The organism is Acinetobacter pecorum (assembly GCF_014837015.1).
In the GTDB taxonomy this organism is placed as follows: domain Bacteria; phylum Pseudomonadota; class Gammaproteobacteria; order Pseudomonadales; family Moraxellaceae; genus Acinetobacter; species Acinetobacter pecorum.
In genome coordinates, this window is record NZ_JACSPT010000002.1 from 115,343 (window position 1) to 173,013 (window position 57,671).

Here is a 57,671-nt window from a genome sequence, read left to right on the forward strand (position 1 = left end):
ATACTTATTGCTTTATAGCTTAGGTGGGGCATATTTTGATTTAAAAAGTTTTACCACCTGTAGTTTAAGTGACATTCTTTTAGAAGATGATGAACTGCTGGTCTTTGAATGGCAAGGAGGAGCAGCTGAATATGAAGAGTTCGGAAAGCATACACAGATTAAAAGAGGTAAAGAATACCAACAATGGAATATTATATCTTCGCCGGGAAATAAATATTTGGCCAATGTGGTTGAAAAAATAACAGAAAATTTAGAAAACTATACTTATATTAAATTTGGATATGGCTGGAGTGGTGTACTGAAAACCACGGGACCTATTCCCTATACCAATGCCATAGATGAAGTTACTGATAAGCATGGACTGCGTTGTCTGGGAAGCAGTTGTCAAAATGGAATTATTTATAGAGATAACACTTTACCTAGAAGATTGGACCGTAGTCACTATTCAAGACAAACTAAACCAATTATTAGCTCAGAGAGCTTGTTGGAAAAAATAGAAGCTGAAATTTTATTAATACTTTTTAAAATCTTCAATTTTATAAAAAGATATCTTAGAAAAATGATCTATTAAAAATATAAAATTATTTTGGGTGAATTTTTATTCACTTTAATTTTTTCTACAGTTTTGAAAATAGATTCTAATTTTTTCTTTTAAATAAGAGCTAAGCTGATTGACCGGGTATTTTTAGTAGTAATGCATTTCAGCCTTTGTCTGGTCTGCCAGACAGCAGAACATTGAGGTCAAAACAAGCTACAACAACAGCATGTATCACAATGTCAAAATCTCGAGTCATGATGTAATATAAAATCCATCATGATTATAAGTATCTATCTGCATAGATACGACATTGAAAGGATTACAGCATGCAACAAGAAGTCATCATTGTCGGTGGTGGGATGGTGGGCTTAAGCCTCGCATTAATGTTGGCGAAAACCAATATTGCAGTCAAACTTTTGGAAGCCATCAAATACCCAAATTATGATGATGAAAATCTTGCGCCGTATCATTCCAGTTTTGATGCACGTAATAGCGCCTTGTCACGTCGTAGCGTACAAATCTATCAGGAGCTTGGACTTTGGAATGCCTTGCAAGAACATGCCACCCCAATTCTGGAAGTGAATATTACCGAACAGGGCAGTTTTGGTAAGGCCCGACTGAAAGCCGAGCAGGAAAAAGTCGAAAGCTTTGGTCAGGTCATTGAAAATGCCTGGCTTGGTCGGGTGCTTCTCACTCAAGTCAAAAAAGAGCCATTGATTGAACTGATTGATGGGGTGCAGGTGACCTCACTGACTCAAGATACAGACTTTGCTTATATCGAAGCGCATCGGGGCGAATCTGAACTGAAATTACAGTCCAAACTGGTTATTGCTGCCGATGGACGGGATTCTTTCTGTCGTAAGGCTTTGGGTATTGGTGCGTCAGAACATGATTATGATCAGGTCGCGATTGTGACCACAGTGCAAACGTCGAAGCCACATGGTCATGTGGGGTTTGAGCGTTTCAGTCATTTAGGCCCTTTGGCACTGTTGCCCTTACCGGGTGAATATCGCCGTTCAGTGGTCTGGCCTGTGAAAAAAGGTACTGAAGGAGAATGGTTGGGAGAAGAAAATGACCAGCATTTTCTGGATGCCTTGCAGGAAACGTATGGCGATCGTGCCGGAAAATTCCAGAAAACCGGAAAACGGTTCAGTTTTTCCTTATCTCAAGTGTTAGCTGAAAAGCAGGCTGTTGGTCGTGTAGTGCTCATGGGTAATGCAGCACATACGATTCATCCGGTCGCTGGACAGGGCTTTAACCTGTGTATGCGTGATGCGCATGTATTGGTGCGTTACCTGAAAGAGCAGCAGGCACAAGGCTCAGACTTGGGCGATGCTGCAATATTGCTAGACTATGAGAAATCCCGTCTCAGTGACCAGCAGCGTGTGATCAAGTTCTGTGATTCAGTGGTACGCGGTTTCAGTAACCAGAATCCGTTTTTAAAATTGATGCGTAATACAGGTTTAGTCGCATTTGATACGATTCCAGGCATCAAGCCACTCGTTGCAAATTATGCCATGGGGTTAAAAGCATGAGCTTAAATCAAACTAACGAAATATTAGACGTTGTCATTATTGGTGGTGGGTTGGTAGGCGGGCTCACTGCGCTATTGCTGGCCCAAGGTGGCGTGCAGCCTACAGTTCTGGATGCAGCGCCAATTCTGGATGCAGATAAAACCTTAAAGGTGGCTAATCCGCGTGTCCTGGCTCTAAGTCAGGCAACCATTCACCTATTAAAAACGGTGGGTGTCTGGGAAAATTTAGCACGTCAGCAGCCTTATACCGGTATGCAGGTGTGGAATAAAAATGGCTATGGCGAAATTAATTTTGGCCAGCCTTCAGAAAAAACACCCTCGGTAGAGCAGGCTTTAGGTTCGATGGTGGAACCAAGCATTCTGAATCTGGCCATTCAGCAAAAGATGCTGGAAGATGTTCAAGATTATAGAACACAGGTCAAAGTCAGTCGTATCGAACGCGGTGTGGGTGTATGGATCATTCAACTGGCCGATGGTACTCAGCTTAAAACCAAGCTGGTGATCGGTGCCGATGGTGCCAATTCCTTTGTCCGTGAGCAAGCGTTCATAGATATTGAGGTACTGGACTATAAACAGGCGGGGATCAGTTGTGCCATTAAAACTGCACAGCCTCATCAACATATGGCACGTCAGATTTTTCTTGAAACTGGTCCTCTGGCTTTTTTACCTATGGCCAGCCTTAATCCGGAAGAGCAGGGACACTGGCAATCAATTGTCTGGACCTTGCCAGAGGATTATGCAGAGGAATATGCAGCGCTCCCAGATGCTGAATTTACCCAGCTATTAACCCGTGAAAGCCAGCATATGCTGGGTGAAGTATTGCAGGCAACACCATGTGCCACTTTCCCTTTAAAAGCCCGTGCCGCCCAACAATATGTTCAAGATGGTTTGGCCCTGATTGGAGATGCCGCACATGTGATTCATCCACTGGCAGGTCAAGGGGTGAATATTGGCTGTCTGGATGCTGCAGTGCTCTGTGATGTTTTACTGCATGATCAGGCGCGTGGCGTATGGGCACATGAGCAGACCCTCAAACGCTATGAACATCGCCGTAAAGGTCAGAACGATGCCATGATGCATAGCATGTCTGCGATTGGCTGGATGGAAACCACTTCATTCTTCCCAATGGTTTGGGTACGTAATTTTGGTTTAAAACAGGTAGAAAATCAGCCAATATTAAAAGATGCATTTATGTCACAGGCCAACGGCCTGAGTTTACTCAAAGACACACGCTACGCAGCTTAAGGGAGAAATGTAAATTTTTTAAACAAATGCCAATAAAGAGTAACGTTTTTGTTTAAAAAAGATACGATTTTTTGAGTTTTGGTACTAGGCGAAGGTCAAAGAGATTGCTAAATTTCACTTAATTCGATACCTGACTTGGAATACCAAGCGAGGGCCATTTTTGGGGAGATGCAAATGACAGACATGAATGATTATGATGATGACGTTGAAGATTCAATTGTTGACGATGATGAAGCAAAAGCCGCTGAAAAAGGCGCGGTCGATAGCACAGAGGTCGTCAGTGATACCGATCTTGTAGAAGCTGAAACTTTGACCGTCACTGCAAAGCTGAAAAAGCGTCAAGCACTTGAAGACGAGATTGCGGCTTTCCTTGCTAGTGGTGGTCGTATTGTTGAAGTGCCGGCAGATGAATCAGTAGCCAAAGAATAAGTTATTGATTAACTTGTTTCTTATAAAAAACACCACATTAAATGTGGTGTTTTTTTGCAAACCAAAATGAGATAGAAATATCTAAAGCAATTAGTCGTTTGCCGAAGTCAGTTCTAAAGCACGTTGATAAGCGACTTTCTTTTTGATTCCGGTTAAATCTGCCGCCAGTTGTGAAGCAGCTTTGACCGAAAGGTCCTGTAATAGGCGATTCAATAATTTATCCAGCTTTTCCTGATCCAGATCTTTTTCTTCGGTGGCGCCGCCAATCACCAGAACAATTTCGCCTTTTTGCTGATTGTGATCATTGCTAATGAATTCGACTAGTTCACCCAAGGTCATTTTCTTGATAGTTTCAAAGGTCTTGGTAATCTCACGCGCAAAACCGACCGGGCGATCTGCTCCGAAAACGCTGGCCATATCTTTAACGGACTCCAGAATTCGATGCGGTGCTTCATAGAAAATCAGGGTTTGGGTTTCATCTTTCAGTTTTTCCAGATTCAGCAGGCGCTGACTTTGTCTGGATGGCAGAAAACCTTCAAAACTGAAACGGTCACTCGGCAAGCCAACAGCACTTAAGGCAGCAATAGCCGCACAAGCACCAGGAACGGGAATCACGCGGATATTATGCGCTTGAGCAGCCCGGACAAATTTAAAGCCAGGGTCGCTGATCAGGGGAGTGCCAGCATCACTGATCAGGGCCATATCTTCGCCATTGAGCAGGCGCTGGATCAGCTGATCAATCTTGTTGCTTTCATTATGCTCATGACAGGCAGTCAGAGGTGTTTGAATATTAAAGTGTTTAAGCAATTGTGCTGAAGTTCGTGTATCCTCAGCAGCAATAAGACTCACCGACTTTAACACCTGAATTGCACGATAACTAATATCATCTAAGTGCCCGATTGGAGTCGCAACAACAAATAACTGAGCACTCATAGGTTTCTCCATGTGGAATAAATTGAATAATAAAAAATGGAAGATTAAAAATAAAATATTGGGCTTGTGTTTAGTCAGCTACATCAGCAGCGTACAAGCAGAAGTGTTGATCATTCTACCCGAATCCGGACCTTTGACGCGAGCTGCATCGAGTATCAAACAGGGTTTTCTCAGTGCTTATGCTACTTCCGGGCAGAAAGTTCCATTAAAATGGGTCAATTCCAATCAGAAAAATATCTCCCAGCTACTGAAACAGCATGTCAATAAAAAGACCAAAATGGTGGTGGGTCCATTGGCACGTAGCGATGTAGAACAACTACTCAAGAGCAAACCTAAAGTACGTACCCTCAGCCTGAATGATGTAGCAGGGTCATCACCCCAAGTCTGGCAATTCAGCCTGTCCAAAAAAGAAGATGCCGCTGCCCTAAAAACCTTATTGCACAAAGATGGAATTCAACAGCTGCTGATTTTACGCCAGCCGGGCAGTGAAGCCGAGCATGAACTGTTGCTGATGTCATTGTTCAGTCAAAGTGATCTGAAATTCAAGATCGTGAACAAGGCACCCATTTTTTTAATGCCAAAACAAGGGCTGTTATACCTCGGCAATGCAGAAGGGCTGGCTGCCATACCTGAATTAAGCCATAAACGGATGTATACCGTGGCCAATGCGATCAGCGAGCAGCATAGACCCCCGAAAGGGATCAAGTTCTGTGATGTTCCGGTACTTTATCTGGCTGACTGGCCAGATGTTGTACAAGCCTATGCCAAAGAAGCGGTGGATATGTCCTATCAGCGGCTGATTGCCTTCGGGGGAGATGCCTGGCAGATTACCCAGCAGTACCTGTCACAACCGCATTTGCAGCATATTGAATTTCAGGGTAGAACTGGCCGGATTGAAATCACGGACCACAGTATTCAGCGTAGTCCACAATGTTTTCAGTATAGTGGCACAGGCGTCAAGCTACTATGAGCGAAAGAGGAATGCTACGACAGCAACTAGGTGCATGGGCGGAGCAGCAAGCGGCCCAATTGATGCAAAACCATGGATTTCAGTTCCTGGCAGCCAATTATCACAGTCGCTATGGCGAGCTGGATCTGATTCTAGTATGTGATCAGGAGCTGGTCTTTGTGGAAGTCAAAGCACGTGCACAAACCCGATATGCACAAGCGATCGAGTCGGTGTCCAGGGCGAAACAGGGCAAGATGCTCAAGACAGCCATGTGCTTTATTCAAAAAAATCCACAATTTGCACACTATTACTATCGTTTTGACGTGATTTGTTTTGATTTTAAACAGCAATTTGCAAAAACCCTACAGCATGACTTTTCGCAATACCCTTATGATCTGGCATGGATTGAAAATGCTTTTACTTTTGATCAAGAGTTTATTAACCTTTAAACAAAATAAGATCTAAAGATGCATATATTTGCTTCAAGATCATTGTAAAGTTCAAGCAGAATTGCCATGATCTGAGCTTGGAAAAGATGATTAGATTGAAAAGACGTAATAAAATGAAGGAGTCTTGCTGAGTGGTTAAGCGTATTGCAATAACAATGCTGTGTGTCGCAAGTTTATCAGGTTGTGCCAGTTTTATTTCTAGCGGCACAGGTACGGCTCCTGTCGGAACTGAAAGTGGGGCGCGTACCTTGGGGCAGGTATTTATTGATTCCTCGATTGTCCGTACTGCAAAAATTAACCTTTATAAACTGGACTCGCGTTTTAAGCAGGCCCGGGTCAATATTGAAAGTTTTCATGGCAATGTCCTGCTGACCGGTCAGGTGCCAGATGCCCATCTGAAACAATTGGCCGAAGACAATGTCAAATCCATGAGTGATGTGAAGGCAGTTCATAATTTTATTACTGTCGGCAATCAGATCAGCTATAGCACTATCATGCAGGATACGGCGGTGACTGCAAATACCCGCGGTTTAATTATGAAGGCGCCTGTAGTTGCAGATAGTAAGGTGCATGTTCATACTGAAGATGGCATATTGTATGTGATGGGACGTTTAAACAGTGCCGAGATTACTGACCTGAATCAGGTGTTACAGCAGGTAGGCAATGTTACTAAAATCGTGACCCTGATCGATAATGTTGAGCAATCCTCAAGTCTGGCCAGTCAGAATTTTGCTGCACCGGCATATGCGCAGCCGGGTATTGAACAGACACCGGTTGCCATTGATCCTGATACGGTTGAACCGACCTATGAACCATAAGGTCGGTCAGTTTAAAACCCAACTTTCACAGCGTATTCTTCAGCTTCAGCAACAGTATAAAGATTTCAGGTTATACGATTTTGGCAGCTATGCCCTAAATCGTTTAACTCCGAAACAGGGTTATATGGTCGAAACCCAATTGGCCTATGGTCTGAAATCCCGACAACGCTTTGACCTGTTTCGAAGTCAGCAGCCTTTGCCCCACCGTCCCCTGATTGTGTTTGTACATGGTGGTGCATGGTTGCATGGTGATAAAAGGGATTACCAGTTTATTGGCGAGTCCTTTGCCAAAGAAGGTTATGATGTAGTGGTGATGAATTATCATCTGGCACCACAGCATATTTTCCCTACCTATATTCATGATCTGCATTTGTTGCTAAATCATTTGCAGCAGTCGGCTGCGCAGTTGCAGATCTGTGCTGAAAATCTGGTCCTGATGGGACACTCTGCCGGCGCATTCAATGTCATGTCTGCCTTGTATCATCCGCAATCTGCCACTATCGATCATAGTCAAATCCGGGCGATTATTGGTCTGGCAGGGCCTTATCATTTTGATTATAAAAATGATCCGATCTGTGCAGGTGCATTTGATCAGGCGGTACCTTATCAGCAGGTCATGCCTTACTATTTTGTTAAAAATAGCTCAACCCGGCATTATCTGTTTATTGCCGAAAAAGACAAGATTGTCGGGCATTTCAATAGCCATGATTTGGATCGTGTACTGAAAGAGAAGGGCAATCATAGCCATTTGATTCATATTCCGAAACTTGGCCATATTACGATCGTGGGTTCGCTCTCCAGTTTGTTTAGCCGCTTTTTCCAGACCAAGTCTCAGGTGCTTTGGGCGCTCGAAGATGCATTTAAATCCTGAGCTGATAGCTGGATAACCCTGTAGCAACACATAAAAAAAGAACCCAAGGCGATTATCCACTGGGTTATTTTTTTGAGCCTTGAAAAATTTACTTTTAAGTACAGGCTTATAGCCAGGTTTTGGTGTCGTCTGCGACAGGCGTGCCTTGAGTCACATGCATGATCATGGCATGGGCAATACTACCTTTGAATGGAATTTCCGGCAGCTGATCGAATTTGAAGAATTGCGCATCACTAATTTCCTCTTCCTGCAGCTGTAGCTCACCGCCAGCATATTCTGCCTTGAAGGCAATCATCAGGTTACTTGGGAATGGCCAGGGCTGGCTGGCCAGATACTGAATATTCTTGAGCTTCAAACCGACTTCTTCCAGCGTTTCACGACGTACTGCATCTTCCAGGGTTTCACCCACTTCAACGAAACCGGCAATCAGTCCATACATTTGACTTTTAGTATTGCGCGCGTTTTTGGCCAGTAAAATCTCGTCTTTGCCTTTGGTAATGACGGTAATAACGCAAGGCTGTACCCGTGGATACTGGCGATAATTGCATGATGGACAGACCATGGCATATTCAACAGCATGTGCTTCAGTGGCTGTGCCGCAATGACTGCAAAATTTATGGTTACGACGCCATTCTAAAAGCTGTACCGCACGACTAGCCTGTTCAAATTGCTGGGTATTCCAGAACTGTAACAGCTGACGGATGGGAACCAGTTGCAAACCTGGAGGAATTGGCTCATCGGGAAGGAGGTCACGGGCAATCACCTGATCACCCGTGTGGAGTAGCAAATCACTTGCTAAGGCTTCAACCCGTGGAAGTTGAAAGTGTTGATCGACCAGCAGTTGCTGTTGTTGAAAAATATAAGCAAGTGATAATTTGGACATTAGGCAACTATTTTGAGTTTCTCACTACTGTCCAATGCTACCTGAAACATGGTCTGTAATACAGGCTGTTTGTTCTTTAAGTTATCAATCATCATGTCGGCACTGGCCAGGGTATCTAGAGCACGATGAATTTCTTCTGGACTTAATGCCATCGACAGATCAATACGGTTCTTGATAAATTCCGCAGTAGTGACGAAAGCAGTACGAACATGTTCTGCATTCAGGAATAGCATGGCGCCGCCAATCTCGTAAAACTGTACAGGTACAGCTTCAAGGGCAGCCAAGTCCTGGTCTTGCAAGTAATTGCTGAGAATCTGGCTGGAAAGTTCAATCAGTGCCTTGGTTTCACTGAGCAAAGCAGCATGTGCTTCATCCAGACGGTCCAGGGAAATATTCATGTTGTTGACGCGCAGCTGCAAACGGCTCGAAGTGTGATGACGCTCCAGTACGCCAATCGAGTTCATGGCAGACAGAATGACATTCATCAACTGCTGGGCAAAACTGGTATCCTGCATCATCTCCGGCTGACTCAGTGTAGCAGCCTGGTGGGTCAGGTCATGATAGGCTTCATTCAGGTTCAACACCTTGAAGATATTGGCCAGATTATTCAGTTGAGCCTGTAATTCCTGGGTCTTTTCAGGTGTCATGCTCTGATAGTTGAACTCGATGTCATTACGAATTTGTGCCATTTCTGTGGTCACCAATTCGCTGATGGTATGCATGGTTTCAAAGTCTGGACCATATAGATGGCGACTGAAAACCTGTAGTTGCATATCGGTCAGCAGGTCATCGCTCACATTCAGCTGGCTGCGGATAGACTGTGCAGTTTCATCTTCCTGACTGATACACAGGCTGAGCACATTGGCCAGATCAGCCAATGAAGCCTTGAAACTGTCTGCCGAGCTAAAATACTGTGCCATGTTACGTTCAATGCTCACCAGGGTGCGTAGACGTGGCTCATTAATGAACAGATGCTCGATATTGTTGAAGGCAACATAGACCAGATTCCAGTACTGTTTGCTGCCATCATGCTGTTCGGAAAGTCCAGCCAGATAGGCTCCTACCAGTTTGATGGCTTGCAGATCCAGTTCACTTTCTTCCTGAGTAATCAGCTTGTTCAGTGACAGCTTATACAGGCGGTGTACATATTCGGATTTTTCCAGACCTGGCGCTTGTGGCAATGCAAAGTCAGGAGTAATACAATCCAGTAAGGATTCTACATGCTGGCCTTCAGTTGTCAGCGGTTTACCCAAAGCCAGTTCCAGGCGGTTCAGGGTATCTAGCAAAAATTGTGGAATTTTCACTTCACGCAGGCAGATGAATTCGATATAGCGTTTCAGCATGGTGGTGCCTTCACTCAAGGCAATAACATCCTGAGTATTGACCTGCGCTGGATTCCCCATGATCTTGCGCATCAGTTCTGCTGAATATTGAGCGATTTTTGCCAGACTGGACATGTCGATCAGAGCCAGAACCTGGGCGCATTGTTCAAACTGATTTAATGCATCATCAATGCCAAAAGGTAAAGTCTGGTCTTCTACCAAGGTGCTTACTGCTGATTCGACTAACTTGATCGAGTTATCAACCTCATTTTTTATTATCAGTAAGGCTGTTGGATCAAAATGTATAGAGGTTTGGTAAGACATGATCTGCACCTTTCCTGAAGTATTATCTATATATGAGCCCCGCTTCAAACTGCAGGACCTCTTTGTATTTACTATAACTGAAGAACGATAGTTTTAAACCTAAAGTATCCCCGGAAATGTAGATTTTATTTCGCGAAAAGGCAAGCAGTTCCATGTTTTTCTTCGAAATGTTTGACCCATTTCTCATGTTCCTGCAATTCCTGTTCTGATGGAAGAATCAGGGGTAAATCAATTTCAACCCTAGCCATCCCGGAACGACTGTTCTGCTCTTCCGACTGAGACAGGGCATCAATATCAAAAGAGACCTGTCCACCGGTCATGGCCAGATAAACATCGGACAGGATTTCCGCATCGAGCAAGGCACCGTGGAAGGTACGGTCGCGTTGTGGAATCTCGTAACGGCGCACGAGTGCATCCAGTGAATTTTTCTGTCCAGGATGCTTGGACTTGGCCAGTGCCAGAGTGTCGGTGACTTCACAGACCTCGGAGAGTGCTTTAAAACCTGCGCGTTTGAATTCCATATCCAGGAAGTTCATATCGAAGGCCGCGTTATGCGCAATGATTTCCGCACCGTGCAAATAGTCAAACAGCACCTGGGAAATTTCTTCAAACAGCGGTTTGTCTTGCAGGAATTCGTCGGTAATACCGTGGACATTGACGGAATCACCGACCGGTTTTTTCGGATTGATATAAATATGAATCGAGCTGCCGGTAAGCTTCCGGTTAATCATCTCAAGGGCACCCACTTCAATAATCCGGTCACCATCCTGATAATAAAAACCGGTGGTTTCAGTATCCAGAATCAATTGACGTGGGCCATACAGCTGTAACTTGGCTGGTGTAATGACAATTTGCGGGTGTAATTGAGCCGCGGCAGATGCGTCTGAAGATGAAGTATCTTCATGGATGTCCGCTGCTAAAACTTCAGTCTGTACAATTTCTTCAACAGTCACTTCGATGATGTCTTCGGACAGCTCTTCCAGTTCTTCTTCACTCTCGGCCAGATCCAGACCAAAAGGATCATCTAGCAGCCAGTCTGGTTCAGATTTTTTTTTATCTTCAGAAATTGAAGGGCTTTGCTTGGATTTTTTCAGGGTTTCATCGGCACCCAGATTGGCTAACTGATCGGCCATTTCATTACCTGGATGGCCAGCATGGCCTTTAACCCAGTGCCATTCAATTTCTCGTCCCTGACAGACTGCATCCAGTTTTTGCCACAGGTCAGGATTTTTGACGTCTTTCCAGTTTTTCCTCTTCCAGCCATGAATCCATTCGGTAATACCTTGTTTGACATAGTTGGAGTCGGTATAGATCACCAGTTTGTCTTGCTTGTCACAAAACAGAATGCCCTCAATGGCAGCCGTCAGTTCCATGCGGTTGTTGGTGGTATGGTCTTCACCACCATATATTTTGTATTCTTGCTGTTCATTCACAATATATGCCCCCCAACCACCTAAACCCGGGTTGCCGCGGCAGGCGCCATCGACATAAAGTGTGATAGTGTGTGACATAAATTAAATCCGATCAAAATGGAACAAACTGGAAGGGTTATTGTATAGCGCAAATGCAGTCGATCAATCTATATGTTCCGGATTTTTTAATTTCTTGTAACATTTAACGTGAAATCGCGGTAAATTATTGCCTTGTGTCTTCGACATGCTTCACTACAATGGCATATCTAAAAAATAAATTTATATACGAGTTGTTTGGATTTCTTTATGTATAAACCAACCACAAACTTGTGGCAGCCGACATTACCGACTTTCTTGAAATTTTCTGTACTGGGAGCTGCACTTGCGTCTCTGGGACTGACGGGCTGTTCGTCTACACATAATGCGAACCAAACAGCAAAAAGCAAGCAGGTTGGATCTCAATATCTGGATGGCAGCAGTCTGGATGGACTGGAAGATTTACTTTCCGCAACAGATATGCGTGCAGTTGAGGGTGACCGTTTACAGATTTTGAAACATGGTGATGTCTGGAAGCGCATGACTGTAGGTTTCAAGATGAATTTAAGTGTCTGGAATCCACGGATTGATGCACAGCGCGGCTGGTTTATTTCGCGTCAGCCTTATCTGGACCGCTTAAGTGCCCGTGCATCACGCTATTTGTATTATACGGTAAAAGAAGCAGAACGCCGTGGCATGCCGACCGAGTTGGCGCTGTTACCGATTATTGAAAGTTCCTATGACCCGGCAGCGACCAGTAGTGCGGCAGCGGCAGGTTTATGGCAGTTTATTCCAAGTACCGGCCGTATTTATGGTTTAAAGCAGACCCCTTTATACGATGGTCGTCGTGATGTCGTGGAATCGACCCGTGCAGCCTATGAGTTTTTAGGCAGTCTGTATAACCAGTTTGGTTCTTGGGAATTGGCACTTGCTTCTTATAATGCCGGCCCAGGCCGTATCCAGCAGGCGATTAACCGCAACAAAGCTGCAGGTCTGCCTACCGATTATTGGTCATTGAAATTGCCACAAGAAACCATGAGCTATGTGCCACGGTTCCTGGCAGTTGCACAGATTATTAAAAATCCAGGCAGCTATGGGGTGAGCTTGCCACCGATTGCCAACCGTCCACATTTCCGTGAAGTACCGGTCGGTGTTGCCAGTTTAAATGAAATTGCAGCCATCACTGGTCTAAGCCGTGCAGAACTGTATCAATTAAACCCGGGTCATCGTGGGGATCATATTGATCCTTCCAGTCCGCGCCGTATTTTGATTCCTGCTGACCTAAGTCCTTCAGTGGATGAGAAGCTGAAAAAACTATCCGGCTCAGGCGGTTTATGGGCGAGTAACACGAGCAGCCTGCCGAGAAATACGACTACAGTGGTGTCCAGCAGAGCTGCACCGCCAGAATTAAATACGAAAACGATTACGCCTTCTAAACAGACTCCGCCAGCAGTTGTTAGTAATCAGCCAGCAACGACCGTTACCAAAACGACGACTCCGGCAAGAACTGTCACGACTGCACCTGTGGTAACAGCTGCTGTAAGTACGTCGACCACAGCAAATACTGTGACCCAGACCACGAAAAAGGTTTCGACACCTCAAGGCCCATCTGCCTTGGCGAGTTTTGCGGCACAAAGTGATTTGCCTATTCCAAGTGCACCACGTATTCCGGTGGCAGTGACACCTGCAGCACCAGTGAAACAGATTCAGGTTGAACCACCGATTTCAGCAGCTGAACGTCAGCAAATTCAACAGGTCGTGGCCGCACAGGATATGAACAAGACTGTGGATGAAATTCTGCAGCCTGTCGCAACACCGGCAGAACAGGCTCAGGTGGTTGAGGAGCTAAAAGCATTGGCACCGGCAGGTACAGAAATTGTTGATCCTTATGACGGCAAAATCAAGCTGACTGCCATTCAAACCAGCCTGTCTGTGGCCGAGCAGCAAGGCAAGGAACTGACCAAAGGCTTCTCTTATCCAAAAGAGGTTGCTGAAAATACCACCGCAAACTCAGTTGAAGCCAAGCTAAATCAGGGCAAAAATTTCGTCAAGACGGATTCTGAAGTGGTAGTGGTCGCTCCAAAAGGCAAACGCAGTACCTATAAGGTTGTAGCAGGCGATAATCTGGCTCTGATTGCAGCTAAAAATGGGGTGAACTGGCGTGATGTGGCGAAATGGAACCAGATTGATCCAAATTCTCCGCTATATGTGGGCACCACCATTTATCTGTATGATGCCAAACCTGTACAGGAAGCAACTACAACCAAAGAAAAACCGGAAACCTATGTGGTTCAGGCCAATGATTCCCTGACCAGTGTAGCGAATCAGTTTGGTTTTAGTGTGAAACAACTGGCTGATTTTAATGGACTGAGTACCAATAGCGGTCTGTTTGTTGGGCAAAAGCTGTTATTGAAAGATACAGGGCAATCCAAAGCCAAAGCTGAAGTGATTAAAAAAGCTGAAACTGCCAAGGTTCAGACTAAATCCTATACAGTGAAACGCGGTGAGTATCTGAAACTGATTGCCGATCGTTACGGGCTTTCAAATGCTGAACTGGCATCTTTGACTTCCGGTCTGACTGCCGGTAGCAGTCTGATGGTGGGACAGAAAATCAATGTACCACTTCAGGAAGTTGAAGAGCTAACGGCATCTAGCCAGAAAACTGAGCAGAAGTTTGAAAATGTCAAAGTCGATCAGACTGCAACTGAAAACTATCAGGTCAAACGCGGTGAAACCCTGTATAGCATTGCTAATCAAAGCAAGCTGAGTGTCTCTGAACTGGCTGCACTGAATGGATTGTCTGCCAATAGTGGTTTACGTATAGGTCAGACCATCAAGATTCCAGCCGGCAGTCAGATTCCTGAAACCTATACGGTTCAATCGGGTGATACGTTGACCGGCATTGCCGCAAGATACAATCTGTCGATGGACCAGGTGGCGAGCCTGAATGGCATGTCACGTAATGCAGGTTTGCGAGTGGGGCAGCGTCTGAAACTGAGTGGTGAAGTCGCAGAACCGGTACGTGAAGTGGTCGCGGAAACTGTGGCCAAGAATACAAAATCGGATTCGCATGTGGTGAAATCAGGTGAAACCTTAAGCTCTATTGCGCGTCAGTATCATTTACAACTGCAATATCTGGCAGATTTAAATGGCCTGAATACCAATAGCACAGTGCGTATTGGTCAGCGTTTAAAAATTGAGGGTGACTTTCCGGCAGATAAAAAAGTTGAAGACGTGAAAGTGGCAGCTAAGCCTGTAGCTTCTAAAGCAACTGAATCCTATACGGTAAAATCAGGTGAATCCCTGAATGCAATTGCCAGCCGTTTAGGCATAAGCGTGACCGACCTGGCTCAGTTAAATAATCTGAGTCCACGCGCAGGATTGCGTGTCAGTCAAACCATTCAGATTCCAAAACTGGTGACGGATTATAAAGTCAAACGCGGTGATACCTTAATCGGTCTGGCTTCACGTTATGGTCTGAACAGCAATGAACTGGCGGAAATGAATGATCTCAAACCGAATACACAATTGCGTATTGGTGATGTGATTAAAGTGCCGAATTAATGAATGGATCATGAGATTCGCGCATTTATTTAAAACTTTCAGGTTGATCTGGCTAGCCCCGCTGCTCGTGAGTAGCAGTTGGGCAGCCCTTATTACCACCCCATATATCGCGCTATATAACCAGCCGAAATATGCCCAAGCCAAATCCCTGCCTTATGCCAATCCGCAAGCGCCGAAAGGCGGTACGCTGATTCTGGCAGCTGATGGCAGTTTCGATAATTTGAACAGCATGAATGGCAAAGGTAATGTCACTGAAGGGGGCAACTATATTTTTGACAGTTTGCTGTCCAAGTCACTGGATGAGCCCGGTGTGTACTATCCCTTGCTGGCAGAAAAAGTCAGTTTTGACCCCAAGAAAACCGCCTTTATTATTTTTCATTTAAATCCGAAAGCACGGTTTAGCAATGGCCAGCCGGTAACTGCACAAGATGTCAAATACAGTTTTGAGTTGTTTCAGACCCAGTCCAATTTTGGACTGCAGATGTATCTGGCTGATTTAAACCGGCTGGAAGTCCTGTCACCTTTACAGGTCAAAATGCATTTTAAATCCGAACATAATCCGGAAATGGCGATGATTGTCGCGCAGATGCCCATTTATTCTAAACAGGAATGGCAAAAGCGTAATTTTAAAGAATTGACGCTGAAACCGATGCTGGGTTCAGGACCTTATGTCATTGAACACATAGATGCTGGACGTAGTATTAGCTACAAACGCAATCCCCGATACTGGGGTAAAGACTTGATGGTCAACCGCGGACGTTATAATTTTGACCGGATCAAGTATCGTTATTATCGTAGTCCTGAAATCAAGTTCGAAGCTTTCAAGTCGGGCCAATTTACCTTGCATGAGGAAAAACAGGTCAACCGCTGGGTGAAAGACTACCAGTTTCCTGCCGTTCGGCAAGGACAGGTGCAGCGTTACCGCTTTCAGCATCACAACCCGATTCCGACCCAGAGTCTGATATTCAATACCCGCCGCCAGCCTTTTGCCGATATCCATTTCCGGCAAGCCTTGAGTTTTGCCTATGATTTTGAATGGTTGAATAAAGCCATGTTCTATGGTGAATATCAGCGCCTGAACAGCTTTTTTTCCAATAGCGAGCTTGCATCTCATGGACGGCCAAGTGTCCAAGAACTGCACATTTTAAAACCCCATTTAAAACAGCTTGATCCGGTTCAACGTCAGGCTGTACTGCAGGATTGGAAATATCCTCAGTCAGATGCCTCCGGTTTTAACCGGAACAATCTGTTAAAAGCCCGTCAATTGCTATTAAAGGCAGGCTATCGTTATCAACAGGGGAAGCTGATCAATGCTGCGGGTCAACCGGTACAGATTGAATTCCTGTTGCATCAGGCGGAACAGCAGCGTGATCTGATGCCATATCTACGTCATTTAAAACGCTTGGGCATTCAGGCCAGTATTCGTATGGTAGAAACCGCGCAATATTATGAACGGCTGCGGAATTATCAGTTTGATATGATTGTCGATACCATGCCGCAATCCCTGACACCGGGGCAGGAGCAGAAACAGTTCTGGGGCAGTCAGGCCGCCACGCAGCCAGGTAATTATAATTATGCCGGCATTCGAAATCCGGGCATTGATGGAGTCATTCAGCAGGTGAGCCAGGCTCAAAACCGTGAACAGCTGGTGAATAGTACCCGAGCATTAGACCGTTTACTGCGTGCAGGCTATTATCATATTCTGACTTATGGTACGGGCGAATACTGGTATGCTTACTGGAATATGTATCAGCAGCCGCAACGAAAACCTAAACTCTCCGCCGGGATTGATTACTGGTGGGTCAATGCGGCAAAGGCCAGACATGTGGCTGACTATTTCAAACAGCATTAAGCTCCAAGCCTATCAGGGAGTGCCATGAGCACTTATATTCTCAAACGTCTGTTGCTGATGATTCCAACCTTGCTGATTATTTTGCTGATCAATTTCATGGTGATCCAGCTGGCCCCCGGTGGTCCGGTGGAGCAGGCGATTTATCAGGCGCAACAGGTTAATGGTTTGGCGCATACCGGATTGCAGTATCAGGGAAAGCAAGGCCTCACACCGGAGATGCTTGAGCAGATCAATATCCAGTACGGCTTTGACCAACCGCTGCATATCCGCTTTTGGGAAATGGTAACGCGTTATGCGCAGTTTGATCTGGGGCAGAGTTTTTTCAAAGACAAACCTGTGACTGAACTCATCTGGGAAAAATTGCCAGTATCGCTTTCTTTAGGCTTGTGGAGTACCTTGTTGATCTATCTGGTCTCCATTCCTTTAGGGATCAGGAAAGCCCGAAAACATGGCAGTCTGTTTGATCAGACCACCTCTCTAGTGTTGGCCGTAGGCTATGCCATTCCAGCCTTTACTTTTGCCATTTTACTCATCGTCTTTTTTGCTGGCGGGTCTTATCTGCACTGGTTTCCCTTGCAGGGCATTTGCTCTGAAAATTTTGCAGACCTCTCATTCTTTGCGAAAATTCAGGATTATTTCTGGCATATGGCCTTGCCGCTGTTGGCCATGGTGCTTGGCGGATTTGCCAGTTTGACCTATCTGGTGAAATTTTCTTTTGTGGAAGAGCTGAGCAAACAATATGTCCTGGCTGCGCGGGCCAAAGGTTTAACTGAACATGCGGTACTGTATCGGCATGTATTCCGGAATGCTATTTTAGTACTTATCGCAGGTTTGCCCGAAGTCCTGATCGGGGTGTTTTTCGTGGGGAACCTGTTCATCGAGATTATCTTTAATCTGGATGGGTTAGGCGTTTTAGGTTTTGAGGCGATTATCCAGCGTGACTATCCGGTGATTTTTGGTACTTTGTTTATTTTTACCTTGCTCGGTCTGATACTGCGTTTACTCAGCGATTTGCTGTATCAACTGATTGATCCAAGAATTCATTTCAGTTCACGTCGAGGATCACAATAATGTCTTCCTTGATGCAAGCACGCTGGCAACGTTTTAAGCAGCATAAGCTGGGCTTTAGCTGCTTTATTATTTTCAGTGCTATTTTCATCATTTCCTTGGGTGCAGAACTGATTGCTAACGATAAGCCCTTGCTGGTGAAATATAATCATGCTTTTTATTTGCCCATCCTGAAATCCTATCCGGAAACCACGTTTGGCGGAGTATTTGAGACAGAAGCAGAATATAAAGATCCCACTGTACAGCAACTGATTGCAGAAAAAGGCTGGGCGATCTGGCCCATCATTCCGTTTTCCTATCAAACGCCAAATTTTGAACTGGCTGTACCGGTGCCTTCGCCCCCGAGTGCGCAAAACTGGCTAGGAACAGATGACCAGGGCCGTGACGTTCTGGCACGGATTCTATATGGTTTAAGAATTTCATTACTGTTTGGTTTTGCACTGACTCTATTGTCTGCGGCGTTGGGAATTTTAGCAGGGGCAATTCAGGGTTATTATGGTGGATGGATTGACCTGATCGGGCAACGCATACTCGAAGTCTGGAGCGGTTTGCCGATGCTGTTTATGGTGATGGTACTGGTCAGTCTGTTTACCCCGAGTATTTACTGGCTGTTTCTGATTATGCTGTTATTTGGCTGGACCACACTGGTGAGTATGGTGCGCGCTGAGTTTTTGCGCGCCAGAAATCTGGAATATGTCTGGGCAGCAAGAAGTATTGGGGCCGGGGATGGACGGATCATGTTCAAACATATTCTCCCCAATGTGATAGGTTCTAGCCTGTCACAGTTACCTTTTATGCTAACCGCCAATATTACTGCACTGACAGCGCTGGATTTTTTAGGATATGGTTTGCCACCCGATTCGGCATCCCTAGGGGAACTCTTGCTTCAGGCCAAAAACAACTTAAATGCGCCGTGGCTGGCATTGTCGGGATTCTTTAGTTTGGCGATTGTACTGAGTTTGCTGATCTATATGGGAGAAGCAGTACGGGATGCTTTTGATCCAAGAAACTAAATCACAAAAATCTTTAACCATGAAAAAATAAGCAGATAAAAGTTGTGTAAATTTGACAAGACTGATTGTCAATTGTTCTGGCTTACGTTATAAACGAGTACAAAATAAAAGTAACGTATCAGGACAGATCATGACTCAATTGGCCGATTCCATTCAAATTCGCAATACCACTTTTAAAAACCGCATCATTAAAGGTGCCATGAGTGAAGCACTGGCCAATGATGCCGGCCAGCCCAATCAGGCGCATTTCAAGTTGTATGAAGCATGGGCCGAAGGTGGCTTGGGTTGTGCTATTACGGGTAATGTCATGGTGGATTATCGTGCCAAGAATGAACCGGGCGTCGTAGTGGTAGAAACAGAACGTGATCTGGCACAGCTCAAAGTCTGGGCTGACGTAGGCAAACAGCATGGCATGGTACAATTGGTCCAGTTGTCACATCCGGGCCGCCAGTGTCCTAAAGGTCTGAATAAAGAAACAGTTGCACCGTCCGCAGTACCCTTTAGTCCGGCATTGGCAATGAGCTTTGGAACCCCACGGGAACTGCGTGAAGATGAAATCCTGGATATTATCCAGCGCTTTGCCACTTCGGCTGCCATCTGTGAAAAAGCAGGATTTGAGGGGGTGCAGTTGCATGGGGCACATGGTTATCTGATTAGCCAGTTTCTGTCACCGCTGACCAATAAGCGTCAGGATCAATGGGGTGGTAGTATTGAGAATCGTACCCGTTTCTTGCTGCAAACCTATCAGGCTGTTCGTACTGCGACTTCGGAAAATTTTATTATTTCAGTCAAGCTGAATTCAGCTGATTTCCAGCGCGGTGGTATTAGCGAAGAAGATGTCATTTATGTCTTTAAGGCGATGGACGCTGCAGGCATCGACATCATTGAAGTGTCAGGTGGTAGCTATGAAGCACCTGCGATGGCCGGCGTGAAAGCAGACAAGCGCAAGGCCTCGACCATTGCCCGTGAAGCCTATTTCCTCGATTTTGCCGAAAAAATTCGTCAGGAAGTAAAGTGCCATATCATGGTCACTGGTGGATTCCGAACAGTTGAAGGCATGAATGCCGCGCTCGACAGTGGTGCTTGTGATTTTGTCGGGATTGCACGTCCCTTTGCGGTAGAACCTGACTTGGGCAATCGTCTGGTTGCAGGGCAGGATGTACGTTATGCAGTTGAGAAAATTAAAACCGGTATTCCAATGGTCGACAAGATGGCGATTATGGAAATCATCTGGTATGCCGCGCAGTTTAAGGAAATTGCCAAAGGCAAGCAGCCTAATCCGAAACTCTCACCACTAAAAGTCTTTTTGCAGTATCTGAAAGGCAATGTCAAAGCGGTGATCAAGGGACAATTAAACTCGCGAAAATCGGCTTAATCTTTATTAAAAAACCGGACACTGCAAATGTCCGGTTTTTTTAATTTCTGGCACTTAGGGGGGCTTTAGGAGTAATGCATCGCCTGGGTCTGAAAAGGAAATAATAACTGACTTAACTGACGAGTCGCCCATAAGCCTATTTCGGTATGATGCATATGCGGTGCAGTATAAGGAATCAGTAAATCAATTTTCTGTTCAGCACCCTCACAGCGCATGAAGCGGCTTTTTAACTGATTTAAGCGCTGCTGGTCCATACGGCTCATTGCAGGTTCAATTTTTGCTTGTGATGGGGCTGCACTACGTGAGGACAGGCGAGTTGCCAAGCCTGCACCCTGAATCCAGTCTTTAATAATCTGTTTTTCGGTCGCATTAAAGACCCCAAACATTTTACCTTCCGGATGATCGATCATTTTCCAGAAGCGACTTTGTTCTACTGGCGCATCTTTCACGATCCAGCCTTTTTCAATCATCACCTGCAAAAACTCGGCAATCTGGGCAGGATCGGATAACCAGTCATTGATGGTCTTGCCACTAAACTGGCATTTCTGATTATGAATATATTGACCAATCAGCGCTTTATTCTGAAAAATTTTTAAAGCCATCTGCTCAATGTCCAGTTCCCGGATGATTTGGGAAGAACTTTTACCAAGGTCATTTAGAACATAGCCTTTTTTAATCAGATCCAGATAAGCGTGTGGATCTTCAGCATGATTAAAATGCTGGATAAATGCTTGCAGGGATTTCTGCGCATGACCATTGTGAGCATTATCAATAGTAATGTGCACATTGAAATAATGCGGATCAATACCCAGTTCAGCCAGTTCATAATTGGTGATTAACAGATGCAGCGGTAACTGTTCATAACCGAGATTAAAGCCAATGACCAGAGGTAAATATTTGGCCGGGGCATAAGCCAGTGCCAACTGTACGGCAGCCTGTTCATAGTAACTGTCATTCAGATGCTCGGCATAACTGTTCAGCTCATAATGACTTAACACGTCCTGATACATGGTGACATGATTGGCACGCGGATGCCCTAAGCCAAGCTCTTCGAGATAGATGTAAATCAAATCTTTCAGCTCGGGCTGATTGCAATTCGGTACGGTCGAATATAACCAAGCACCATCGACCAGCTTGACTGGTGCAACTTTTGCCAGGAATTCGAAAGCATGGGAAACCGTAGGAAAATATTCCCGGGCTTGGTGCTGTTTCCGGCGATTGACATAGGCCTGGAAAGTCGTACAAACCTGATGATGTTGTTCTAGAAGATGCTGTTCAACCTGTGCAGGCTGATCTAACCATCCGAGAGTATTAATCTTTAAATTTTTAATCAGATCACTCAAATAAGATTCGGCTTGTTCGGTTTTGGCATACATCGAAATTTCAGTATCTTGAAAAAAGTCGACCCACTCCTTAAAGCTTTTAAATTGAAAATTATGATTTTTATTCGGCGATAAAGGTAAACTTAACTCTGTGCTGAAGAACATAATCTGATCCTTGCAGATTTCTTTTATTTACCTTAACGTGAGCTCTAAACTCAGGGTGTTGAATTTTTGTTCTAATTTATTGATGTATTGCTTTAAATGAAAATGAACGGATATTTCTGTGCATAGAAATGTAAAAAAATACAAATTATAAAATTAAGAATAGGTTGGCATTCAGGAAAGTAACCGCAGAATTTGAACGAGCGGTAAAAATAGAATTGAGGTTTCTAAGTGGGTAAAAAAAAGCTCAGGTCGCAATGCCTGAGCTTTTTTGTGAGAAGATCATTTATAAGATAATCATCTCGAATATGGCGTCCCTACGGGGATTCGAACCCCGGTTACCGCCGTGAAAGGGCGATGTCCTAGGCCTCTAGACGATAGGGACAGTACAGAAGATAAATTTTAAAACCCTTACTTTTAGCTGGAAGTAATGGCGTCCCTACGGGGATTCGAACCCCGGTTACCGCCGTGAAAGGGCGATGTCCTAGGCCTCTAGACGATAGGGACTTAATAAAATGTACTTCTGAAAATTGGCGTCCCTACGGGGATTCGAACCCCGGTTACCGCCGTGAAAGGGCGATGTCCTAGGCCTCTAGACGATAGGGACGTTTCAGAGGTGGGCGTATAATAGGGTGAAAACAGGGGGGTGTCAAACGCATTTCCATAAAAAAAATGATTTTACGGGTTGAGTGCGTAAATTTAAAACAATCTTGTTGAAATAGAGGAAAATTACCTGAATTAAGCTGGATTTTTAAGCAATTCCAGCATGGCAGTTAATACTTTTGGATGCTGTAAATAACCTTCAACGTCATGTGGGCGTTCCACAAAAGTACGAATTTCCTGATTGATAATGTTAGGTTGAAAGTTAAAAGGGCTTTTTGAGAGTGGAAATGCAGTGAGAAAATCATCAGGTGAATAAAAATTTATCCAATCGCCTGAAATGGCAGCAGGTCGTGTGATCGGTTGCTGGAGATGGGCTTGGATGACCCGAAATGCCAGCGGTGATCCGAGGGTAATAAAACGTTTAATATTCAGTTCCGGGTGCTCAATCAAATAATTATAGGCAATCACGGTGCCAAGCGAATGTGCCACTACAATCTGTGGTTTGCTGCTATATAGTTGATGATGAATGCGAAGGTGAACTTCCTGCATAAACTCTGGATTGGCCAAGTAAAGATAAGTTTCCTGTAAAAATTTTTGCAACAAACTGGCATGCAAGCGGGGAAAATAATTAAGGAGTATCACAAAATCGCGTAAAGCAATATCCTTGCTTAACGCTGTGATGAACCTCAGTTTCTGGTTGAACTTGAGTGCGTCATCAAGGTTCAATTGTGGGACGTCACAAATTTGATTGATACGCTGATCTACAGGTGGCGTGGGTTGCCGCTGAACTGGATGCAGGAAGGGAAAATGCGGCCACTGCTGTGGCATTAAAATATTTCCACTAAGCAGATTACGCAAATGATGCTGAGAGAGTAAATCTCCATAAAAAGGGATGCGGATATGCCGTTTTAAATAAGTGAAACGAGCTTGCTGGTGCGAATTTTTGCGCAGGCCTTTTTTGAGAAGATGCAGCCAGTGTTGCCGTAATGAAGTAGCTGTATAATCTTGCTTGTTCATGCCATGAATAAAAACAATTTTCATCGATGCCTCACTGAGACCGACAGTTTTATACCCATAGTATAAAAATCTTGCCTCAGCTGAACCGGCGCTTCTTGTAGTATTAATGTTTTAAATTTTTTTGATAAAACAAGGATTAACAGACATATGTATATTTATGGGAACAGATAAAAGCAAAGCAGGAAATGTATAGATTTGAATTAAAGATATATTGACAAAAAGAGCAGCCGGAGCTGCTCTTTTATGTGCTTTAAGATTTAAGCTTTATTGTGATAGAACTTGTAGTAACTTGCATAACATAACGCGATAAATATCAGACAGCCTATGAAGCTGATCCGCATTGATGGATCAAAGACCATACTGATACAGGTAATAAAACAGAACACAAAGCCCAGGATTGGCACAATCGGGAACAATGGTGCAGCGAAGCCCAGTTCTTTGGCAGTATGACCTTGTTTATACCACTGACGACGGAAGTTGAACTGGCTTAAGCAGATACTCATCCAGACCACCACCATGGTAAACGCCGCGACGCCCAGCAAGTTGGTAAAGATAGTCTCTGGCGCAAACTGTTCAGACAATAAACCTGGCAATGCACCCAGCATAGTTACCATGACTGCAATATACGGTACACCGCGAGCATTGAGTCTTGAGAATATTGCAGGCAACTGTTTGCTATATGACAATGACCACATCATACGTGAAGCAGCAAACAGGCCCGAGTTGGCAGCAGACAGCAATGCAGTGATAATCACAAAACGGATGATATCTTCAGCATAAGGAATACCAATATGCTGAAATACTGTTACGAATGGACTGCTACTTACGCCTTCCGCAGCTAAGCCCGCTTCCTGATGCGGAAGTAAAGCTGTTACCACAATAATCGTACCTACAAAGAAAATTAATAAGCGGAAAATCGCAGTATTAATCGCTTTAGGAACATTTTTGGCAGGGTTTTCAGTCTCACCCGCAGCCACACCAATCAACTCGGTGCCAGAGAAGGCGAAGTTCACAATCAGCATCGTCGCAAAAATCGGGAACAGACCTTCAGGGAACCAGCCCTGTGCAGTCAGATTGGTAAATAAAGGAGCGGCTTCATATCCCTGATAGCCCAAAACACCAAATATGGCCAATAGGCCTAAAAGAATAAAAGCAACAACCGTGACCACTTTGACCAGTGCCAGCCAGAATTCGGATTCGGCAAACCAGCGGGTTGAAATCATATTTAGACTAAATACGAATACACCAAAGATAATGGTCCATAACCACATGGAAATATCCGGGAACCATTCCTGCATCAGCAAGGCAGCTGCAGTAAATTCAGTTCCGAGAGTGACCGACCACGTCAGCCAGTATAACCAGGTGATGGTATAGCCTGTACCTGGTCCGATATAACGTTTGGCATAAGCGCCAAATGAACCAGATTCTGGCATGTGGACGGCAAGTTCGCCCAAACATAGCATCACCATGTACGCGATAATACCGCCCAGGAGATAAGCGAGAATGGCACCTACAGGCCCCGTTTGTGCAATGACTTCACCCGACCCTAAAAATAGGCCTGTTCCGATTGCGCCACCCAGCGAAATCATGACCAGATGTCGTGTACTCATAGCGCGTTTTAAAGGCGCAGAATTGCCCTGATGCGTAGCATCATTCGGAGATGAGTGCATAGGAAATAAGAAATACTTCAAAGGAATGAAGCGAGCTATTGTAGTGAAAAACTACAAATCTGCAATCGAATAATAGTAATTTCGAATAAGGTCTGATCGTATGAGATCAATAGATGGCGTCCCTACGGGGATTCGAACCCCGGTTACCGCCGTGAAAGGGCGATGTCCTAGGCCTCTAGACGATAGGGACGTTGTGAGGTGATGCGTATATTAAGGATTAAGCCGGGTTTTGTCAAAAGGGTTTTTGCTAAAATTCATTTAACAGTTTAAACATTAGGCAAAACAAAAACTTTATTTTATTAAGATATTATTTTCTGAACAGATTTGCAGATTATAAAAAATAAACCCAATCGAAATTGGGTTTATTAAAGAGAGAAAAATCTCTATACCGAAGTCTAAAAATTAAGCTTTTTTATGATAGAGCCAGTAATAACTTGCATAACATGCCGCCATAAACAGTAAGCAGCCAATAAAACCGGACAGCATTTCAGGATCAGCCGCCATACTTAATCCCGTTGCGGTACAGCATACAAAACCTAAAATTGGTACAAGTGGAAACCATGGGGTACGGAATTTAAGATCAGACAGCGCATGACCAGATTTGAGCCACTGGCGACGGAAATTAAACTGGCTCCAACAAATGCTCATCCAGACAATGACCATAGTGAATGCGGCAACACCCATCAGGTTCTTAAAGATCACATCAGCACCGAACTGTTCAGACAGTAAGCCCGGTAAACCCCCAATCATGGTTACCCAAACCGCAATATAAGGCACACCTGATTTACTGACTTTAGCAAATATTCGGGGCAAATGATTTTTTGAAGAAAGTGCCCACATCATACGTGAAGCAGCATATAGGCCGGAGTTTGCAGTAGAAAGCAGGGCAGTGATAATCACAAAACGGATAAAGTCTTCTGCATAGGGAATGCCCATCTGGGTAAATACCGATACAAATGGACTGCTACTCAGGCCACCATGACCACCGACTTGCAGACCTGCATCAGTATAAGATAGTAGTGAGCTGATAACGATAATGGTGCCGACAAAGAAAATAATCAGACGCCATACCGCAGCATGAATCGCCTTAGGTACATTTTTCTCGGGATTTTCAGTTTCACCTGCAGCGATTCCGATCATCTCTGTACCGTTAAAGGCAAAGTTTACGATCAGAAGGGTGGTAAACAGGGGAATCAAGCCATTCGGCAACCAGCCATGCTCGGTCAGATTGCTAAACAGTGGTGCAGATTCATAGCCGTGGAAAGGAATAAATCCAAAAATACACGCAAAACCCAGAATGATGAAAATCAATACAGTGGCGACTTTAATCATTGATAACCAGAATTCAGACTCGGCAAAGGTGCGGGTTGAACTCAGGTTGGATAACAGGACCCCGCCAGCAAAGATTAATGTCCATAACCAGATAGAAGTTTGCGGGAACCACTCCTGCATCAGAATGGCAGCGGCCGTAAATTCTGTACCCAAGGTCGCGGACCAACCCAGCCAGTACATCCAAGACACCATATAGCCGGTACCCGGACCGATATAATTTGTGGCGAATGCACCAAAGGAGCCGGATACTGGCAAATGTACTGCCAGTTCACCCAGGCAGAGCATGACCATATAAGCGATCAAGCCACCAATAATATAGGCCAGTACGGCACCGAGCGGACCAGCTTGGGAAATCACTTCACCTGAGCCCATAAATAGCCCGGTACCAATCGCACCACCCAGAGAAAGCATGATCAGATGGCGTGTGCCCATGGCACGTTTTAACGACGGAGTTTGACCCTCAACAGACGAATGCTGTGAAGGTGGAGAGGGAGATTGCATAACTAAATCGAGAGAGGAGATTCAAAAGAGGTATTTTAGTTTTAATTATATGAAATATCATATAAATTGAAATTTCCCCATAAAGTTATTTTTTAATTTAAAAAATAAATCTTTGAAAAGATCACTCAAAATTAGTGATCTGGAGTTTGATATTGCTCAGGCTGAGAGTTTTCAGCTGGCGTTGTCACTGTCTCAGTCTCCGCAGTATGGTTATCATCACGGTTGACGATATAGAGATATAGCGCGGATGGGGCTAAAATCAGTAAAACCAGTAAGATCTTTTTTAACATGACACAAAGGCACAATATGAAATCGCATTAATTATAGCCTAAGCAAATTAAAAAGAGCAGCAGCATGTACCTCTATTCAGACTCTAGAATTTAAAAGTAACATCTGCGATAAATTGGCGGCCAATTTGTGGATAGGCAATACCCGAATCCAGATAAAAATTATCACGATTCGTCACATTGTTAATCGTTAAACCTAAAATGGCTTTAAGGTCCTTATTTAAAGGAATATCATAGGTCGTCCGTACATCCCAGTAGAAAGTATTTTTGGTGGTGTATGGGGTATACATATCATATTGTTCATTATTTTTATCAGAATAACCTTTTGATATTTTCTTCATGGCATCCACTTTGCCTTGGTAACTGATGAAGTTATTAATGCTTAAAGGAATCCGGTCAAATTTAATATTCCAACCTAAACGTGTTGTCCAGGGAGTATTAAAGATTTCAGATGGCTTATCTTCAGCATTGATCAATTTACCATCGTAGTAGATGATGGGTGTGCCGGTATAATACGCTGTGCTGTATGAGTCGAAGTTACGCTGGGTTTCAGTATAATCTGCATTTAGGCTGAACAAATGCTGTGTGCCAAATAACTTCAATGGGCTAATGTTAATCAAGCTTAAGGTATAAATATTAGATTCAAATTTACCTTCATTATCATAAGTATAGCTAAAGCGATTGGTTGAAATGGCTGGATCCTTAACTGATTCTGTGCGGCGGATCTGGTTCTTATTTTTACGATTAACCCATTTTAGACCAATACGGCTATTTGCATATTCAGCATTGATTCCGAACATGGTTTCATCTGCATAAGGGGTATCAAGCTGCGAACGATAAGTAAAAGAACCGGCATATGCTTTTTCTTTCCAGTCGGCTGATAGGTTGTCACGTGTTTGGCGAATGATCAATAAACCTTTTTGATCTTGTAATTCATTATAAAAGGCATTTAAACCATAGTAGCGGTTCCAGCCAGTGGTAAAGGATAATTGTTCATTAGCAAAAGGTTTAAAAACAAATGAGCTACGTGGTGCAACATTATTATTTTTAGTTAAGCTGTCATAGTCTGCACGAAAGCCAAGTGTTGCTGTGAAGTATTTGTCCCATTGAATCTGATCCTGTAAAAATGCATGCCAACGGTCTTGCTGTACCTCAATTTTACCTGCCAAATAAGAGGTGCGATTTTTTAGAAACTGTCCGTCTTGGCCATTTCCTTCATCACATGCATCATATTTATGACCAGTATTTGAATAACAGCTGAGATTGGCAATATTTCCAGTCGCACTAGAATAAATGCTTGTTGTGACAGGACGTTTCCAATGAGCATTATAGTGTCCATATCCTCCGCCCATTTTGAACGTATGGGTCGTATGCTGGGTTTGAATGGGTTCAAATAATGCCTTAAGACTATATTCTAGTTTTTCCTCCTGCTGCTGAGTGCTGCCGAAGCTGCCTTCAATTTGCATACCCGAGGACTTCCAGTTTTTGGTTAATGATTTCAACCAGGAAATATTATCTGTCGCACTTTTACGGTTTGCAGTCTGCGTTTGATAATTGGCTTGTTGCTCAAGTTCAACTGAATTCAATTTATTTTTTAAGTTGATATAGAAACTTTGGCTGTCTGATGTATGTGAGCTTTGGGAGTTATGAGTGGATGAAAGAAAATAGTCACCACTCGATTCCATAAATTGTGTGCCAATCTTTAAAACCGTATTGTCACTGGGAGTATAGAAAAACTCTATACCTGCATTGTTTGAACCTCGTTTTTGTTCATAAGAATCTGGGTTATCAATACTTGTTTTTAAAGGAATATCTGCACGGCGATATGAACCAAATGCATTGAAACCCAAACTTTCAGCAAGTTTGCCATATGACGTTGCACTGATCCCTTGACGTGTAAAGAAAGGTTGTTTGCTTTCACTGGTGGAATTTTCAAATTCTTCAGCTGCTTCTTTACTAGGGAAATTGATGTCTGACCAATGATCAGAAGTATAGTCATAGCTCAGGCTGCCATGAATTTTACCAATTTCGGTTTGGGGAACACAGGTTTCTGCACTGACTACGCCACCTGTGAACTCACCAAATTCGGCACCCACATTGCTATCAAGTAGGGTGATTTTACACAGCAGATCGGCATTAATTGTCACCGTTTGTGAACTTCCCATTATTTCATTCAGGGTATTACTTTTTGCGTCACTACCTGGATTAATATTGTTATTAATGCTGAGGCCATTGATCAAAAACTTATTATCGTAGGGTAGGCTGCCATTAATACTGATATCCGTCGCGTTGAGTTCGCCTTGCTGCAATCCACTACGTGCGTTTGAATCAAATTGTACATTCGGATTAACTTTTAATAATTCGGTGATGGTCTTAGAGCCATTTGGTATTTGCTGTATGTCCTCTTTATTGTAAACCGTTTTCCCCACCTCATTTTCTGTTTTAGCTTGAATCACAATGGTGGAAAACTTAACAGAAGCTTGTGATTTGACGTGTTCTGATTGATCGGATTTTTCAGCAAAAACAGTTGAACTCAATGCAGTTAAAACCGCAATAGAAAGTGGGGAATAAGCAAAACGCATGAGAGAGCTTGATTATGAGAAAGATAATGTAAGTAATTATCATTAACTATGGCGTGGTAATCAATGAAAATGAGAATTATTTCCATTAATAAAATAATGAATGTTCATGAATTAATCAGCTTGAGGTGCTGGTACAAGATATAGGAAGAAAGAGAAGAAGATAGATGGCGTCCCTACGGGGATTCGAACCCCGGTTACCGCCGTGAAAGGGCGATGTCCTAGGCCTCTAGACGATAGGGACGTTTAGAAGATGGCGGTATCTTATTGATCCGCCACCAGAGTGTCAAGCAGGTGAGGTGCGAGTTTGTTTAAAATATAGCAAAACAGTTCAGCGGTCTTCTGCGTATCATATAATGCAGAGTGAGCCTCTTTGCCATCAAACTCGATTCCAGCCTGGATACAGGACTTCGCCAGTACGGTCTGACCAAACATCACCGCACTTAAAGTCACTGTATCGAAGACAGAAAAACTATGAAACGGGTTCTGGTTTTTGGTTCCGGTACGGGCAATCGCGGCCTGAAGAAAACCTAAATCGAAATGTGCATTGTGTCCGACTAAAACCGCATGGGTACAGTTTTGCTGGCGACGTACTTCATTCACAGATTTAAAAATACGCTTAAGCGCAGTTTTTTCATCTTCAGCCATGGCGATTCGCATCGGATTAGAGGGATCGATCCCAATAAACTCCAGCGAACGGCGGTCGAGGTTTGCCCCTTCGAAAGGATTGATATGTGCATGGTAGGCTTGACCTGGCACAAATTGACCATCTTCATTATAAACAATCGGAATGGCCGCAATTTCCAGCAATGCATCAGTCTGTGCATTAAAACCTGCAGTCTCGACATCGACAACTACAGGTAAGAATCCACGAAAACGTTGACCAATGATTGGGAGAGTTTCATTTGTCACACTTTTCTCCATTGAATGGTTTTACCCGCATAGAGAGGGATAATCTGTTCACCATCCAGGTAGTTTAAACTTTCAGGAATCACTTGATCTTCTTTGATCAGGGTAATAGTGCTGGTATTACGTGGCAGGCCATAGAAGTCTGCACCAAAATGGCTGGCAAAACCTTCCAGGCGCTCAATTTTACCCACCTGATCAAATGCCTGAGCATACAGCTCAATGGCAGTCGGCGCACTATAACATCCTGCACAGCCACACGCATTTTCTTTTGCATTTTTTGAATGCGGCGCGCTGTCTGTTCCCAGGAAAAATTTAGGATTACCGCTGGTTGCGACTTCCAGCAAAGTTTGCTGATGGGTTTGACGCTTTAAAATTGGCAAGCAGTAGAAATGCGGCTTGATCCCACCGACCAGCATGTCATTTCGGTTAAACAATAAATGTTGCGGGGTAATGGTTGCAGCGACATTACGGTCTTGCTCGAGCACAAAATTTGCAGCTTCACTGGTGGTAATGTGTTCAAGTACCAGTTTTAGCTTGGGAAACTGTCTGAGTAAGGGAGCCAGTACTTCATCCAGGAAGCGCTTTTCACGGTCAAAAATATCCACATGATTATGCGTTACTTCGCCATGCAGTAATAAAGGCACTTGGTGTTCTTCAAGCTGTTCAATTACGCCGTAGACCTTGCTCATATCGCTCACACCGCTATCGGAGTTGGTGGTCGCACCTGCAGGATAGAGCTTGATGGCATTGACATACGCAGATTCTTTAATCTTCTTAACTTCGCTTGCCGGGGTGTTGTCAGTGAAATACAGCACCATACGTGGGTCAAAATTTATCCCTTCAGGCACATGGGCCATAATACGTTCACGATAGGCATTGGCTTCCTCCACGGTTTTAACGGGTGGCACCAGGTTTGGCATGCAAATGGCGCGAGAAAACTGTTTGGCTAAATCAGGAACGGTACGTTGAAGTGCTAAACCATCACGCAGGTGAACGTGCCAGTCATCTGGCTGGAGAATCGTAATCGTATTCAAGGCAAATTCAGTCGAACAAATAAAGTGAATGATAATCCATCTATAGCAAAAATGGTAACGAGAAAGCGCTACAAAATAAGGGATATCTATAATTTAATTTCAAAAAGTATGTTATTTTAGAATTACTAAAAAAATTACATAAATACTTGGCAATGGAATACAAGTACAGTCTAGCGAAATTACAAGATAATAAAGAAGACATAGAAAAATTGATCACACGACAAAGTCAGCGTGTAGGTCCGGTCTTCCCTCAAAATCTGGAACAAGAATTCTGGACAAAAAATCTGGAACGTGCCCGTAAACATGTCGAAAAATATGTTTGGGGCGGAGTATTGGCTTATTTTATTTTTTTAGTGGTGATCATTCCTACAGATTACTGGATTATCAGCAAAGAACATTTCGTACATGATTTTGTGTTGTGCATGCTGGGTCTCATCAATGGCTGCATTGCATTAACCCTCTTTTATATGTTTTCCTGTTTACCCAAAATCAGGCGGTTTTTCCCGCAGGCATCAATGTTGTTGGTATTTTGGATGCTGGTTTCAATTTCGTGTATTACCATGTCGATTAAAACTCCAGCTTTACAGCATCAGTCGATGGCGATTGTCACCATTATTTATATACTGGGATATGTTCTAACCGGTATCAAGCCTGTACAGATGCTGGTGACGGGACTGGCTGCAGCAGCTACCACGATTATTGCTTTATCAATCATGTCCATAGAATTTAGCCCCTTGGTTTTTGGGCGTATTCTGATTGGGAGCTGCTTGCTAGGTTATGTGATTAGTCATATGATTTTTGCACGTGAACGTGTGATTTTTCTCTATAGCATTCGTGCCAGAATCAGTGAGCAGATCCAGCGTATTCATACCACCGAATTATTACATTTAAGCCAGTATGATGAACTGACCAAGATTTCGAACCGAAGAACCTTTGATGAAACCCTGGAGGTCCATTTCGAACGTGCTCGCCGTGAGGAAACGGCTTTGGCGATTCTGTTTATTGATGTAGATTTCTTTAAAAATTACAACGATTTTTATGGGCATCAGAAAGGTGATGACGTTATTTCAAGCATTGCTAAAACGATCAAGAATGCGATCCGGCATATGGACTTTGTCGCACGTTATGGCGGAGAAGAGTTTGTGGTCCTCTTGCCTGAAACAGATGCGCATGGTGCTTATGCAGTGGCATCAAATATCTTTAAAGCGATTGACCGGCTGGAAATTCCACATGAAAAATCCTCAGTTGCGAAACATATCACTATCAGTTTAGGTATTACTGTCTATCGTGGTGAGGATGATATTGATAAAGATGCATTGTTGGGAATCGCGGATCAGGCGCTATATCGTGCCAAGCAGCTTGGACGCAATCAGATCTATTATCAGTCCATTCGATCAGTCAATTCAGATATCGCAAATGGTTAGAAATTCTAAATATCTATAAGCATCACCAATAAAAAACCGCGCTCAAGGCGCGGTTTTTTTGCTAAAGACAAAACTTAGTTTTTGTCTTTCAGTTGTGGCACTGCAGATGCTGTACCGACTGCGAGTAAACCTGTCTCTGTATAAATGCCCAGTTTCGCGCGAGTATCTGTAATATCCAGGTTACGCATAGTTAACTGGCCGATACGATCCATCGGCGAGAACATGGAATCACCTTTCTCCATAGTCAAACGCTCAGCTTCATAAGTGAGGTTAGGAGATTCAGTATTCATAATGGTGTAGTCATTACCGCGACGAAGTTCAAGCGTCACTGTACCGGTAACTGCTTTAGCGACCCAACGCTGTGCAGTTTCACGCAGCATCAGCGCTTGAGAATCGAACCAGCGACCTTGGTAAAGCAGACGACCTAAACGTAAACCGTTAATACGATATTGTTCGATGGTATCTTCGTTATGAATACCGGTCACAAGACGTTCATAAGCAATATGAAGAAGTGCCATACCCGGAGCTTCATAGATACCACGAGATTTCGCTTCGATAATCCGGTTTTCGATCTGATCCGACATACCCAGACCATGACGGCCACCGATACGGTTTGCTTCAAGAATGAACTCAACTGGATCTTCGATACGTTGACCATTGATGGCCACAGGGAAGCCTTCTTCAAAAGTAATGGATACTTCTTCAGGTTTGATTTCTACTTCTTCTTTCCAGAACGCAACGCCCATGATTGGCTCAACGATTTTGATGCCTGCATCCAGGTATTCAAGATCTTTGGCTTCGTGAGTCGCACCTAACATATTGGAATCTGTTGAGTATGCTTTCTCTTTTGACATTTTATAGTCAAAACCGTTGTCGATCAGGAACTGTGACATTTCTGCACGGCCGCCTAATTCGTCAATAAACGTCTGGTCTAACCAAGGCTTATAGATTTTAAGATTCGGGTTAGTCAACAAGCCGTAACGATAGAAACGCTCAATGTCGTTACCTTTATAAGTAGAGCCGTCACCCCAGATGTTCACGTCATCTTCTTTCATGGCAGTAACCAGCATGGTGCCTGTAACTGCACGACCAAGCGGGGTCGTATTGAAGTAAGGAACACCACCAGTAGAAATGTGGAACGCGCCACATTGAATTGCTGCAATACCTTCTAATGCAAGCTGTAAACGGCAGTCGATTAAACGTGCTTTTACTGCGCCATAAGCTTCAGCTTTTTTTGGAATCGCATCGTAATCGTCTTCGTCTGGCTGACCCAAGTTAGCTGTGTAAGCATAAGGTTCAGCGCCTTTTTGTTTCATCCACAAAAGAGCAGCAGAAGTATCTAGACCACCAGAGAAGGCAATACCAACTTTTTTACCTACTGGGACATTCTGCAAGATAGTTGCATTATCAGACATTGTTCATCCTAATGATATGAAATAGGCACGCCAGAATTGGTGGCCTGAAAAAATACATATTGCATCAATTGTATCATTAATTTATTTAGGTTTGCTTTAGAAAAGAAAAACTCGTTTTAAAATCTCTATTCAATAGACTTAAATAATCATAAATCGCACAATTTTGACCAGAATCCTGCTAAAAAATTAAAAATTCGCTATATTCAGCGCATAAAGTTAAAAAATCAGATAAATGAGGAATAAAATCATGGCGTCTCCTATTCCACCATTACCTAACTTAAATCCAAAAACCAAGAATGAAACGCTGGCACTGTTGCATGGGATTTATGCCGGTTTGCTGGTTTTTAGTACGATTGCTTTTTTATATCTGGAATATCAGCAATCCACGATTTCCATGCTGAGTCTGGGAATGATCCTACTAATTTTGTTGATACTGATTGTTTTAAATATACAGGCCTGTCTCAAGGTTAAGCTGGGGAATGGTTCAGGGCGGACATTATCCAGAGTGATGGCAATCCTCATGCTGTTCAGTTTTCCGATTGGGACAGTATTGGGTGCGATTGCATTATGGAAATCCAGTGCACGGCAATGGCAGCAATAATTTAATCGCGAAGGTTCGACATGAATATGCCAATTGGTATTTGTGCCTGAGAATGCAGACCTGATAGTCATAAAAAGCCCCTAAAAATCAGTTAAAGTACCTTTATAAGATTTAAGCTATTAGCCAAATAAAAATCAGGGATATGTTATGACTACGACGCGCTATGCCAATATTTTAAAACCACTTCATCTGGGTTTCACCACCATTAAAAACCGGGTGGTAATGGGATCGATGCATACTGGTCTGGAAGATCGCTTTTATAATTATCCTAAACTGGCAGCTTATTTTGGCGAACGTGCAAAGGGTGGTGTGGGTCTGCTGATTACAGGTGGAATATCGCCAAACCGTCAAGGCTGGTTGTTGCCGGCGGGCGGTACCATGAATACCTTGGGCGATATTGCACCGCACCGCTTGGTGACGCATGCAGTTCATAAGCATGGCGCCAAAATTCTTTTACAGATTCTGCATGCCGGACGTTATGGCTATCAGCCTTTTGTGGTTTCGGCCAGCCCGATCAAATCACCAATTTCTCCTTTTAAACCGCGTGAAATGTCAGATAAACAGATCCTGAATACCATTCAGGATTATATGAAAACTGCCAGCATTGCCAAAAAGGCTGGCTATGATGGCGTGGAAATCATGGGTTCTGAAGGCTATTTGCTGAATCAGTTTTTAAGTCGTCATGTCAATCAGCGTACTGACCGTTGGGGCGGCCCGATTGAAAACCGGATGCGTTTTGCCGTAGAAATTGTTAAAGCGATTCGTGCTGAAATTGGCGAAAAATTTATTATCTGTTTCCGTTTGTCACTTCTCGATTTGGTGCATGATGGCAATACCATGCAGGAAGTGATTACCGTAGCTAAAGCATTGGAAAAGGCCGGAATTACTTTACTTAATACCGGTATTGGCTGGCATGAAGCGCGTATTCCGACTATCGTCACTTCTGTGCCGCGAGCAGCTTTTGTTGATTACACCGCTGAAGTCAAGAAACATGTTTCAGTACCGGTGATTGCGTCCAACCGGATCAATATGCCAGATACTGCCGAAGCGATTCTGGCTTCTGGTCAGGCAGATATGGTACAGATGGCACGTCCACTTTTAGCGGATGCATTCTGGGTCAATAAAACAGCAACCAATCGTGTTGATGAAATTAATACCTGTATTGCCTGTAATCAGGCCTGTCTGGATCATACCTTTAAAAACCAGCGGGCAACCTGTCTGGTCAATCCGCGTGCCGGTTATGAAACTGAACTGGTCTATGTCAAAACCAAAAAACCAAAAAGTATTGCAGTGATTGGAGGAGGAGTTGCGGGTTTATCAGCAGCCACAGTCGCTGCCAGCCGTGGCCATGATGTGACGCTATTTGAAGCCAGTCACGAAGTAGGCGGGCAGTTTAACCTGGCTAAAGTGATTCCGGGGAAAGAGGAATTTCACGAAACAATTCGCTATTTTAAGGTGCAACTGGAAAAAACCGGAGTAGATGTACGTTTAAATACGCGGGTAAACCGCGAGCAGTTGGAGCGTGAAGGTTTTGATGAAGTGATTGTGGCTACAGGTGTCGTGCCACGTGCCTTGAATATCGAAGGCAGTCAGGCACCACAAGTCTTGTCTTATGCAGAAGTGCTACGTGGAGCACCTGTCGGTGATCGTGTTGCGGTCATTGGCGCAGGCGGGATCGGTTTTGATGTGTCCGAGTTTTTATTAAAGCCACCGCATCAGATACAGCCGCAACCCGTAAATGAATGGAAGCGAGAGTGGGGTGTAGATTCCCAACCAGATTATGTGACTGAAGGCGGGTTACAGCGAGCTGAAGTAGAACCTCCGGTACGGGAAATTTATCTGTTACAGCGTAAAAAAACAACACTTGGTGCAGGGCTGGGCAAGACTTCAGGGTGGGTACATCGTGCCCAGTTAAAAAAACATGCAGTACGTATGTTGCGCGGTGTGCAATATAAATCTGTTACCGATGAAGGTTTATGGATTGAGGTCGATGGCCATGCTCAATTATTGCGTGTGGATAGTATTGTGGTATGTGCAGGCCAAGAATCGGTGAAGGATCTGATGCCGCTTAACGGGGAAAATACCTTGGCGCAGTATCATATTATTGGCGGTGCAAAACTGGCAGCTGAACTGGATGCCAAGCGTGCTATTCGTGAAGGAGCGGAATTGGCAGCAAAATTGTAGCGATTTGATGAAACTATATGCAGTTGATTGCATTCACTGTAATTTTCACTTGTCAGTCGGATAAAAGCTCCGTATTATTGCGCACATGGAAGCGTGGCAGAGCGGTTTAATGCACCGGTCTTGAAAACCGACGAGGGTGTGAGTCCTCCGTGAGTTCGAATCTCACCGCTTCCGCCAGATTTTAAAACCCCAGTCGAAAGATTGGGGTTTTTTATTACTTTAAAATTTTAATAGCATGCTGGAAAATAAACGGGGTTCGAAGAAAACCACCATTTAAAAAGTCAATAATTTATAAATAGATATTATTCAAGCACGTACTTCAATCTTGATCAGTGCTAAAGCAATTCTTTCTACATGTTGGTAAGCTGGCTGTTCCAGTTCTTCACCAAAGATATCCGGGTCAATTTCTTCATAGGACCAGATTATATTTTGATGCTGTTGCATAAAATCTTTAAGATGCTGCAAAAACAGATTGCCATGTCCAGTCACGGTCACACCTGTATAGAGAAATAAACGTCCGCCAGAATTCAGCCGCTGTAAACCTTCTTTTATAATCCTGAATGATAAATCACAGCCATCCAGCTTATTACCGCCATGACGATATTGACGTTGATCTGCATCAATCAAATACGGCGGATTAGCAAAAATTAGGTCAAAATTCCCCTCAAGATTGGAAAATAAATTACTTTGAACCGGATGAATATGATTTAAGCCGGCAAAACTGATATTAATCTGGCTATAGAGCAAAGCTTTGGGATTCAGATCAGCAACCATGATTTCATTATTATCTGGAAATTGTCTGGCGAGGCTGATCGCAGCTGCTGACGTACCACAGCATATTTCTACGGCCCGTTTAAAAGGACGAGGCTGAGTGGCTAGATATTGCTTAAGATGATAGACAAAGCGATAAGTATCCGGACCAAAAAATACTGCATCCTGCTGAGTGGTGGGAAAAGCAGAATGAATAAAGAGTTCATTATCAAGTGAAGAAACCCGAACCTGACTCAAGTATTGGCCTTGCTGTAGCTGTAGAAGTTGATGTTCTTGCAATAATTCAAACAGGACGGGATCAAGATCAGTTTTCTTGAAACCTAGATTCCAGCCAAAGATATCCTGAAGGGTTCTGTGCTTATAAGTTTCATTCTTTTTTCGGTCCAGAATTCGCTGATGTGAAAGCGGGGTAATGGTTGTAAAGTGATAATCTTGTTCTTTTAAAAAGGCTAATAAATAAAGCAAAGCTTGTTGTTGGCTGTTTTGAATCTCTAAAATCTGGTTCATACCGATATGCTCTTCTATTTATTTAACCTAAATGAAAAGGTCAATTCACTTTATGCCTATAAAAGACAATATCAAACTAGTCATGAATGATCAAAGCTATACAGCGTTTGATTTCCTGGACATGGATCAGTTTATATTCACCTAAATAGGGCTGTGGTTAGGTAAAAATGTGATGAGAATTGGTTGGATTTGTATAGGTAGTAGGCATAGTTTTCTTAGTGAGGAAACCTTATACTGATTCTGCGAACTGATATTTCTTATTCATTATTCTATGTATAAAAAAGGCTATTCATCAAACTGATCAATAGCCTTTGTAGAGGGAGCCTTATTAAAAGCTTAGTTTGGTACTTCAGGTAAGTCAAACCAGATGACTTGCGCATCTTCACTTGCTTTAATTTCGGAGTCCTCCAGAAAAGCAATTGCACCACCCGCCTTAACTGTATGTTCTGCAATCTGGACAGTGCCAGAAACCACATGTACATAATTGATATGCTGGGTTGCTTTGACTTCCAGGCTGTGGCCTTGCTGAATTACCGCAGTTTTGACTTCGGCATTCTGACGAATATGCATCGGTGCATTGTCATTTGGACCACAAATCAAATGCCACTGATTGGGCTGCTCATGGGGATCAAGACGGATTTGCTGATAGTTCGGTTTGGCATTACGTTCCTTGGGAATAATCCAGATCTGTAACAGATGGACCTGTTCATCACCCTGGTTCATTTCACTATGTCGTACACCTGTTCCGGCGCTCATGAGTTGCCATTCACCCGCAGCAATTCCGCCATGATTGCCCATGCTGTCCTGATGGGTAATGGTTCCTTTGAGCACACAGGTCAGGATTTCCATATTGTCATGCGGATGTGTGCCAAAACCCTGATGACCATCGATCAGATCATCATTAATCACGCGTAAAGCACTGACTCCCATGTAGTTCGGATTATACCAGTTACCAAATGAGAAGCTGTGTTTAGACTCCAGCCAGCCCATTTTTACATGACCACGATTTTCGCTCGGATGTAGAAAAGCTTTCATGATTTAATCTCGATATTATTTTGAACTTGAGATCATCATACTGTCGTTTTAAAACTGAAAAAATCTCAAATAGGCGACAGATCATTGCATTTTTGCAACGACACAGCTCATAGCAAGAACTCATCAGGAATAAAAAAGCCCGCTTAAAAGCAGGCTATTTTATTTAAATCGGTAGAGCGGTCATTATTCTAGGAAACGAACCGTTACACCAGATTTCACTTTACGGCCTAAGTCATTGGCATCCCAGTTGGTTAGACGGATACAGCCATGCGATGCAGTTTTAGAAATTGCAGACGGGTTTGGCGTACCGTGAATACCAAAGGATTTTTTACTTAAACCAATCCAGATATTACCGACCGGACCATTTGGACCAGGTGGTAAAGATAACGGTTTCTTGTTATTGCCCTGAACAAAGTTGCTTGGTGAGTAGCTATACCATGGATTTGGAGCTACTCCAGTCACTTTATAAGTGCCGGTAGGAGATGGAGTGTCCGAACTACCAATAGTGGCAGGGAAAGAGCCGATCATCTGGTTACGGTTATTAAATAAATATAACTGCTTGGCACCTTTATGCGCCACAATTAGATGGATGTCTTCAGGAACTTCGTTACGGATATTGGCAACAATCAGTTTTTCCCCGGCTTTTTTAAAGGTCGCTTTCGGATTTAACTTTTTCAAAAAGTCTTCATCCATATGGAACTTTTCGCCCAACATTTCAGATACACGGGTGTAATACAGGCCTTTCATTTTGGCCTGCAAGGCGTAATCATGCGGAATAGACTGGGCATATGGACCTTTAAGATCATCCTCAGTGATAGTGTACTCGACGAAGGCAGGTTTAGAGCCCTGTTTTGCTACCAGCGCATCCCAGGTTTCTTTGGTCAGTGTTCCAGTAGGCTTGATGCCGTTCATTTGCTGGAAAGATGCAATCGCTTTCAGGGTGTTTTTACCGCTGGTACCATCAATTGCACCCGGAGAAGCATGTGCATTATTCAGCATGACATGAGCACGTGCATAGACAGGAAATTGACCTTTACCGATATTTTCATACCATTCCGCATTATTAAGACCGTCTAAGGTCCAGGAAGCTTTGGCTGCAGCCGAGCTGGCTGGAGTTTTACTGGTCGGAGCGGCGCCAATATCAGCAGTCTGGTCTTCAGTATTTTGTAGTACATTTAGAGCGTCAGAAGCTTTCTTCAGGTCTTGTTGTTCTTGGGCAGTAATTCTGGTTTCAGCCTGGGCTGCCGAAGCTTCAGTTGCCAAAGGATCAATCGGATCCTGTACTGAAACATCAGTTACTACTTGGGGGTTTAATGGTTGTTCAGCAGTAGACGCAGCGAAAACAGTACCTGCGAAAATGCAACCTAGACTCACAGCGAGCATTGTGCGAACGAACATGTAACTCAACCTTAAAATATTTCTTAACTATGTGAAAAAACACTATAAGTATTACAGAAAAAATGTGGAGATGCAGTAGTTGTTTTGTGTAATTGATCACATTTGATCACGACACATGATCGATTTTAAAAGTCGGCAGAAGTTATTAAAACTGTAGCCTTTTTGCTATGATGTCGGCAATGTCAAAGAAAGATGGGAATGTGAATGACGACCTTAAAAAATGATCGTTTTCTGCGCGCACTGTTGCGTGAGCCTGTAGATGCTACACCCGTATGGATGATGCGTCAGGCTGGCCGTTATTTACCAGAATATCGTGAAACACGTGCCAAAGCTGGAGATTTCCTGTCTCTTTGCAAAAATACAGAATTTGCCTGTGAAGTGACCTTGCAGCCTTTGCGCCGTTATGATCTGGATGCTGCGATTTTATTCTCGGATATCCTGACAGTGCCAGACGCTCTGGGATTGGGACTGTATTTTGAAGCTGGTGAAGGTCCTAAGTTTCATAAAACTGTACGTACCGAGCAGGATGTGGCAAACCTGCCTGCATTTAATGCCAAGTCGGATCTGGATTATGTAATGAACGCAGTTTCGACCATTCGTTCAGCCTTGGGTGGTCAGGTGCCTCTGATTGGTTTCTCGGGAAGCCCTTGGACTTTAGCGACATATATGGTCGAAGGCGGTTCAAGCAAAGATTTCCGGTTTACCAAACAGATGATGTATGAACAGCCTGAAGTTTTACATGCTTTACTGGACCGTCTGGCTGATGCAGTGACTGAATATTTGAATGCGCAGATTGATGCGGGAGCACAAGCGGTACAGATCTTTGATAGTTGGGGTGGGGCATTAGCGCATCGTGAATATATTGAGTTCTCGCTGAACTATATGCAGAAGATTGTCGCTGGCCTGCAACGTGAGAAAGACGGTCGCAAGATTCCGGTGATTCTGTTTACTAAAGGTGGTGGTCAGTGGCTGGAACCGATGGTTACCACAGGTGCAGATGCATTTGGACTGGACTGGACGACACCATTGAATGTTGCGCGTCAGACCATTGCTGGACGTGCAGCACTTCAGGGCAATCTGGATCCTGCCACTTTATATGGTTCATCAGAAACCATCATGAAAGCGACCAAAGCCATGCTGGACGATGCCTATGCCAATGGGGAAAAAAGCGGTTATGTCGCCAATCTGGGGCATGGTATTACCCAATGGGTCGATCCGGCCAAGCCTAAGGCATTTATTGATACCGTACATGAGTACAGCGCTAAATATCTCTAGGATGTGAACTTTGATTGACCTACTTAAATCAGGGTTTGAATTTACCTATAAGGCAGCTTCGGCTGCCTTATTTGGGATTTTACTCCTGCTGGCTTTTGCGCTGACCGCTTCTATGGGTAGTGATCGTTTTTTTGGTTTTTACCGCTATGACTATTTACTGTTTTTTGCCCTGATCATTCAGGTATTGCTGCTCTATACCAAACTTGAATCATGGGCTGAAGCTAAAGTCATTGCCCTGTTTCATCTCATGGCCATGGTCATGGAAATTTTTCTGACCCATCCAGCAATTGCATCCTGGCATTACCCTCAACCTGCAGTCTTTAAAATTATGACTGTGCCTTTATTTGCCGGTTTTATGTATTCTGCGGTTGGCAGTTTTTTTGCCCGTTCTTTGCGCATATATCAGGTGTCATTCGAAAAGTTACCGCGTTTTAGTCATATGTTGGCTCTGGCAGTCTTGTCTTATATCAACTTTATGAGCAAGTTTTTTATTCCCGACTATCGGGTGATTTTATTTGTCTGGAGCGTGGCCATGTTCTGGAAAACCAAAATCCGCTTTCAGCTGAATCAGCATGCTTTTCAGTTGCCGATGCTACCGGTACTGCTGATTCTGGCATTTGTTATTTGGATTGCCGAGAACATCAGCACCTTTTACCAGATCTGGCTCTATCCAAGCCAAGTAGAAAAATGGCATATGGTGGGGTGGGGCAAACTCGGGTCTTGGTATCTGTTGTTATTGCTGAGTCTGGTGTTGGTATTGAAAATCTTGGGACAGCGTAATTCACAAGGCAATTGGACACTTAAAGTGCAGTAAAATTATTCAGGTTATGTTTATGTAAAGCATGTATTTTTTCGATTGCACCAAACTTGACTTATCGCTACTCTGCTCAGTATGTAATTTAAATTACATAATTAGAGTAATAACAAAGATTGCATGAGAATAATCGGAGAATAAGTATGTTGAAAAAAATTATGCTCGCTGTGGTTTTGGCAACGGGTTCTGGTATGGCGATGGCGGATAACGATGTCGGTTGTGGTATCGGTAGTCAGGTCTGGGCGGGTCAGTCAGGCATTATTCCTAAGCTACTTGCAGGTACGACTAACGTTCTGTTTACGAATCAGTGGCTCGGGATTACTTTTGGTACTCTAGGATGTAGCCAGGGTGGTACTGTAACTGCTCAAGTGGTGACCTTTACCAATGAAAATGCTGAAGCACTGGCACGTGATATGGCGGTTGGCGAAGGTGAAAGCCTGAATGTACTGGCGGAACTACTTAATATCAAGTCTGAAGATAAAGCACGTTTCTTTAGCGTTTCCAAGCAAAATTTTTCTGAAATCTATTCTGCACACAACCAGAATACCTTACAGGTTTTAAACACCTTACAAACTGTGATGGCCAAAGATGAAGTCTTAAAAGCTTACATCTGATTCATACCATAAAAACCCTGCTGTTCTGGCAGGGTTTTCTTATGATTAAAAGAAATTGATGAGAATAAGTTAACTGAATGAAATATGCGTTCTTTGTGCTGGGCCTCACATTCAGCCCTTTAAGTTTTTCCAGTGAAATTAATTCAGACATCCAGCATTATCTGGTTCAGGCCGAAACACAGCATCTGGACCAAAGCACTACCTGGCAACGTCTGATGTATGCCAATCCCAAAGGTCATAGCGAAGTAAGCTACTCAGGATATTTTCTGGCAGAACAGGGAAAAACCGATTTAAAAAAGGAAATGCAACATAACATTCAGGCTTTATTTTTGAGTGCAGAACCGAATCAGTCCGTGCGCTGTAAGTTTCCGGCACGAAGCAGCTGGTTAATGCAGCAACTGGATATTTCTGAACAGCAATTGCCTGCGGTCAGCTGTCCGGATTTGGAGAAATGGCTAGGCGAAGTCAAGCCTTATCAGGCGACCCTGATTTATGCCACGGATTTCATGGGCAATCCCAGCTCCATGTTTGGTCATACCTTGTTGCGTCTGGACCCTAAAGACCAGCAACAACTTAATCTGATTTCTTATGCCGTCAACTATGCTGCAACGGTTAATAGCAATGATAACTGGTCCTTTGCCTGGAAAGGACTAACCGGACAATATCCGGGTGAATATTCACTGATGCCGTATTACCGCAAGGTCAAAGAGTATGGTGACTTTGAAAGCCGGGATTTATGGGAATACGAATTAAACTTAAGCCCGCAAGAAACCAGATTTCTGGTACAGCATCTTTGGGAAATGCAAAATGTAAGTTTCCCTTATTATTTTATCAACGATAATTGCTCCTATCGTTTACTCGGGTTGTTTGATCTGGTTCGTCCCGAGTTAAATCTACAGAAACAGTTTAATTCGACTGCAATTCCGATTGAAACACTGAAAGTCGTAGAACAGCAGGGCCTGGTTAAGCAGAAAGTTTATCGTCCGGCGCTTGAGACTCAATTGTTGGCTCAGTCCAGACAGCATGGTAAAGCTCTGGCAAAAAGTGCACATCAGTTAGCTTATGCAGAAGCAGACATAATGCCTTCAATCTTGCAAGATTATTCGGCAGAGAATCAGGCCAAAATTCTGGAAATGGCCTATGATCATTTATATCTGGATTTCCTCCGGCAGAAAGTCGATGAATCATTTTCCCAGCCACGTTTCCGCAAGCTATTGGGTTTAAGAAGTCAGCTAAATGTCGAGAAACAGCGTAAAGCGCCGAAACGTCCAAAAACAGATCCGGTACAAAGCCATCATGCACACAATATCAGTATTCAGGCCGGACAGGTTCAAGGTGAATCTTTTATCCAGCTTGGCCATCGGCAAGCCTATCATGATCTCGTCGACCCGCAAGGCGGTTTTCGAACCGGCACACAACTGCTGTTTCTAGATGGGGCTTTGCAATATCGTGATAGTGAACTCAAACTGGAGCATCTGGATCTATTGACTGTCAACTCCTATAACCCGATCAATCCGTTTAATACACCCTTGTCCTGGGGGTTTAATCTGGGTTGGCAACAGGAAGCACTGGATACACATGGCCGATTTAGTGAAAATGAACAACATGGCGTCGCTAGCTTAAAAACTCAGGTTGGCTATAGCTGGGCAAATGCCAGCCGTGAACATCTATGTTATGCACAAATGCAAACTCAGCTACAGGTAGGCAAGGCACTCGATCAGGGCTGGCGCGTAGGTGCTGGTCCCACCGTGGGTTGTCAGAATATCTGGAGCGATCATATGAACAGTCTGGTACAGGTAGAGCTGCCGTATTGGGAGGATTCGCATCACTGGCACCTGAAATTGAATACCCAGCTCCAATATGCGTTCAATCCACAACATGCGCTTCGGCTGTCTTGGACGTATCAGCAACAGCAATCCAAAGACTGGGATCAATGGAGCCTTGGCTTGATACGGTATTTTTAAAATAGGTTAAAATAGATTTAAACTATTCATCAATCCTTGGTTCTCCATAAGGCTGTCTTTGCGCTTGCCCTTGTCTTGTATAGAGAGTGGCTTGGTCTGATACAAATAATCTGATCAATATTTTAGGAAAAATACCTGATATTTGTTATATTTGTCACATAATGTGAGTGCAAATTTCAGAGTTTTGGGGAACAGACAGTATGGATAATGAATGCATGGCAAGGTTGGCCGAGCAGTGGAAACAGATCTGTCAAAATTATTCATCAGATAATTTATTGCATGCCTTTCAGTTTATTCAAGACCACTCCCTGATTCTGGTTGAAGAGTTCTATAAAAACATGCTTATCGAAAAGGAATCTGCAGAATTCTTTTCCGATGACCTGATTCAGAAGCGCTTGCGTGACACCTTGAATGCCTGGCTACTTGAAAGCTTTAGTGTAGGAATTAATAAACGTTATGCTGATGCCGTACAAAAACAGGCATTGGTAGGACATGTGCATGCACGTGTCGGGATTCCATCTTGGTTGATCATGCGCGGTGTACGTGAAATTGAACGTAAAATGTTTGAACTGCTGGATGAGAATCCTGACCAGGGTATGTTGACCACCTGCAGTTATATTATCCAAATTATGGGCTTTGCCACAGAAATAATGTGCCGATCCTATGAAGCCAAAACAGCCCTGAACCAGGAAATCAAACACAGCTATCGTGTTTTTTCAGCAATGCAGGATGTGGCCGTACAAAAAGATAAACAGCGCAGCTCACTGCTGGACTGGGAAAATGAACTCATGTTCAAGGTCTTTTCCGAGCATGAGAAATTGAATCATCCGATGCTGTCCAAGTCGGAGTTCGGTTTATGGTTTGTCCATAAAGCCTCTTATGCTTTTACCGGTTCTGATCAGGTCGATTTAATCATTGAGCGGATTTATCAGGTTGATGAACTCAATCAAGATATTATGAACTGTACGGATAAGAATAATATGCTGGGGTTGATCCAGAAAATTCGGAATCTGAATCGTGAAATTCAGCTACTGGTAGATCAGTTATTCCAGGTAGCCGAGTATATTGAATCAGGCAATGACTCCTTGACTCAATTACTGAATCGTCGTTATTTGAATACGATTATTTCACGTGAAATCACTTTTTCTCGCAAGAATCATACCCCCTTGTCTTTGCTTGCCATTGATGCCGACTATTTCAAAAGTATCAATGACAAATTCGGGCATGCTGCAGGTGACTTGGCCTTGAAGTTTCTGGCCGAAGGCTTGCAAAAATACAGTCAGGGCAGTGATTATGTTTTCCGGATCGGCGGTGAAGAATTTTTGCTGTTACTGGTGGATACTGATGAAAAACGCGCCCTGAATATTGCAGAAAGTATTCGTAAATATATTGAAAATGGCATGATTAATTCGATACAAGGCCATCAATTTAAATTTACTGTCAGTATTGGGTGTGCCCTCTATGATGGACATCCGGATTATCAGCGCTTCCTGAACGCAGCAGATTCTGCCTTGTATATGGCGAAGAATAACGGGCGTAACAGAGTCTATATGGCTCATCAGTCCGTAAAGCCGGCCGTACAGCCACTTTCAGTCTAAATTATATGCATTTATCCAGTTAGAGACTGCTGTTGTAAAAAATCCTGAAATTTCTGTTTTTGCTCAAGATATGCCGGATGGGTTTTGGCTTCATCCCATTTCTGTTTAAAAATTTCGGCAGCAGCGGCTTTAACCGGATCTTCCTGATAGCGTGGCAGCTCTGAACGGCCATGTGCGCCACTCAAGCCTTTTTTATCTTCTGGAACCGGACCAACGTATTTTTTGCCACCTTTATGGTTGGCATAACGACGCGCACGGGTAAAACCCATCTGTAAAAACTTGCGTGCCATGTCTGCCCCGATAAAATCTTCTTGTTTCAAATATTCTAGGAAAAGCTGGTAGATCTTGTCACTGCTGGCTTGGGCTTTGTCTACATCGGCAAAGCGCCAGTGCGGCAGAATTTCCGATTTGTAAGGTTCAACCAGTAACACGCCTTGTTCACCACGGCCAATCCGGTACAGTTCTGGTCGTTTGCGAAAATTAATTTTTTTAAAGTCCAAGCTATAGTCAAAACTGTTTGAATAAACACGTGAAGTGCGTTTAGGAGGAGCAGGCTGCTTTTTGCTCATGGCGAGTTCCAGTATTTGCATACCTGAATTATGCAATCATCTAACAGCAAGATCTGTATTTAAACATGACAGAAAATGTAGTTTAGCAATCCGCAATAGAGGATATGAAACGACTGATTTTCATTTTTTATTTATAAAAGTAAAAGAGAGATTCAGATCATATACTGAGAAAGTTGTTAGCTAAACAAGCGTTATAGAAAGAATATTAAAACACCTAAGGAGTTTATTACGAAATTCCTTAAACGTTGAGGAAAATAAAATGCAAAAAGCCTTTTAACATTCCACTACCACATAATACTTTTTAACAGCTTCAACCACTTCAAAAGTACCAATAAAACCAGGAGGAATAATACCGGCTTCCCCTGCCTTAATTTCAACAAATGACTGTTTTTGGGTGTCATGTAAACGTACGATGCCTTCAATGACCTGAAAAAATTCCTGTTTATTCTCGGCAAATACAATATTCCAGGCACCGATTTCACATTGCCAGATGCCGCAGTCCATATGAGGATGCTGATAGGCACTCTGAGTCAAGCGTTTAGGATTGGCTTTGACCAGACGATCTGGTCGTGGGTAATCGATACTTTCCTTAGCCTGACTTAAACCCTGACCCGCAATCCAGATAGATGACATTGGTAGCCTCGTCGTGATAAAAAAGCCTCAATATCAATTAAGGCTTCCACTTATGAATTTATTAAAAATTTTCTGGAACTGCACTTAAAAATTCACGACGTGTTTCTTTATCGGTTTTAAAATCCCCAATAAACGATACCGTACGAGTAGTTGATTCCTGCTTACCTACACCACGCATCATCATACACATATGTGCAGAATCAATCATGACTGCAACACCGCGTGCTTTGGTGACTTCAGCCACTGCTTCTGCAATTTGCTGGGTCAGATTTTCCTGGATTTGCAAACGGCGCGCAAACATTTCTGTAATGCGGGCAAATTTGGATAAACCTAAAACATGACCTTCCGGTAAATAGGCGATATGCACGCGGCCATAAAATGGCAGTAAGTGATGTTCACAGAGCGAATAAAATTCGATGTTTTTGACCAGTACCATTTCACGGTTATCAGAAGGGAAGACCGCCTTGTTGGTTACTTCCTCAAGTGTCTGGCTATAACCCGATGTTAAATATGAAAATGCTTTCGCAGCGCGCACTGGCGTATCTTTGAGACCAGGGCGATTGAGATCTTCGCCAACGGCAGTAAGAATGTTTGCGTAGGATTGCTGCATAGTCATATGACGTATTCACTTAAACTGAGAATGAACAAGGACGGCATTGTAGCAGAAAACTTTTACAATGCCTTGTTTTGGAGCTAAAACCGTTTATTGTTTGAACTTTGGATTCTTTTCCGCACGTTTCAGCAGAACCAGTACCGCACCAGTACCGCCCTGTTTTTCAGGGGCACTGACAAAGGCCAAAACGTCACGATGCTGACGCAGCCAGCCGTTGACATAGGTTTTTAAAATCGCTTCTGGGCCTTTGCCATGTACGATCTTAATCACGTTTTGATTTTCATCTTTGGCGATCTGGATAATCTGCAGCACAGCTTGTCGCGCTTCTTCTACGGTACAGCCATGCAGATCCACAGCTTCAAACCAGCGCAAGTTACCGGCTTTTAAGTCTTCAAAAACTTTATGTTGCAAGGTGGCAATACGATAGCTCAAGTTGGCCTGACTACCGACTGGATTCAGCATGGCTTGAGTATCTGAAAGAACGGTTTCATCGGTGTGCATTGGCCCTTCGGCAGCGGCACGCTTTGCCAGAATTTGTGCATCCGGCTTTTTCTTGGCAGATTTTTCAATTTTGGCAGTATTGCCGGCATCGATTTTTTGTACACCTTGCATTTGTTTACGAAACAGGTCGAGGTCTTCAGCCTGTTCTTGCTCCGCTGTTTTCACGACAGGGGCAACAGGTTCAGCCTTAGGCTGACTAATTTGCTTTTTTAAATCTTTCAGTAAGTTGTACTGATCTTTAGAAAGCGAAGAATCATGTTTGCTCATAATCTGAAAATGGGGAGAGAAACGGAATTTAATAGAATTATAGTCTTAAATGGCTGAAAGGAGAAATGAAATGCGTTTATAACCACATAATATAAAAATTGGACTTTAAAATAGCGGCACATTTTTACAATCAAAAAACCGAATCCGCTGTAAATAAAAGATGTTTCGTGATTTTTCTGATTTGATCACTTAAATAGTTGCTTCTATGGAATATCTCTTTTTTAAATATAAGATCATATAATCGCGAAAATAAAAAATGAATTATTCAGGCAGCTGTTTATGCGGCAATGTAAAATTTAGGGTTAATACAGACATTCATAGCATGTATCACTGTCATTGCAGTTTGTGTCGGAAACAGAGTGGTACGGCCGCCAATGCAGCCACTTTAATCAATCAGCAATATTTTGAATGGACGTCAGTCACGTCCTCAATATCCTGTTATCAAAAAGAGACTGGCTTTCGCTCCCATTTTTGTCAGCGCTGTGGCTCACCCGTTCCCAATCAAGTGGGCACAACTGCATTGATATGGATTCCTTTAGGGTTGTTAGATAATGCACCAAAGATTCAGCAAAAATTAAGTTTTTGCCTGAGCTCTAAAATTACTTGGGCAGACGAAATCAAGGTGAATCAAAGCTATACTGAACTGCCGGAGTTTGAAGAACTGCTATCTTATTTTGATCAGTAAAATGAAGTTTTCAGATATAGAAATGCATAAGTCCGATATATACTCTTAATAAAAAGGAAATGAGGATATGTGGCATCTTCAATATTTTTATAACTTGAGTATTGTCGGATTATTTTCGCTCATTTTATTCGATATCCAGTCAGTAAAATTATTCAGTCCAACATTGATTATTTTTATGTTCGCTGCAATGTTTGCAGGATTATATTTTAAGACCAAGGCTCAAAGTGCAGGGGCTCGTTTCGAGGCAGTACTTTGTCAATCTTCGCCTGTTTTATTTCCACTCTCTTTAGTTCTGCTTAAAACAATTGCAATGTAATTTGAGTTTATCTGCTGTGAAACTTTGCTGAATAAAATTAAAAAGCCCAATTCTGAGATTGGGCTTTTTTAATGCTTAGGTGAGCATTTACATTTTAAACCGCTTCAGGCTCACCAAACAGATCGCGGAAAGCATGATCCGGACGTGGCTGTTTCATGAAGCTTTCGCCGACCAAGAAGGCGTGAATATCATTTTCCTGCATCATGGCCACATCGGCAGGAGTTGCAATACCGCTTTCAGTCACTAGCAGGCGTGAAGGGTCCAGTAATTTTTTCAAACGTAATGATGTATTTAAATCGACATCAAAGGTTTTTAAATTACGGTTATTCACGCCGAGCAGACAACGATCAGAAAGCTTTAAAGCACGTGATAGTTCTTCTTCATCGTGAACTTCAACCAGTACATCCAGATGATGTTCAAATGCAGTTTTAGACATTTCTTCTAACTGCTGGTCAGACAGGCAAGCCACAATCAGCAAGATACAGTCTGCATGCAGGGCACGTGCTTCGATGACCCCATAAGGGTCGATCAGAAAGTCTTTGCGCAGTGCAGGCAGGTCACAATGTGAACGGGCAATCTGAATATTGTCATCATGACCCTGGAAAAAGTCTACATCGGTCAGCACCGATAAACAGGCTGCGCCTGCATCCTGATACTGTGCCGCAATTTCCGCAGGGTTGAAGTTCTCGCGAATAATCCCTTTGGATGGCGAAGCTTTTTTAATTTCAGCAATCACACCAAGACGTTTCGACATTAAAGACTGTGCAAAACCACGTACAGGTGATGCACCCTGAGCCAGTTCCTCCAGATCTTTATAGCTTTTCTGCTTTAAACGTAGGGCAAATTCTTCTTTTTTACGGTCAACAATCTTGCCTAAAATTGTGTTTGCGATATCCACCATGATCAAAATTCCTGACCGAATTAAGCTTCGTAATGTTTAATGGTTTTGGTAAATTCAGACAGCACACTCATTTTTTCAAGTGCCTGACCGCCGTAAATAATGTCATGTGCCAGCGCAACACCTTGCTTATAGCTGCTGGTTAAACCGGAGACATAAATACCCGCGCCGGCATTCAGCGCGATCATGTTGGCGGCTTTATCACCGATGTCTGATTTTTTCTTGCCCAGTGCATCTTTGATTAAAGCCAGACTTTGCGCAGAATCTTCCACAATCAGTCCGGTCAGAGTTTGCGATTCAATATCGACCGATTCAGGCGTGATTTCCCATTCCGTGACTTCGCCATTTTTCAGTTCAGCGACATGAGTTGAAGAGGCAATACTGATTTCATCCAGACCATCACGTGAATGTACTACCATCACATGTTCAGCACCGAGCTGTTTCATGACTTCGGCAATAGGGCGGCAGAGTTCATTGGAAAATACCCCAATGACTAAACGATTTACTCCGGCCGGATTCGTAAGCGGGCCAAGTAAGTTGAAAATGCTGCGAATCCCTAATTCTTTGCGTGGGCCGATTGCATATTTCATCGCTTGATGATGATTGGGTGCAAACAGGAAACCGACACCGACATCACGGATACAGCGCTCGGTCTGCTGCATATTCAGGTCCAGATTAATCCCGGCCTGTTCCAGTAAATCTGACGAACCTGATTTGGTCGAAACGCCGCGGTTACCATGTTTGGCAATGGTTGCGCCCGCTGCTGCAATTACAAATGCGGAAGCAGTAGAGACATTAAACAGGTTCTGGCCATCACCGCCTGTGCCGACGATATCGACCAGATAGGGAATGTCACTGACATCAATTTTGGTGGCAAGTTCACGCATGACACGTGCAGCTGCGGTAATCTCATCAATGCTTTCGCCTTTAAGGCGTAAGCCCATCAGCAGGGCACCAATCTGGGCATCGGTTGCTTCACCTGACATGATGGCACGCATCACGTCTTGCATTTGATCCTGAGTCAGGTGAATGTTTTTAGTAATATTACTTAAAGCTTGTTGAATATTCATAAGGTGTTCTTAGGCATAAATTTCGAGAAAGTTTTTAAAGATTTGATGACCATGCTGGCTCAGAATCGATTCAGGATGGAACTGCACGCCTTCGACCGGCAATGTCTTATGTTTCACACCCATAATTTCTTCCATAGAGCCATCCGCTTCATTGGTCCAGCAGGTGACTTCCAGACATTCAGGCAAGGTAGCTTGATCAATCACCAGTGAATGATAGCGCGTTGCAGGAAATGGAGAAGGAAGATTGCTGAAAATCCCGGTATTACTGTGGTACATATCAGACAGACGGCCATGCATCACACGTTTGGCACGCACGATATCGCCGCCAAATGCCTGACCAATACTCTGGTGACCAAGACAAACGCCCAGTAAGGGAATTTTACCAGCAAAATGCTGAATTGCAGGAATAGAAATTCCTGCTTCACTTGGCGAGCACGGTCCAGGACCAATCACTAAATACTTGGGTTGCCATCGCTCTATATCTTCCAATGTCACGGCATCATTACGGACTACTTTTACTTCTTGATTCAGTTCGCCAAAATATTGGACGATGTTATAAGTAAAGGAGTCATAGTTGTCGACCATTAAAAGCATGAGCTTAACCTATTGAAATTAATGCACTTAACTGTGCTAAAGTTGTCCCGATCGTACTTTAATTCGCGCTTATTGCAAGCACTTGGGTAACACAACTAAATCATTGATTTCATTGTGTGAAAATAAAGCACGCTTCATCATAGCAAAAAATAGCCATATTCGGCGCAACAATTTCATCAAATTTGATGGCTTAAGAAGCCGATCTAAACAGAATGGAAATTATTGAATCATTATTTTAAGTAATAGACTTACCATTAGAAAGTTATAAGTATGATTAGTTTTAGAGTAGAACTTAAAAATTAAAAAGAAAGTTAAAAAAAGATTAAAATTTTTTGGTGAAAAAAACATCACTTGAATCAGACCGCGTGATATAAAATTTTATTTCAAAAGTATAGTTAAAGAAAATGCCTCAAAATAATCAGGTGATCCTAAGTCAATCCGGAAGTTTTCTTTACTGATATCTCATAAAAAATGCTTAATTCTTAGCTAAAACTAAATAAAAACTAAACAAAAGTTGAAAAAAGCAGCATATCCACTATAAAAAATTATGTTTCTAATACATTTTTATTCACCACTGCACTATTTAGGTGCGCTAAAAAATAAAGCTGAAATAAAATAAATGAAGAATGCTTGAATATAGTGCATTTAGTTTTGCAGCTAGTATAATAGCCGCAAAGTATTTTTATTAATTCATGAATTCTTATAAAGAATTCAAGATTTTATCTATACTTTTAAAAGTTGGTATGGTAATTGCTTAATAACTATCAACTGCTAACACGCACTTCACGGGTGCAACAAAAACATCGGAGCAAAATGAGCATGGCGAACAAGGTCCTTCAACTCATACAAGAAAGTGGCGCAAAATGGGTCGATTTTCGCTTTACTGATACCAAGGGTAAAGAGCAACACGTTACTTATCCAGCAGACAGTATTGATGAAGATACATTTGAAGACGGCAAAATGTTTGACGGTTCTTCAATTGCAGGTTGGAAAGGCATCGAAGCATCGGACATGATTTTACGTCCGGACGCGGAAACTGGTTTTATCGACCCGTTCTTTGCAGAGCCAACAGTTGTTGTAACTTGTGACGTAATCGAGCCATCTACTGGTCAAGGTTATGATCGTGATCCACGTTCGATTGCGCGCCGTGCAGAAGAATATTTGAAATCTACTGGTATCGGTGATACAGCATTCTTTGGCCCAGAACCAGAATTCTTCGTATTTGACGAAGTAAAATGGGAAATCGACATGTCTGGCGCGCGCCATACATTGATCGCTGAAGAAGCTGCATGGTCAACCAACAAAGACTATGAAGGCGGCAACTCTGGTCACCGTCCACGCGTAAAAGGCGGTTACTTCCCAGTTCCTCCTGTAGATTCTTCACATGACATGCGTGCTGATATGTGTGCGCGTATCGAAGACATTATGGGGCCAGGTCGTGTAGAAGTGCATCACCACGAAGTTGCTTCTTGCCAGTTAGAAATTGGTGTGAGCTTCAATACCATGGTGCGTAAAGCAGATGAAGTTCAACAGTTCAAATATGCAGTTTGGAACGTTGCGCATCAATATGCAAAAACTGCAACCTTTATGCCTAAACCAATGGTGGGTGATAACGGTTCTGGTATGCACGTGCATATGTCGATCTCTAAAGACGGCAAAAACCTGTTTGCTGGTGATGAATATGCAGGCCTTTCAGAAATGGCGTTGTACTTCATCGGTGGTGTAATTAAACATGCTCGTTCTTTGAATGCGATCACTAATCCTTCTACAAACTCGTACAAGCGTTTGGTTCCACATTTCGAAGCACCGATTATGCTTGCTTACTCAGCGCGTAACCGTTCTGCGTCTATCCGTATTCCTTACGTGTCGAGCCCGAAAGGCAAGCGTATTGAAGCGCGTTTCCCAGATCCAATGATGAACCCGTACTTAGGTTTCGCAGCATTGCTAATGGCGGGTATCGATGGTATTCAAAACAAGATTCATCCAGGTGAAGCTGCTGACAAGAACTTGTATGATCTTCCACCGGAAGAAGAAGCAAAAATCCCTACAGTGGCGCACAGCCTGGATATGGCTCTTGATGCGCTTAAAGCGGACCAAGATTACCTGCTTAAAGGCGGTGTGTTCACTAAAGAAATGCTTGATGCATACATCGAGCTTAAAACTGAAGAAGTTCGTCGTCTGAACACGACTACTCATCCAGTTGAATTTGAAATGTACTACAGCTTGTAATTCATTCCGAATTAAAGCGAAGAAAACCCGCGCACGTCGCGGGTTTTTTTGTATCATCTATTTATAATTTTAAATGATTGATGGGTTTAAATGGCACAACGTAAAAAGCACACCAGCTTTTATCCATGGATTGATCCAAAAGATCATGACAAAGGTTTCAAACTGAATTTCTCTGAAGTGACTTATGTTGAAGTGGGGCGGACTCCCGAGGGTTATAAGCAGGCTCAATTTGTGGGGCTGAAAAATCCAGAAATGGCGCTGGATTATGCTTATCCCGATTCACTTTATTTGAGTGCTGAAGGTTTTATTTTAATTAAGACTCCGCAAGGCAAATATGAAATCATTGCAAAAACAGATAACTGTTAACAATGAATAGTCGTTCTAGAAAACAAAATCCGCGTGTGTTGCTATCAGCTCTGCCGGCTGAGTTAAAACCGTGGCTATATGCCTCAGGTTCGCTTACGCAGCAACTGACCGATTTGGGGCAGGGACAATTTCATGTCGAGCCAATTCAAGAGCATTTTCAGCGTTTAAGCTTTGCCAATGCCAAATGGATGCAGATGTCACCTCAGCATACTTCCTGGGTGCGTGAAAGTTATCTCTATGGTTCGGAACAATCTCCTTGGGTGAAAGCCAAAAGTATTTTTCCAATTTTAAGCCTGCAAAAAAAAGCCCGAATTTTTCAGCATATTGGCACCAAACCGATTGGCTGGTTTCTGTTTCAACGTACCAATCCACTCTGCCAGCGTCGGGTGGTACTTTTAGATGAGGGCTGGACCCGTCAGAGCTGCTATACTTGGCACGGCTGTAAATTTATCGTACAAGAAACATTTTTACCGGCATTTGAACACTTTATACAAAATTCACAGGCTTGATTTTTATGGCAACCGCACAAGCAATCACCTGGCGTGAGCGTCTTAACGCCTATTATTATCTTTGTCGTTTTGATAAACCGATTGGCACTGAACTGGTCTTTTGGCCCACCATGTGGGCGCTGTGGATTGCTGCTCAGGGCATGCCACGCATTGAAATTTTAATTCCCATGATTTTGGGGGTGATTTTTATGCGGGCAGCAGGTTGTGCCATTAATGATTTTGCTGACCGTAAAGTCGATGCACATGTAGAGCGTACTAAAAACCGTCCGTTAGCGACCGGAGTTATCAGTGCCAAAGAAGCCGTGATGGTATTTCTGGTTTTGGTGGCTGCCAGCGCCTGCCTGCTTCTTTTCTTGCCGATTGAAACCTTTTACTGGTCATTCGGGGCTTTATTTTTAGCGTTTATTTATCCTTTTATGAAGCGCTATACCCATTTACCTCAAGTCTTTTTGGGTGCAGCATTTTCCTGGTCGATTCCGATGGCCTATACTGCAGTCGGGCAAACGCCGGATTTAATCTGCTGGCTTCTATATTTTGGTAATCTGGCCTGGACCGTCGCCTATGATACCCAATATGCAATTGCAGATCGTGAATACGATTTGAAAATTGGGGTAAAATCGACAGCGATCTTATTTGGTCAGCACGATATTCAGATCATTAGTGCATTGCAGGTAAGCAGTATTTTATTGATAGGTGCTGCATTATGGCTAGAAAATTTACTGGTTCCATTTGGTCTGGCTGCACTAATTGTTGTTGCTCTTGATTTTATTTACCAATGGTTTAAAACTCG

At 43.4% G+C, this 57,671-nt stretch carries 50 protein-coding genes and 6 tRNA genes (2 of these 56 running past the window's edge); 28 read left to right on the forward strand and 28 right to left on the reverse strand.

Going from position 1 to position 57,671, the window contains the following annotated elements:
• The 4 genes from H9629_RS02080 to H9629_RS02095 all read left to right on the forward strand — a co-directional run.
• On the forward strand, positions 1–571 hold the 3' portion of the coding sequence (locus tag H9629_RS02080; RefSeq protein ID WP_191730448.1) for a glycosyltransferase family 32 protein. Its footprint begins 233 nt before the window's first position; the window shows 571 of its 804 coding nt (coding positions 234–804); the start codon falls outside the window, past its left edge; the stop codon is at positions 569–571.
• A gap of 293 nt (positions 572–864) precedes the next feature.
• On the forward strand, positions 865–2,073 hold the full coding sequence (gene ubiH, locus H9629_RS02085) for a 2-octaprenyl-6-methoxyphenyl hydroxylase (protein ID WP_191730449.1): 1,209 nt from the start codon (positions 865–867) through the stop codon (positions 2,071–2,073).
• Positions 2,070–3,317 (forward strand): FAD-dependent monooxygenase, encoded by a 1,248-nt coding sequence (locus tag H9629_RS02090; RefSeq protein ID WP_191730450.1) that lies wholly within the window; start codon positions 2,070–2,072, stop codon positions 3,315–3,317. The genes ubiH and H9629_RS02090 overlap by 4 nt, the downstream gene beginning before the upstream one ends.
• 174 nt (positions 3,318–3,491) lie before the next feature.
• Entirely contained in the window at positions 3,492–3,746 is a 255-nt protein-coding gene (locus H9629_RS02095; protein WP_004646359.1) for a hypothetical protein, read from the forward strand.
• Positions 3,747–3,836: 90 nt separating this feature from the next.
• On the opposite strand, the gene rsmI is transcribed toward H9629_RS02095, so the two are convergent.
• Positions 3,837–4,679, reverse strand: coding sequence for a 16S rRNA (cytidine(1402)-2'-O)-methyltransferase (rsmI, locus tag H9629_RS02100; protein WP_064101450.1), 843 nt, complete (start codon positions 4,677–4,679; stop codon positions 3,837–3,839).
• Positions 4,680–4,689: 10 nt separating this feature from the next.
• Between rsmI and H9629_RS02105 the strand changes: the two genes are divergently transcribed.
• From H9629_RS02105 to H9629_RS02120, 4 genes are all read left to right on the forward strand, one after another.
• Positions 4,690–5,649 carry a penicillin-binding protein activator gene (locus tag H9629_RS02105; RefSeq protein ID WP_064101449.1) on the forward strand — a complete coding sequence of 320 codons (960 nt, stop codon included), beginning with the start codon at positions 4,690–4,692 and terminating at the stop codon, positions 5,647–5,649.
• 11 nt (positions 5,650–5,660) lie between these two features.
• A complete protein-coding gene (locus H9629_RS02110) occupies positions 5,661–6,077 on the forward strand; it encodes a YraN family protein (RefSeq protein ID WP_081408781.1) in 417 nt (138 codons plus the stop codon).
• A gap of 131 nt (positions 6,078–6,208) precedes the next feature.
• Positions 6,209–6,895 carry a BON domain-containing protein gene (locus H9629_RS02115; RefSeq protein ID WP_064095568.1) on the forward strand — a complete coding sequence of 229 codons (687 nt, stop codon included), beginning with the start codon at positions 6,209–6,211 and terminating at the stop codon, positions 6,893–6,895.
• Complete coding sequence (locus tag H9629_RS02120) at positions 6,885–7,766, forward strand: alpha/beta hydrolase (RefSeq protein WP_191730451.1); 882 nt, start codon at positions 6,885–6,887, stop codon at positions 7,764–7,766. Before H9629_RS02115 ends, H9629_RS02120 begins: the two co-directional genes overlap by 11 nt.
• Positions 7,767–7,872: 106 nt before the next feature.
• On the opposite strand, the gene nudC is transcribed toward H9629_RS02120, so the two are convergent.
• The 3 genes from nudC to dnaQ all read right to left on the reverse strand — a co-directional run bounded on the left by nudC (position 7,873) and on the right by dnaQ (position 11,806).
• Positions 7,873–8,649 carry an NAD(+) diphosphatase gene (gene nudC, locus H9629_RS02125; RefSeq protein ID WP_191730452.1) on the reverse strand — a complete coding sequence of 259 codons (777 nt, stop codon included), beginning with the start codon at positions 8,647–8,649 and terminating at the stop codon, positions 7,873–7,875.
• Positions 8,649–10,295 carry a chemotaxis protein gene (locus tag H9629_RS02130; protein WP_191730453.1) on the reverse strand — a complete coding sequence of 549 codons (1,647 nt, stop codon included), beginning with the start codon at positions 10,293–10,295 and terminating at the stop codon, positions 8,649–8,651. The genes nudC and H9629_RS02130 overlap by 1 nt, the downstream gene beginning before the upstream one ends.
• Before the next feature lie 125 nt (positions 10,296–10,420).
• Entirely contained in the window at positions 10,421–11,806 is a 1,386-nt protein-coding gene (dnaQ, locus tag H9629_RS02135) for a DNA polymerase III subunit epsilon (protein ID WP_191730454.1), read from the reverse strand.
• 207 nt (positions 11,807–12,013) lie between these two features.
• On the opposite strand from dnaQ, the gene H9629_RS02140 reads away from it, so the two are divergent.
• The 5 genes from H9629_RS02140 to H9629_RS02160 all read left to right on the forward strand — a co-directional run bounded on the left by H9629_RS02140 (position 12,014) and on the right by H9629_RS02160 (position 20,615).
• Entirely contained in the window at positions 12,014–15,307 is a 3,294-nt protein-coding gene (locus tag H9629_RS02140) for a LysM peptidoglycan-binding domain-containing protein (RefSeq protein ID WP_191730455.1), read from the forward strand.
• Positions 15,308–15,317: 10 nt separating this feature from the next.
• The gene (locus H9629_RS02145) at positions 15,318–17,159 is read left to right on the forward strand and encodes an extracellular solute-binding protein (RefSeq protein ID WP_191730456.1); all 1,842 of its coding nucleotides are present in this window, start codon (positions 15,318–15,320) and stop codon (positions 17,157–17,159) included.
• A gap of 24 nt (positions 17,160–17,183) precedes the next feature.
• Positions 17,184–18,230, forward strand: a complete 1,047-nt coding sequence (gene yejB, locus H9629_RS02150) for a microcin C ABC transporter permease YejB (protein ID WP_191730457.1) — start codon at positions 17,184–17,186, stop codon at positions 18,228–18,230.
• A complete protein-coding gene (locus tag H9629_RS02155) occupies positions 18,230–19,240 on the forward strand; it encodes an ABC transporter permease (protein WP_191730458.1) in 1,011 nt (336 codons plus the stop codon). Before yejB ends, H9629_RS02155 begins: the two co-directional genes overlap by 1 nt.
• Positions 19,241–19,370: 130 nt before the next feature.
• Positions 19,371–20,615 carry an NADH:flavin oxidoreductase/NADH oxidase family protein gene (locus tag H9629_RS02160; protein ID WP_064101437.1) on the forward strand — a complete coding sequence of 415 codons (1,245 nt, stop codon included), beginning with the start codon at positions 19,371–19,373 and terminating at the stop codon, positions 20,613–20,615.
• A 65-nt stretch (positions 20,616–20,680) separates the two neighbouring features.
• Here H9629_RS02160 and H9629_RS02165 read toward each other — a convergent pair whose 3' ends face one another.
• From H9629_RS02165 to pyrC, 13 genes are all read right to left on the reverse strand, one after another.
• Positions 20,681–22,102 (reverse strand): iron-containing redox enzyme family protein, encoded by a 1,422-nt coding sequence (locus H9629_RS02165; RefSeq protein WP_191730459.1) that lies wholly within the window; start codon positions 22,100–22,102, stop codon positions 20,681–20,683.
• Between the two features lie 306 nt (positions 22,103–22,408).
• Positions 22,409–22,484 (reverse strand) — tRNA-Glu (locus tag H9629_RS02170).
• A gap of 46 nt (positions 22,485–22,530) precedes the next feature.
• Positions 22,531–22,606: transfer RNA gene (locus H9629_RS02175), tRNA-Glu, on the reverse strand.
• Positions 22,607–22,630: 24 nt separating this feature from the next.
• Positions 22,631–22,706, reverse strand: a tRNA-Glu gene (locus tag H9629_RS02180).
• 131 nt (positions 22,707–22,837) lie between these two features.
• Complete coding sequence (locus tag H9629_RS02185; protein ID WP_064095557.1) at positions 22,838–23,743, reverse strand: alpha/beta fold hydrolase; 906 nt, start codon at positions 23,741–23,743, stop codon at positions 22,838–22,840.
• 233 nt (positions 23,744–23,976) lie between these two features.
• On the reverse strand, positions 23,977–25,389 hold the full coding sequence (locus H9629_RS02190; protein WP_064101435.1) for an amino acid permease: 1,413 nt from the start codon (positions 25,387–25,389) through the stop codon (positions 23,977–23,979).
• Positions 25,390–25,503: 114 nt separating this feature from the next.
• Positions 25,504–25,579, reverse strand: a tRNA-Glu gene (locus H9629_RS02195).
• A 212-nt stretch (positions 25,580–25,791) separates the two neighbouring features.
• On the reverse strand, positions 25,792–27,222 hold the full coding sequence (locus H9629_RS02200) for an amino acid permease (RefSeq protein ID WP_064101434.1): 1,431 nt from the start codon (positions 27,220–27,222) through the stop codon (positions 25,792–25,794).
• Between the two features lie 131 nt (positions 27,223–27,353).
• A complete protein-coding gene (locus tag H9629_RS02205; RefSeq protein WP_171255251.1) occupies positions 27,354–27,512 on the reverse strand; it encodes a hypothetical protein in 159 nt (52 codons plus the stop codon).
• An 83-nt stretch (positions 27,513–27,595) separates the two neighbouring features.
• Entirely contained in the window at positions 27,596–30,091 is a 2,496-nt protein-coding gene (locus H9629_RS02210; RefSeq protein ID WP_191730460.1) for a TonB-dependent receptor plug domain-containing protein, read from the reverse strand.
• A gap of 165 nt (positions 30,092–30,256) precedes the next feature.
• Positions 30,257–30,332: transfer RNA gene (locus H9629_RS02215), tRNA-Glu, on the reverse strand.
• 20 nt (positions 30,333–30,352) lie between these two features.
• The gene (gene rnt / locus H9629_RS02220) at positions 30,353–31,012 is read right to left on the reverse strand and encodes a ribonuclease T (protein WP_034438210.1); all 660 of its coding nucleotides are present in this window, start codon (positions 31,010–31,012) and stop codon (positions 30,353–30,355) included.
• The gene (gene pyrC, locus H9629_RS02225) at positions 30,997–32,031 is read right to left on the reverse strand and encodes a dihydroorotase (protein ID WP_064095553.1); all 1,035 of its coding nucleotides are present in this window, start codon (positions 32,029–32,031) and stop codon (positions 30,997–30,999) included. Before pyrC ends, rnt begins: the two co-directional genes overlap by 16 nt.
• A 152-nt stretch (positions 32,032–32,183) precedes the next feature.
• Here pyrC and H9629_RS02230 point away from each other — a divergent pair, with 152 nt between their 5' ends.
• Positions 32,184–33,455 (forward strand): GGDEF domain-containing protein, encoded by a 1,272-nt coding sequence (locus H9629_RS02230; RefSeq protein ID WP_191730461.1) that lies wholly within the window; start codon positions 32,184–32,186, stop codon positions 33,453–33,455.
• A gap of 74 nt (positions 33,456–33,529) precedes the next feature.
• Here the strand turns inward: H9629_RS02230 and argG are convergent, their stop codons facing one another.
• On the reverse strand, positions 33,530–34,870 hold the full coding sequence (gene argG, locus H9629_RS02235; protein WP_064095551.1) for an argininosuccinate synthase: 1,341 nt from the start codon (positions 34,868–34,870) through the stop codon (positions 33,530–33,532).
• Positions 34,871–35,117: 247 nt separating this feature from the next.
• Between argG and H9629_RS02240 the strand changes: the two genes are divergently transcribed.
• The 3 genes from H9629_RS02240 to H9629_RS02250 all read left to right on the forward strand — a co-directional run bounded on the left by H9629_RS02240 (position 35,118) and on the right by H9629_RS02250 (position 37,832).
• Positions 35,118–35,471, forward strand: a complete 354-nt coding sequence (locus H9629_RS02240; protein ID WP_064095550.1) for a hypothetical protein — start codon at positions 35,118–35,120, stop codon at positions 35,469–35,471.
• Positions 35,472–35,618: 147 nt separating this feature from the next.
• Positions 35,619–37,655 carry an NADPH-dependent 2,4-dienoyl-CoA reductase gene (locus H9629_RS02245; RefSeq protein ID WP_191730462.1) on the forward strand — a complete coding sequence of 679 codons (2,037 nt, stop codon included), beginning with the start codon at positions 35,619–35,621 and terminating at the stop codon, positions 37,653–37,655.
• An 87-nt stretch (positions 37,656–37,742) separates the two neighbouring features.
• Positions 37,743–37,832: transfer RNA gene (locus H9629_RS02250), tRNA-Ser, on the forward strand.
• Positions 37,833–37,961: 129 nt separating this feature from the next.
• Here the strand turns inward: H9629_RS02250 and H9629_RS02255 are convergent.
• From H9629_RS02255 to H9629_RS02265, 3 genes are all read right to left on the reverse strand, one after another.
• Complete coding sequence (locus H9629_RS02255) at positions 37,962–38,933, reverse strand: N5-glutamine methyltransferase family protein (protein ID WP_191730463.1); 972 nt, start codon at positions 38,931–38,933, stop codon at positions 37,962–37,964.
• A gap of 336 nt (positions 38,934–39,269) precedes the next feature.
• A complete protein-coding gene (locus H9629_RS02260; RefSeq protein ID WP_191730464.1) occupies positions 39,270–39,968 on the reverse strand; it encodes a pirin family protein in 699 nt (232 codons plus the stop codon).
• A 183-nt stretch (positions 39,969–40,151) separates the two neighbouring features.
• Positions 40,152–41,366, reverse strand: coding sequence for a L,D-transpeptidase family protein (locus tag H9629_RS02265; RefSeq protein ID WP_064095546.1), 1,215 nt, complete (start codon positions 41,364–41,366; stop codon positions 40,152–40,154).
• A 204-nt stretch (positions 41,367–41,570) separates the two neighbouring features.
• Between H9629_RS02265 and hemE the strand changes: the two genes are divergently transcribed.
• The 5 genes from hemE (at position 41,571) to H9629_RS02290 (ending at position 47,631) form a co-directional block, all read left to right on the forward strand.
• Positions 41,571–42,641 (forward strand): uroporphyrinogen decarboxylase, encoded by a 1,071-nt coding sequence (gene hemE, locus H9629_RS02270; protein ID WP_064101427.1) that lies wholly within the window; start codon positions 41,571–41,573, stop codon positions 42,639–42,641.
• 10 nt (positions 42,642–42,651) lie between these two features.
• Positions 42,652–43,455, forward strand: coding sequence for a DUF817 family protein (locus H9629_RS02275; RefSeq protein WP_064101426.1), 804 nt, complete (start codon positions 42,652–42,654; stop codon positions 43,453–43,455).
• A 143-nt stretch (positions 43,456–43,598) separates the two neighbouring features.
• A complete protein-coding gene (locus tag H9629_RS02280) occupies positions 43,599–44,069 on the forward strand; it encodes a DUF3015 family protein (protein ID WP_064095543.1) in 471 nt (156 codons plus the stop codon).
• Positions 44,070–44,146: 77 nt separating this feature from the next.
• Positions 44,147–46,033: an Lnb N-terminal periplasmic domain-containing protein gene (locus H9629_RS02285; protein WP_191730465.1), complete on the forward strand. Its 1,887-nt coding sequence runs from the start codon at positions 44,147–44,149 to the stop codon at positions 46,031–46,033.
• A 200-nt stretch (positions 46,034–46,233) separates the two neighbouring features.
• On the forward strand, positions 46,234–47,631 hold the full coding sequence (locus H9629_RS02290; RefSeq protein WP_191730466.1) for a diguanylate cyclase: 1,398 nt from the start codon (positions 46,234–46,236) through the stop codon (positions 47,629–47,631).
• 11 nt (positions 47,632–47,642) lie between these two features.
• Here the strand turns inward: H9629_RS02290 and H9629_RS02295 are convergent, their stop codons facing one another.
• The 4 genes from H9629_RS02295 to H9629_RS02310 all read right to left on the reverse strand — a co-directional run bounded on the left by H9629_RS02295 (position 47,643) and on the right by H9629_RS02310 (position 50,214).
• Positions 47,643–48,200 (reverse strand): DUF4385 domain-containing protein, encoded by a 558-nt coding sequence (locus tag H9629_RS02295; protein ID WP_191730467.1) that lies wholly within the window; start codon positions 48,198–48,200, stop codon positions 47,643–47,645.
• Positions 48,201–48,473: 273 nt separating this feature from the next.
• On the reverse strand, positions 48,474–48,833 hold the full coding sequence (locus H9629_RS02300; RefSeq protein WP_191730468.1) for a cupin domain-containing protein: 360 nt from the start codon (positions 48,831–48,833) through the stop codon (positions 48,474–48,476).
• Between the two features lie 61 nt (positions 48,834–48,894).
• Positions 48,895–49,443, reverse strand: a complete 549-nt coding sequence (gene folE / locus H9629_RS02305; RefSeq protein WP_171254931.1) for a GTP cyclohydrolase I FolE — start codon at positions 49,441–49,443, stop codon at positions 48,895–48,897.
• A gap of 93 nt (positions 49,444–49,536) precedes the next feature.
• On the reverse strand, positions 49,537–50,214 hold the full coding sequence (locus tag H9629_RS02310; RefSeq protein ID WP_064095537.1) for a Smr/MutS family protein: 678 nt from the start codon (positions 50,212–50,214) through the stop codon (positions 49,537–49,539).
• A 256-nt stretch (positions 50,215–50,470) separates the two neighbouring features.
• Here H9629_RS02310 and H9629_RS02315 point away from each other — a divergent pair, with 256 nt between their 5' ends.
• Positions 50,471–50,899, forward strand: coding sequence for a GFA family protein (locus H9629_RS02315; protein WP_064101421.1), 429 nt, complete (start codon positions 50,471–50,473; stop codon positions 50,897–50,899).
• Between the two features lie 67 nt (positions 50,900–50,966).
• On the forward strand, positions 50,967–51,215 hold the full coding sequence (locus H9629_RS02320) for a hypothetical protein (protein ID WP_064101420.1): 249 nt from the start codon (positions 50,967–50,969) through the stop codon (positions 51,213–51,215).
• Positions 51,216–51,309: 94 nt separating this feature from the next.
• Here H9629_RS02320 and trpC read toward each other — a convergent pair whose 3' ends face one another.
• From trpC to H9629_RS02335, 3 genes are read right to left on the reverse strand one after another with little or no spacing between them, the layout of a single operon-like run.
• Positions 51,310–52,116: an indole-3-glycerol phosphate synthase TrpC gene (trpC, locus tag H9629_RS02325; protein ID WP_064101419.1), complete on the reverse strand. Its 807-nt coding sequence runs from the start codon at positions 52,114–52,116 to the stop codon at positions 51,310–51,312.
• A gap of 20 nt (positions 52,117–52,136) precedes the next feature.
• Entirely contained in the window at positions 52,137–53,183 is a 1,047-nt protein-coding gene (gene trpD, locus H9629_RS02330; RefSeq protein WP_064101418.1) for an anthranilate phosphoribosyltransferase, read from the reverse strand.
• A 9-nt stretch (positions 53,184–53,192) separates the two neighbouring features.
• The gene (locus H9629_RS02335; RefSeq protein WP_064095532.1) at positions 53,193–53,777 is read right to left on the reverse strand and encodes an anthranilate synthase component II; all 585 of its coding nucleotides are present in this window, start codon (positions 53,775–53,777) and stop codon (positions 53,193–53,195) included.
• A gap of 813 nt (positions 53,778–54,590) precedes the next feature.
• Here H9629_RS02335 and glnA point away from each other — a divergent pair.
• From glnA to ubiA, 4 genes are all read left to right on the forward strand, one after another.
• Complete coding sequence (gene glnA, locus H9629_RS02340) at positions 54,591–56,006, forward strand: type I glutamate--ammonia ligase (protein ID WP_171254921.1); 1,416 nt, start codon at positions 54,591–54,593, stop codon at positions 56,004–56,006.
• 90 nt (positions 56,007–56,096) lie between these two features.
• Complete coding sequence (locus tag H9629_RS02345) at positions 56,097–56,372, forward strand: hypothetical protein (RefSeq protein WP_191730469.1); 276 nt, start codon at positions 56,097–56,099, stop codon at positions 56,370–56,372.
• Positions 56,373–56,374: 2 nt separating this feature from the next.
• Complete coding sequence (locus H9629_RS02350) at positions 56,375–56,881, forward strand: chorismate--pyruvate lyase family protein (protein ID WP_064101416.1); 507 nt, start codon at positions 56,375–56,377, stop codon at positions 56,879–56,881.
• A gap of 5 nt (positions 56,882–56,886) precedes the next feature.
• Positions 56,887–57,671, forward strand: the 5' portion of a protein-coding gene (gene ubiA / locus H9629_RS02355; protein ID WP_064101415.1) for a 4-hydroxybenzoate octaprenyltransferase. Its footprint extends 97 nt past the window's final position; only the first 785 of its 882 coding nucleotides appear in the window; the start codon lies at positions 56,887–56,889; its stop codon lies off the right edge, out of view.

Coding starts and splice junctions, on each gene's coding strand:
- H9629_RS02310 (WP_064095537.1), bottom strand. CDS start 50,214: ATGAGCAAACATGATTCTTCGCTTTCTAAAGATCAGTACAACTTACTG.
- H9629_RS02165 (WP_191730459.1), bottom strand. CDS start 22,102: ATGTTCTTCAGCACAGAGTTAAGTTTACCTTTATCGCCGAATAAAAAT.
- yejB (WP_191730457.1), top strand. CDS start 17,184: ATGAGCACTTATATTCTCAAACGTCTGTTGCTGATGATTCCAACCTTG.
- H9629_RS02110 (WP_081408781.1), top strand. CDS start 5,661: ATGCTACGACAGCAACTAGGTGCATGGGCGGAGCAGCAAGCGGCCCAA.
- H9629_RS02210 (WP_191730460.1), bottom strand. CDS start 30,091: ATGCGTTTTGCTTATTCCCCACTTTCTATTGCGGTTTTAACTGCATTG.
- H9629_RS02245 (WP_191730462.1), top strand. CDS start 35,619: ATGACTACGACGCGCTATGCCAATATTTTAAAACCACTTCATCTGGGT.
- trpD (WP_064101418.1), bottom strand. CDS start 53,183: ATGAATATTCAACAAGCTTTAAGTAATATTACTAAAAACATTCACCTG.
- H9629_RS02295 (WP_191730467.1), bottom strand. CDS start 48,200: ATGAGCAAAAAGCAGCCTGCTCCTCCTAAACGCACTTCACGTGTTTAT.
- rnt (WP_034438210.1), bottom strand. CDS start 31,012: ATGGAGAAAAGTGTGACAAATGAAACTCTCCCAATCATTGGTCAACGT.
- argG (WP_064095551.1), bottom strand. CDS start 34,870: ATGTCTGATAATGCAACTATCTTGCAGAATGTCCCAGTAGGTAAAAAA.
- H9629_RS02155 (WP_191730458.1), top strand. CDS start 18,230: ATGTCTTCCTTGATGCAAGCACGCTGGCAACGTTTTAAGCAGCATAAG.
- H9629_RS02130 (WP_191730453.1), bottom strand. CDS start 10,295: ATGTCTTACCAAACCTCTATACATTTTGATCCAACAGCCTTACTGATA.
- H9629_RS02105 (WP_064101449.1), top strand. CDS start 4,690: ATGTGGAATAAATTGAATAATAAAAAATGGAAGATTAAAAATAAAATA.
- H9629_RS02290 (WP_191730466.1), top strand. CDS start 46,234: ATGGATAATGAATGCATGGCAAGGTTGGCCGAGCAGTGGAAACAGATC.
- H9629_RS02320 (WP_064101420.1), top strand. CDS start 50,967: ATGTGGCATCTTCAATATTTTTATAACTTGAGTATTGTCGGATTATTT.
- H9629_RS02185 (WP_064095557.1), bottom strand. CDS start 23,743: ATGAAAATTGTTTTTATTCATGGCATGAACAAGCAAGATTATACAGCT.
- folE (WP_171254931.1), bottom strand. CDS start 49,443: ATGCAGCAATCCTACGCAAACATTCTTACTGCCGTTGGCGAAGATCTC.
- H9629_RS02120 (WP_191730451.1), top strand. CDS start 6,885: ATGAACCATAAGGTCGGTCAGTTTAAAACCCAACTTTCACAGCGTATT.
- H9629_RS02090 (WP_191730450.1), top strand. CDS start 2,070: ATGAGCTTAAATCAAACTAACGAAATATTAGACGTTGTCATTATTGGT.
- H9629_RS02255 (WP_191730463.1), bottom strand. CDS start 38,933: ATGAACCAGATTTTAGAGATTCAAAACAGCCAACAACAAGCTTTGCTT.
- ubiH (WP_191730449.1), top strand. CDS start 865: ATGCAACAAGAAGTCATCATTGTCGGTGGTGGGATGGTGGGCTTAAGC.
- H9629_RS02335 (WP_064095532.1), bottom strand. CDS start 53,777: ATGCTTTTAATGGTCGACAACTATGACTCCTTTACTTATAACATCGTC.
- rsmI (WP_064101450.1), bottom strand. CDS start 4,679: ATGAGTGCTCAGTTATTTGTTGTTGCGACTCCAATCGGGCACTTAGAT.
- H9629_RS02265 (WP_064095546.1), bottom strand. CDS start 41,366: ATGTTCGTTCGCACAATGCTCGCTGTGAGTCTAGGTTGCATTTTCGCA.
- H9629_RS02285 (WP_191730465.1), top strand. CDS start 44,147: ATGAAATATGCGTTCTTTGTGCTGGGCCTCACATTCAGCCCTTTAAGT.
- H9629_RS02260 (WP_191730464.1), bottom strand. CDS start 39,968: ATGAAAGCTTTTCTACATCCGAGCGAAAATCGTGGTCATGTAAAAATG.
- H9629_RS02200 (WP_064101434.1), bottom strand. CDS start 27,222: ATGCAATCTCCCTCTCCACCTTCACAGCATTCGTCTGTTGAGGGTCAA.
- H9629_RS02300 (WP_191730468.1), bottom strand. CDS start 48,833: ATGTCATCTATCTGGATTGCGGGTCAGGGTTTAAGTCAGGCTAAGGAA.
- H9629_RS02350 (WP_064101416.1), top strand. CDS start 56,375: ATGAATAGTCGTTCTAGAAAACAAAATCCGCGTGTGTTGCTATCAGCT.
- H9629_RS02240 (WP_064095550.1), top strand. CDS start 35,118: ATGGCGTCTCCTATTCCACCATTACCTAACTTAAATCCAAAAACCAAG.
- trpC (WP_064101419.1), bottom strand. CDS start 52,116: ATGGTGGATATCGCAAACACAATTTTAGGCAAGATTGTTGACCGTAAA.
- H9629_RS02145 (WP_191730456.1), top strand. CDS start 15,318: ATGAGATTCGCGCATTTATTTAAAACTTTCAGGTTGATCTGGCTAGCC.
- H9629_RS02095 (WP_004646359.1), top strand. CDS start 3,492: ATGACAGACATGAATGATTATGATGATGACGTTGAAGATTCAATTGTT.
- nudC (WP_191730452.1), bottom strand. CDS start 8,649: ATGTCCAAATTATCACTTGCTTATATTTTTCAACAACAGCAACTGCTG.
- H9629_RS02315 (WP_064101421.1), top strand. CDS start 50,471: ATGAATTATTCAGGCAGCTGTTTATGCGGCAATGTAAAATTTAGGGTT.
- glnA (WP_171254921.1), top strand. CDS start 54,591: ATGAGCATGGCGAACAAGGTCCTTCAACTCATACAAGAAAGTGGCGCA.
- H9629_RS02345 (WP_191730469.1), top strand. CDS start 56,097: ATGGCACAACGTAAAAAGCACACCAGCTTTTATCCATGGATTGATCCA.
- H9629_RS02205 (WP_171255251.1), bottom strand. CDS start 27,512: ATGTTAAAAAAGATCTTACTGGTTTTACTGATTTTAGCCCCATCCGCG.
- hemE (WP_064101427.1), top strand. CDS start 41,571: ATGACGACCTTAAAAAATGATCGTTTTCTGCGCGCACTGTTGCGTGAG.
- dnaQ (WP_191730454.1), bottom strand. CDS start 11,806: ATGTCACACACTATCACACTTTATGTCGATGGCGCCTGCCGCGGCAAC.
- H9629_RS02280 (WP_064095543.1), top strand. CDS start 43,599: ATGTTGAAAAAAATTATGCTCGCTGTGGTTTTGGCAACGGGTTCTGGT.
- H9629_RS02160 (WP_064101437.1), top strand. CDS start 19,371: ATGACTCAATTGGCCGATTCCATTCAAATTCGCAATACCACTTTTAAA.
- H9629_RS02230 (WP_191730461.1), top strand. CDS start 32,184: ATGGAATACAAGTACAGTCTAGCGAAATTACAAGATAATAAAGAAGAC.
- H9629_RS02190 (WP_064101435.1), bottom strand. CDS start 25,389: ATGCACTCATCTCCGAATGATGCTACGCATCAGGGCAATTCTGCGCCT.
- H9629_RS02140 (WP_191730455.1), top strand. CDS start 12,014: ATGTATAAACCAACCACAAACTTGTGGCAGCCGACATTACCGACTTTC.